Annotated in this window: 44 protein-coding genes; 17 read left to right on the top strand and 27 right to left on the bottom strand. The window is 63.5% G+C overall.

Annotated elements, in window-relative coordinates:
- Window positions 1–172: 172 nt before the first annotated feature.
- Window positions 173–1150 carry a type IV toxin-antitoxin system AbiEi family antitoxin domain-containing protein gene (locus tag RIF72_RS15925; RefSeq protein WP_309075810.1) on the top strand — a complete coding sequence of 326 codons (978 nt, stop codon included), beginning with the start codon at window positions 173–175 and terminating at the stop codon, window positions 1148–1150.
- Window positions 1151–1164: 14 nt separating this feature from the next.
- Here the strand turns inward: RIF72_RS15925 and RIF72_RS15920 are convergent, their stop codons facing one another.
- The 5 genes from RIF72_RS15920 to dacB all read right to left on the bottom strand — a co-directional run bounded on the left by RIF72_RS15920 (window position 1165) and on the right by dacB (window position 6565).
- Window positions 1165–2004 carry a hypothetical protein gene (locus RIF72_RS15920; RefSeq protein WP_309075809.1) on the bottom strand — a complete coding sequence of 280 codons (840 nt, stop codon included), beginning with the start codon at window positions 2002–2004 and terminating at the stop codon, window positions 1165–1167.
- A 188-nt stretch (window positions 2005–2192) separates the two neighbouring features.
- Window positions 2193–2744 carry a hypoxanthine phosphoribosyltransferase gene (hpt, locus tag RIF72_RS15915; protein WP_011772910.1) on the bottom strand — a complete coding sequence of 184 codons (552 nt, stop codon included), beginning with the start codon at window positions 2742–2744 and terminating at the stop codon, window positions 2193–2195.
- A 31-nt stretch (window positions 2745–2775) separates the two neighbouring features.
- A complete protein-coding gene (gene tilS, locus RIF72_RS15910; RefSeq protein ID WP_309075825.1) occupies window positions 2776–3846 on the bottom strand; it encodes a tRNA lysidine(34) synthetase TilS in 1071 nt (356 codons plus the stop codon).
- A 92-nt stretch (window positions 3847–3938) separates the two neighbouring features.
- A complete protein-coding gene (locus RIF72_RS15905; protein WP_309075824.1) occupies window positions 3939–5060 on the bottom strand; it encodes a zinc-dependent metalloprotease in 1122 nt (373 codons plus the stop codon).
- Window positions 5061–5119: 59 nt separating this feature from the next.
- Complete coding sequence (gene dacB, locus RIF72_RS15900; protein ID WP_309075823.1) at window positions 5120–6565, bottom strand: D-alanyl-D-alanine carboxypeptidase/D-alanyl-D-alanine-endopeptidase; 1446 nt, start codon at window positions 6563–6565, stop codon at window positions 5120–5122.
- 147 nt (window positions 6566–6712) lie between these two features.
- Here dacB and RIF72_RS15895 point away from each other — a divergent pair, with 147 nt between their 5' ends.
- From RIF72_RS15895 to RIF72_RS15870, 6 genes are all read left to right on the top strand, one after another.
- Entirely contained in the window at window positions 6713–7201 is a 489-nt protein-coding gene (locus RIF72_RS15895) for an inorganic diphosphatase (RefSeq protein ID WP_014920365.1), read from the top strand.
- A 180-nt stretch (window positions 7202–7381) separates the two neighbouring features.
- The gene (locus RIF72_RS15890) at window positions 7382–8362 is read left to right on the top strand and encodes a hypothetical protein (protein WP_309075808.1); all 981 of its coding nucleotides are present in this window, start codon (window positions 7382–7384) and stop codon (window positions 8360–8362) included.
- Window positions 8359–9165: a hypothetical protein gene (locus tag RIF72_RS15885; protein ID WP_309075807.1), complete on the top strand. Its 807-nt coding sequence runs from the start codon at window positions 8359–8361 to the stop codon at window positions 9163–9165. Before RIF72_RS15890 ends, RIF72_RS15885 begins: the two co-directional genes overlap by 4 nt.
- Before the next feature lie 46 nt (window positions 9166–9211).
- Window positions 9212–9847, top strand: a complete 636-nt coding sequence (locus RIF72_RS15880; RefSeq protein ID WP_309075806.1) for a hypothetical protein — start codon at window positions 9212–9214, stop codon at window positions 9845–9847.
- Complete coding sequence (locus RIF72_RS15875) at window positions 9834–10469, top strand: hypothetical protein (RefSeq protein WP_309075805.1); 636 nt, start codon at window positions 9834–9836, stop codon at window positions 10467–10469. Before RIF72_RS15880 ends, RIF72_RS15875 begins: the two co-directional genes overlap by 14 nt.
- 71 nt (window positions 10470–10540) lie before the next feature.
- Entirely contained in the window at window positions 10541–11140 is a 600-nt protein-coding gene (locus tag RIF72_RS15870; protein ID WP_309075804.1) for a hypothetical protein, read from the top strand.
- 106 nt (window positions 11141–11246) lie between these two features.
- Here RIF72_RS15870 and RIF72_RS15865 read toward each other — a convergent pair whose 3' ends face one another.
- Genes RIF72_RS15865 through RIF72_RS15855 form a run of 3 tightly spaced genes read right to left on the bottom strand, consistent with a single transcriptional unit; the run spans window position 11247 to window position 13263 of the window.
- Window positions 11247–11822 (bottom strand): DUF3618 domain-containing protein, encoded by a 576-nt coding sequence (locus tag RIF72_RS15865; RefSeq protein WP_309075803.1) that lies wholly within the window; start codon window positions 11820–11822, stop codon window positions 11247–11249.
- Window positions 11819–12250: a phage holin family protein gene (locus RIF72_RS15860; protein ID WP_309075802.1), complete on the bottom strand. Its 432-nt coding sequence runs from the start codon at window positions 12248–12250 to the stop codon at window positions 11819–11821. Before RIF72_RS15860 ends, RIF72_RS15865 begins: the two co-directional genes overlap by 4 nt.
- On the bottom strand, window positions 12247–13263 hold the full coding sequence (locus RIF72_RS15855) for a hypothetical protein (RefSeq protein ID WP_309075801.1): 1017 nt from the start codon (window positions 13261–13263) through the stop codon (window positions 12247–12249). Before RIF72_RS15855 ends, RIF72_RS15860 begins: the two co-directional genes overlap by 4 nt.
- 183 nt (window positions 13264–13446) lie before the next feature.
- On the opposite strand from RIF72_RS15855, the gene RIF72_RS15850 reads away from it, so the two are divergent.
- Window positions 13447–14529: an FUSC family protein gene (locus RIF72_RS15850; protein ID WP_309075800.1), complete on the top strand. Its 1083-nt coding sequence runs from the start codon at window positions 13447–13449 to the stop codon at window positions 14527–14529.
- A gap of 3 nt (window positions 14530–14532) precedes the next feature.
- Here RIF72_RS15850 and RIF72_RS15845 read toward each other — a convergent pair whose 3' ends face one another.
- Complete coding sequence (locus RIF72_RS15845) at window positions 14533–15567, bottom strand: NAD-dependent epimerase/dehydratase family protein (protein ID WP_309075799.1); 1035 nt, start codon at window positions 15565–15567, stop codon at window positions 14533–14535.
- Between the two features lie 10 nt (window positions 15568–15577).
- Window positions 15578–17128 carry a D-glycero-beta-D-manno-heptose 1-phosphate adenylyltransferase gene (gene rfaE2, locus RIF72_RS15840; RefSeq protein ID WP_309075798.1) on the bottom strand — a complete coding sequence of 517 codons (1551 nt, stop codon included), beginning with the start codon at window positions 17126–17128 and terminating at the stop codon, window positions 15578–15580.
- Window positions 17129–17273: 145 nt separating this feature from the next.
- Between rfaE2 and RIF72_RS15835 the strand changes: the two genes are divergently transcribed.
- On the top strand, window positions 17274–18449 hold the full coding sequence (locus RIF72_RS15835) for a glycosyltransferase family 9 protein (RefSeq protein WP_309075797.1): 1176 nt from the start codon (window positions 17274–17276) through the stop codon (window positions 18447–18449).
- Here RIF72_RS15835 and RIF72_RS15830 read toward each other — a convergent pair.
- From RIF72_RS15830 to RIF72_RS15800, 7 genes are all read right to left on the bottom strand, one after another.
- A complete protein-coding gene (locus RIF72_RS15830) occupies window positions 18415–19110 on the bottom strand; it encodes an SDR family oxidoreductase (protein ID WP_309075796.1) in 696 nt (231 codons plus the stop codon). The two genes, RIF72_RS15835 and RIF72_RS15830, sit on opposite strands and share 35 nt — an antisense overlap.
- 30 nt (window positions 19111–19140) lie before the next feature.
- Window positions 19141–20550: a PfkB family carbohydrate kinase gene (locus tag RIF72_RS15825; RefSeq protein WP_309075795.1), complete on the bottom strand. Its 1410-nt coding sequence runs from the start codon at window positions 20548–20550 to the stop codon at window positions 19141–19143.
- Window positions 20547–21194 carry an SIS domain-containing protein gene (locus tag RIF72_RS15820; protein WP_309075822.1) on the bottom strand — a complete coding sequence of 216 codons (648 nt, stop codon included), beginning with the start codon at window positions 21192–21194 and terminating at the stop codon, window positions 20547–20549. Before RIF72_RS15820 ends, RIF72_RS15825 begins: the two co-directional genes overlap by 4 nt.
- 80 nt (window positions 21195–21274) lie before the next feature.
- Entirely contained in the window at window positions 21275–22540 is a 1266-nt protein-coding gene (locus RIF72_RS15815) for a glycosyltransferase (protein WP_309075794.1), read from the bottom strand.
- Complete coding sequence (locus RIF72_RS15810) at window positions 22537–23673, bottom strand: glycosyltransferase (RefSeq protein ID WP_309075793.1); 1137 nt, start codon at window positions 23671–23673, stop codon at window positions 22537–22539. Before RIF72_RS15810 ends, RIF72_RS15815 begins: the two co-directional genes overlap by 4 nt.
- Window positions 23670–24773, bottom strand: a complete 1104-nt coding sequence (locus tag RIF72_RS15805) for a glycosyltransferase family 9 protein (protein ID WP_309075792.1) — start codon at window positions 24771–24773, stop codon at window positions 23670–23672. Before RIF72_RS15805 ends, RIF72_RS15810 begins: the two co-directional genes overlap by 4 nt.
- Window positions 24770–25324 carry an HAD family hydrolase gene (locus tag RIF72_RS15800; protein WP_309075791.1) on the bottom strand — a complete coding sequence of 185 codons (555 nt, stop codon included), beginning with the start codon at window positions 25322–25324 and terminating at the stop codon, window positions 24770–24772. Before RIF72_RS15800 ends, RIF72_RS15805 begins: the two co-directional genes overlap by 4 nt.
- A gap of 86 nt (window positions 25325–25410) precedes the next feature.
- Between RIF72_RS15800 and RIF72_RS15795 the strand changes: the two genes are divergently transcribed.
- Entirely contained in the window at window positions 25411–26373 is a 963-nt protein-coding gene (locus RIF72_RS15795; RefSeq protein ID WP_309075790.1) for a glycosyltransferase family 9 protein, read from the top strand.
- A 4-nt stretch (window positions 26374–26377) separates the two neighbouring features.
- Here RIF72_RS15795 and RIF72_RS15790 read toward each other — a convergent pair whose 3' ends face one another.
- On the bottom strand, window positions 26378–27157 hold the full coding sequence (locus RIF72_RS15790; protein WP_309075789.1) for a sigma-70 family RNA polymerase sigma factor: 780 nt from the start codon (window positions 27155–27157) through the stop codon (window positions 26378–26380).
- 142 nt (window positions 27158–27299) lie between these two features.
- Here RIF72_RS15790 and RIF72_RS15785 point away from each other — a divergent pair, with 142 nt between their 5' ends.
- A complete protein-coding gene (locus RIF72_RS15785; protein ID WP_309075788.1) occupies window positions 27300–28040 on the top strand; it encodes a GAF and ANTAR domain-containing protein in 741 nt (246 codons plus the stop codon).
- 36 nt (window positions 28041–28076) lie between these two features.
- On the opposite strand, the gene RIF72_RS15780 is transcribed toward RIF72_RS15785, so the two are convergent.
- The 3 genes from RIF72_RS15780 to RIF72_RS15770 all read right to left on the bottom strand — a co-directional run bounded on the left by RIF72_RS15780 (window position 28077) and on the right by RIF72_RS15770 (window position 30326).
- On the bottom strand, window positions 28077–28472 hold the full coding sequence (locus RIF72_RS15780) for a DUF1761 domain-containing protein (RefSeq protein ID WP_309075787.1): 396 nt from the start codon (window positions 28470–28472) through the stop codon (window positions 28077–28079).
- Window positions 28473–28552: 80 nt separating this feature from the next.
- Entirely contained in the window at window positions 28553–29428 is an 876-nt protein-coding gene (locus RIF72_RS15775; protein ID WP_309075786.1) for a helix-turn-helix domain-containing protein, read from the bottom strand.
- A 52-nt stretch (window positions 29429–29480) separates the two neighbouring features.
- Window positions 29481–30326: an HAD family hydrolase gene (locus RIF72_RS15770; protein WP_309075785.1), complete on the bottom strand. Its 846-nt coding sequence runs from the start codon at window positions 30324–30326 to the stop codon at window positions 29481–29483.
- Between the two features lie 228 nt (window positions 30327–30554).
- On the opposite strand from RIF72_RS15770, the gene RIF72_RS15765 reads away from it, so the two are divergent.
- Entirely contained in the window at window positions 30555–31583 is a 1029-nt protein-coding gene (locus RIF72_RS15765) for a hypothetical protein (protein ID WP_309075784.1), read from the top strand.
- Window positions 31584–31612: 29 nt separating this feature from the next.
- Here RIF72_RS15765 and serS read toward each other — a convergent pair whose 3' ends face one another.
- The gene (serS, locus tag RIF72_RS15760; RefSeq protein ID WP_309075783.1) at window positions 31613–32893 is read right to left on the bottom strand and encodes a serine--tRNA ligase; all 1281 of its coding nucleotides are present in this window, start codon (window positions 32891–32893) and stop codon (window positions 31613–31615) included.
- 112 nt (window positions 32894–33005) lie between these two features.
- Here serS and RIF72_RS15755 point away from each other — a divergent pair, with 112 nt between their 5' ends.
- Entirely contained in the window at window positions 33006–34067 is a 1062-nt protein-coding gene (locus RIF72_RS15755) for a diacylglycerol kinase family protein (RefSeq protein ID WP_309075782.1), read from the top strand.
- On the opposite strand, the gene RIF72_RS15750 is transcribed toward RIF72_RS15755, so the two are convergent.
- The 3 genes from RIF72_RS15750 to RIF72_RS15740 form a co-directional block, all read right to left on the bottom strand.
- The gene (locus RIF72_RS15750) at window positions 34064–34294 is read right to left on the bottom strand and encodes a hypothetical protein (RefSeq protein WP_309075781.1); all 231 of its coding nucleotides are present in this window, start codon (window positions 34292–34294) and stop codon (window positions 34064–34066) included. The two genes, RIF72_RS15755 and RIF72_RS15750, sit on opposite strands and share 4 nt — an antisense overlap.
- A gap of 106 nt (window positions 34295–34400) precedes the next feature.
- Window positions 34401–35333 (bottom strand): prephenate dehydratase, encoded by a 933-nt coding sequence (pheA, locus tag RIF72_RS15745; protein WP_309075780.1) that lies wholly within the window; start codon window positions 35331–35333, stop codon window positions 34401–34403.
- Between the two features lie 30 nt (window positions 35334–35363).
- Entirely contained in the window at window positions 35364–35690 is a 327-nt protein-coding gene (locus RIF72_RS15740) for a rhodanese-like domain-containing protein (protein ID WP_017198239.1), read from the bottom strand.
- Window positions 35691–35863: 173 nt separating this feature from the next.
- On the opposite strand from RIF72_RS15740, the gene RIF72_RS15735 reads away from it, so the two are divergent.
- From RIF72_RS15735 to RIF72_RS15725, 3 genes are all read left to right on the top strand, one after another.
- On the top strand, window positions 35864–36607 hold the full coding sequence (locus tag RIF72_RS15735; RefSeq protein WP_309075779.1) for a peptidase E: 744 nt from the start codon (window positions 35864–35866) through the stop codon (window positions 36605–36607).
- A complete protein-coding gene (locus tag RIF72_RS15730; protein WP_309075778.1) occupies window positions 36600–38036 on the top strand; it encodes an amidase in 1437 nt (478 codons plus the stop codon). Before RIF72_RS15735 ends, RIF72_RS15730 begins: the two co-directional genes overlap by 8 nt.
- Window positions 38037–38101: 65 nt before the next feature.
- Complete coding sequence (locus RIF72_RS15725; protein WP_309075777.1) at window positions 38102–39601, top strand: peptide MFS transporter; 1500 nt, start codon at window positions 38102–38104, stop codon at window positions 39599–39601.
- Window positions 39602–39793: 192 nt separating this feature from the next.
- Here the strand turns inward: RIF72_RS15725 and RIF72_RS15720 are convergent, their stop codons facing one another.
- Window positions 39794–40486 carry a DUF4190 domain-containing protein gene (locus RIF72_RS15720; RefSeq protein ID WP_309075776.1) on the bottom strand — a complete coding sequence of 231 codons (693 nt, stop codon included), beginning with the start codon at window positions 40484–40486 and terminating at the stop codon, window positions 39794–39796.
- Window positions 40487–40730: 244 nt separating this feature from the next.
- Between RIF72_RS15720 and pgm the strand changes: the two genes are divergently transcribed.
- The gene (pgm, locus tag RIF72_RS15715) at window positions 40731–42392 is read left to right on the top strand and encodes a phosphoglucomutase (alpha-D-glucose-1,6-bisphosphate-dependent) (protein ID WP_309075775.1); all 1662 of its coding nucleotides are present in this window, start codon (window positions 40731–40733) and stop codon (window positions 42390–42392) included.
- 103 nt (window positions 42393–42495) lie between these two features.
- Here the strand turns inward: pgm and RIF72_RS15710 are convergent, their stop codons facing one another.
- The gene (locus tag RIF72_RS15710) at window positions 42496–42996 is read right to left on the bottom strand and encodes a 2'-5' RNA ligase family protein (RefSeq protein WP_309075774.1); all 501 of its coding nucleotides are present in this window, start codon (window positions 42994–42996) and stop codon (window positions 42496–42498) included.
- Window positions 42997–43181 lie beyond the last annotated feature (185 nt).

Raw genomic sequence — 43181 nt, 5'->3', positions numbered from 1 at the left:
CCCATTCGCGCCAATCGCCCCCTTAACCACTGGTGCGAACGGCGGAAAAGGGCGCGGACGTGGCCACTACCGGGCGCGAACGGCGGAAACGGGTGCGGCCCTTTCTCGGCCGTTTTCCACATAGCTGAGGCTGGAGCTTTCGGCTTCGCCCGGGACCGGGGAGCGTAGACCCATGGCCTTTCAAGAACTCATACTCGCCTCTGACGCGACACGGATTGGACAGGATGCGCGCCAACTCGCGAAGCAGGCCAAACGCGGCGAATTGGTCCGAGTCCGACGGGGCACCTACGCCCGTTCTGCTTATTGGGCGGAATTGAACGAGCGCCAACGGCACGGACTTCAAGCAGCTGCCCTGGTCAATACCACCAGGACCCCTCCCATCTTTAATTTCCAGACGGCGGCGCTCCTCTGGGGGCTCGGCGTCGTGGGCGTGCCGAAGCATCTGTGCACTGTGACTGCGGACCCAAGCGGTGGTCGATCAAAACATGGGATCCGCAGAAGTTTCGGCGCCTGTGACAGCGGGATAGCCCAGCTCGGCGGATTCCGGGTCACGGATAAGGTTCGCACGACAATAGAGCTGGCCGCTTCCCTGAACTTTGCTGAGGCCTTAGCCATTGTGGACTCCAGTCGGCGGAACCAGAGATGGGGCGACCCTCTTGAAGTCGACAATTGGAACAAGGACAAGCCATGGGGTCCTCCGTCGGGCGTGGACGAGCTGACTGGAGCTGTCTCCGCCCTCACCAATCAGTCAAGAAAACGACGCGCCGGCATGATTCTCGAATTGTCCACAGACAAGTCCGAGTCGGTGGGGGAATCCATGAGTCGCGCGCAAATGATTCTGCTCAACTTCCCCGTCCCCAGCCTTCAAGGTTCGTTTACCTTGAAAACCGGACGTACCGCCCGAACAGATTTTTGGTGGCCCGAACTCGATCTGGTGGGGGAATTTGATGGCTATGGGAAGTATCTGAGAAAAGAACTGCGGGGAGACCAGACGATCCAACAGGCAGTCATGGCCGAGAAAGCCCGGGAGAACGGACTGCGGGCACTGGGCCTCACCGTTGTTCGCTGGGACTGGTCCGACATGATGAATCCAAGGGCGTTCACACGAATCTTGAACGATGGAGGCCTGCGGTCCCTGCGTGGGGCCTGACGGGCTTGGGCCGGTCAGGCCGCGGCGACTGGGAGGACCAGAAGGTAACCCGTGGGCAGGTCAGTGCTCCAGCGACGCGGCTCCCGGACCACGAACTGTGTGGCCAGTTGTTCCGGGGAGAGCAGGCTGTTGGGCTCTGGGGACGGACCCCATTGTCCGCTGCCATAAGGGTAGAGCGGATCCAGGACGTGTACCCCGGTGACTTGAAACTCCGGGAACTGCGCGGGATCACCTATCGACTCAAAACCACTCATGACCCAGGCATGACGACCACTCCACATGACCAACCCCACTGGTCGGCCAGTCTCAGCGATGGCGCGGGCCGCCGTCTGCAGCGTGTCCTCATAGGTGGCGATGCTGACCACGGTATATGGCCCCATTCCAACTTCGGTCAGCACCTGCGCCCAGCCCCGCGGGTTGGCGCCGTTGAAGGAGTTGGATGACCGCGCGCGGGCCATCTCCCACAGTTCGCTCTGCTGCGCGGAGGATGCCCACGAACCGCCCCCGGTATCGTCGATGAGGTTGTGCGCCATCTGAATGCTTGCAGCAACACACCAGTCAAAGGTGTACTGCGGAACGAAGTCCCCCTCTTGGTAGAGGTTAATGGCGAAAGCCTGGGGCGCGGCAGGTGGTGCGGGCGGAGGCTGTGGCGGTGCCGGCGGTTCGGCAACCGCCGACTTCGTGGCAGTCGTCGTCGGGACCGTGACGACGTCACTCGGGGTTGGAGCGACGGAAGAGCTCGCAATTGGTGGGCCGGCATCGGTCTCGGTGACATCGACCGCAGGAGTGCAGGCCGTGAGGAGCGTCGCCATGACGGCGAGCCACGTCAAGAGACGGGCAGGTGCACCGGTCATGGTCCAGTTTAGCGCGAGGGCTTAGCGCACGGGCAGGTTCAGGCGTTCAAGTTCCCGCTACCGCACCCACTCCCCCCAAACGCGCCCCTATAACCACCAACGCCGCACCCACTCCCGCCAGGCGCACCAGAGGTTACAGGTGCAAACGGCGGAAAAGGGTGCAGCGGCGCAAACGGGTAGAGCGGGGCTTACTCGTAAACGTGCGGGGCCAGAGTGCCCACGAAGTCCAGGTTGCGGTACTTCTCGGCGTAGTCGAGACCGTAACCGACCACGAATTCGTTGGGGATGTCGTACCCGACGTACTTGACGTCGATTTCCACCTTGGCAGCCGTCGGCTTGCGGAAAGCCGTGCAGATTTCCACGCTGGCCGTGCCCCGGGATTCGAGGTTGGACTTGAGCCAGGACAAGGTCAGGCCGGAGTCAATGATGTCCTCTACGATCAGGACGTCCTTGCCCATGAGGTCGGTATCGAGGTCCTTGAGGATTCGAACAACACCGGAGGACTGGGTGCCCGAGCCGTAGGAAGAGACAGCCATCCAGTCCATGCTGACGTGGCTGTGCAGTGCACGAGCGAGGTCGGCCATCACCATGACCGCGCCCTTGAGGACACCGACGATGAGGATGTCGCGGCCTTCGTAATCCTTGTCGATCTGCGCCGCGAGTTCCGCGATACGCGTTTGGATCTGCTCTTTGGTGTAAAGAACGTGCTTGAGATCTGCCTGGACGTCGTTTGAATCCACCAATGGCTCCTGTTTTGATGCTCGGGTGCGGCTACTGTTGGGACGGTTTCTGATGCCGGAATACTAGCTTCCCACAGCGCGCGGCTTCGCGGGGACCGCCCTTACCCGGATCACCAGTCGCATCTGAAGTTGAAGCACCTGATGACACAGACCGTTCCTGCTCCAAATCGCTGAGGGACAAACGGTACACACTCACGTGGCCGGGAAGCTCAACAGGCCCTGCTGAACCTTGCCGGCGAAGCAGCGCTTCCGCAGCTTGGAGGCGCCCGTAGCCGGGTTGTTGACCCCCGACGTCGGCCGCAGCCTTCGCAATGACACGGAACCTGAGCGCTGCGGGCAGTTCACGAACGGCGTCCTCGGGAAGCCAGGCGTCGCCGCCCTCCCGCTGGACCAGTGAGAGATAAGTCTCCTTGGCCAGATCTTCGAGGAAATCGGCATCTTGCTGCAGGATCGCGGCGGTCCGGGCAAGCGACTCGGCCACGCCCGGACCCAGCTTCTCTTCCAGCACGGGCATCACTTCAACACGCGTCCGGGATCTCGCAAACGCGGGGTCGGAGTTGCTCGGATCATGCCAGGGAGACAACTCCTCGACCCGGCAGATTTCCAGCGTCTCCTCCCGGCGAAGGCCAAGGAACGGCCGGAGCAGGCGTCCGCGAGCGAGCCTCATGCCAGCAAGGGAGCGCGTTCCGGAGCCACGAGCCAAACCCAGGAGTACTTGTTCGGCTTGGTCGTCCAGGGTGTGGCCGAGCAGGATCGCATCGCAGCCAAGGTGGTCGGCGGCGGACTCCAAGGCAGCATGACGGGCGTCCCTGGCAGCAGCCTCGGGACCAAACCCCGTGGCAGCCACTTCCACAGCGCGCACTTCCACCGGAGATAGTCCCAGCTCACGCAACACGGCAGCAGTCCGGGAAGCGACTTCCCCGGAACCAGCCTGCAGTTGATGGTCCACCACCACGGCCGCGACAGACACTGGGTGTCCATCCACGTGACCCCGCCTGGCAAAGTACGCGGCGATGGCTGCCAAAGCCAAGGAATCCGGGCCTCCGCTGCAGGCTACAAGGACATGTGACGGGTAGCCCGCAGAAGCCAAGGCGTTCTGCAACTGTTTGCGGGCCTTACCGACGACCGGTGCCAGACGTCCCGGACGCCGTCGACCCTTACCTGAAGAACCGACGGCGGAACCGGCAGGTACGCTCAAAGCCCCATCCGCTCAAGCCAAAGCCTGGAGTTGTGAATCTCTTCCTCGGTGGGCAGGTAGTCGGCGGATTCCCACACCCGGTTGAAGCCCTCCATGCCAGCCACGGCAACAACTTCGCGGACAAACTTGGCGCCATCGGTGTACTGGCGCATCTTGGCGTCCAGGCCTAGGAGGTTGCGGATGAACTTCTCCACCACGCCGCGGTCCTTGCCACGGTCGTTGAAGCGCTGGCGAATGGTCTTCACGGAGGGAACAATGCTCGAATCCACGGCATCCATCACCACGTTGGCGTGCCCCTCGAGGAGGCTCATGACGGCCGTGATGTGGGACAGGGACGCCTTTTCCTCCGGGTTCTGGAGAAGGTCCAGGATGGCGCCACGGCCGGGCGTTTTCTCGGAGGGGTTACGGTCGCGCAGGGACTTGGCTACAGCGCTGGCGCGTTCAACCAGAGTATCCATATTGCCCAGGAGATTGCCGCTGAGCTTCTCGATTTCATCCAGCATGTGGTGACGGAGCCACGGCGCGGCGGCGAACTGGACCCGGTGGGTTTGTTCGTGAAGGCAAACCCAGAGACGGAAGTCGTCCGGATGAACGTTGAGTTCGCGCTCCACGGAGATGATGTTCGGCGCCACCAGCAGGAGTCGGCCGCCCGGGGGAACGTTGGAATCCGGGGCCAGCGCAGCAAAAGGATCGTACTGGCCGAGGACTTTACTTGAAAGGAACGCGAGCACAGCGCCAAGTTGGGTGCCAGTGATGGCGCCGCTGGTAGCGGCCGCCGCCGGGGTCATCGCGACTCCACTGCGGCTCTCAAGCATCTTCTTCAGAGCAGGTTGGAGCATCACCGAGAAGCTCTGGGTATTGGCCTTGGACCACGAGGCTCGATCCACCACCAGAACGTGCGAATCCCTCAGATCCCTGGCGGCGTCCAAGCCGGTGATGTCATGCACGTGCGGGACGGAGATATCCGCGTTGAAGCGCAGATTGTCCACGGCTTTGCCAATCTCCCCGGCGCTAAGCTCCGGACCAGGAGGGGCAAGCCGGGCAGCCGTAGAGGCGGCCAGGTCCCAATTGATCAGGGACGGGGCCCCTGCTGACGATTCTCGGGCAGATGACACCATACGTTCCATCAGACCACACGAGGCTGACAGTGTGCCTTAAGTTCGCTCCACGCGGAGGACTAGCCCCGGCACCCGCACGAAGCCAACACTGACGCCGAACGGTCCATGGCCACCTTGTTGCCCGACGCTCCCGGGTCCAGGCCGTTGCCGATAAAGGAGAACACCAGCAGCCGGCCATCGGCGTCCACCACGTAGCCGCTCAATGCGATCACCGTATTCAATGTCCCGGTCTTAGCGCGCACCAGTCCTGCGCCCTCGGACGTACCTGCCTCGCCGTACCTGTCATCCAAGGTCCCGGTGAGTCCTGCCACGGGGAAACCGTCGAGCGCGGTCCGCAAAGCAAGCTCCGGACCGCTGGTAATGGCACGGACAACCTCGGCAAATTGCCGGGGCGTGACCTGGTTCTCCAAGGCAAGGCCCGAGACGTCTGCCAGCTGCATCGAATCCGTGGCGATCCCCAGCTCCCCCAGCCTTTGCCGCACGGCCGAAGTAGCGCCGTCGTACGTTCCCTCGTGACCGGACGCCAAGGCGGTCATCCGGCCCAGCGCTTCTGCGAGGAAGTTGTCCGAGGATTCGAGCATGAGGTCCACTTGCTCGCTCACGGTTGCGGACTCAGCAGCTGCCAACTCTTTGCCGGGAAGACCCTTACCGCGTTCGACGCCGGGATTCACCGTTACGCCGGCCGCGGCCAACTGCTCGGCGAACGCCTGGGCGGTGGTGATGGCGGAATCCTGGGGGCGGGGACCAGTCAGAACGTCCTGGGCGTAACGGCCGGAGTTCAACGCCAAGGAGAACAACGGCGCGGTTTCCCCGGCGGCGACATCGTCCAAACTCCACGCGGGGTTTAGGGTGGCGCCACTGAATAGTGAGTCGTCAACTTGCACGGTGATAGGCCCCCGCACCCCAGCCGACGCTAAAGCGGCGGCAGTGTCCGCGGCGAGGGACGCCAGTCCGGCCCGGCCAAGAACAGCAGTGGGCTCGGAAGCAGGCGCGCCCAGCAGAACGTCCCCTCCCCCGGTCAGCACCACTGTGGAGGGATTGTCAGAAGCGAGCACGCGAGTGGTGAACCTTGAGTCGGGCCCGAGCGCTTTCAAGGCTGCGACAGCGGTCAACAGTTTCATGTTCGAGGCCGGAATCCTGTTGGCGTTGGCCTCGCGGTCAAAAAGAACCTGGCCCGTGGATGCGTCCATCACTACGCCGCTGATGCTGCCCGCACCGTCCGGCTTGAGAGTGACGTCCAGGAGCCTCGCCACCTCGCTCGCAACCGGGACAGGCGCTGCGGCATCCAACGGAAGAACGCTACTGGCACCCGAAAGACGGTCCGGCACCTGCTGCCAGGAGGGAACGGGGGGTGGGGCCTTGGGGAAAATGAGCAGGTTCGGAAACATCCCCACAACCACCACGGCGCCGAGACACAGCAAAACGGTGGTCAGCAGCACCGGCCATGTAAAGCGCCCCCACGCCGCAGGCACCCGCTTGCGGGCACCCCCGTTTTTAACGCCCATCATGGAAGTTGCTTGGTCCTGTCAGTCCTGAAATGTCCCCGCCGGTTCAAGAAACCCGGGTCTCTCGCTATATCCTCAATAGTAGTCGGCGGCGCCGGCTGCGCTTTTGCCTGCCGCGCCCCACCCACACCCGTCAAGGAGCATTCCATGAAGCACGACGTGACCATCGAGATCCCCAAGGGATCGCGCGTCAAGTACGAAGTTGACCACGAAACCGGCCGTGTCCGCCTGGACCGCGTCCTGTTCACCTCCATGCAGTACCCCACGCACTACGGCTTCTTCGAGAACACCTTGGGCGAAGACGGCGACCCGCTGGACGCACTGGTGCTCCTGCAGGACTTCGATCTGCACCCCGGTGTCATCGTTGAATCCCGTCCTATCGGCGTCTTCAACATGACCGACGACGGCGGCGGAGACGCCAAGGTCCTCTGCGTCCCCGTCGACGCACGTTTCGACCACATCCAGGAAGTCAGCGACGTCAGCGAATTCCTGGTCAAGGAAATCGAGCACTTCTTCACTCGCTACAAGGACCTGGAGCCCGGCAAGTGGGTCAAGGCTGAAGGCTGGGGCGACCGCGCCGCTGCCGAAGCCGAGCTGGAAGCTTCCATCAAGCGCTTCTCGGCCGAAGGCCACTGATTTTCCTGGCGTTAAAAGCCTGATGCTCGACGGCGGCTGGTGCGGTTCCCCCGGGACCCCACCTGCCGCCGTCGTTCTTTAACGGTTTATACACATGGGCATGTCTCCCCATCGCGGCAGCTTGCGGGTCCGCCTAGGCTGGGACCAGACTTTTCGATGCATGTTCACAGGGGGTTCCATATGGCTGGGTTCTACGGCGCGGACATCGCGCAGCTTCGCAGTCTGGCGGGTGTGATGGGCAAGGCCGCCGACGCCATCAGCCTGCAAAGCACGCAGTTGTCCAACGCGATCAACTCCACCACGGCGTGGCAGGGCCGGGACGCCACGGTATTCAAGGGCGACTGGAACAGCCAGCACCGGCAGAGCCTCGTAAAGGCCGCCAACATGCTGCGCGAAAATGCGAGCCAACTGAAGAAGCACGCCAATCAGCAAGAGTTCGCCAGCCACAATGATGGATCAGGCACCTCAGTGGGTGTCCTCAAGGACGTCTACGACACCGCCATGGGCGTCAAGGGTGTGGCTGCTCCGCTGTGGACGGCGTACAAGTACCTCAAGCTCGGCAACGCAGAATGGGTGAAGACCCGAGAGGTCCTGACCAACTGGCGGGCCGGTGGCACAGTGGTCCGCGACGCCATGACCGCGCTGCGTAACGGTGAGAAAGTCACTGATGTCCTCACCGACCTCAAGGCAAACATCCCCTACAGCCAGGCCTTCCAGGAGGCCAGCAAGTTCTCCAAGGGCCTCCGCATTGCCGGAGCCCTGGCGGCGCCGCTCAACATCGTGGGCGGCATCAGCGACATGATCAACCCCGAGCACGACGGCTGGCGCGGCACTGGTGACCGCGTCGCCGGCGGCTTGTCCGTGGTGGGCGGCGTCGGCAGCATCATGCTCATGACAGCCGGCGGCGCAGCCCTCCTGGGACCGATCGGCGCTCCAATCGTGATCGGCGCCGGCATCGTTGCGGGCGCGTGGGCATTGGGTAACCTCGTAGCTGATAACTGGGACTCCATCAGCAACTTCGCCCGCAACCCCGGCAGTTACATCGCTGACGGGGCCAAGGAGGTGGCAGGCTTCGCCAAGGACGTAGGCAGTAAGGTGGCAGACGGGGTCAGTGACGCCGCCAAGTCAGTCGGAAACTTTGTCGGAGGGATATTCGGATGACCACCAGCACCATGAAATGGACCCAGCGGGACATTGAGGCCGCGGCCAAGGTCCTGGCCTCGGCCAGCGCAATCGGTGCGCCTTTGCCCACGCTGACCGATGAGGAAGTTGTGGCCCTGGACGGCGTCCAGCACGAACAGCTGGTTGCCCTGCCGTGGCTATCTGCGCAGGACGCCAGCAAGGAACTGATGTGCGCTGTCGCGTTGCGCGGCCTGCTCGCCAAGGAACTCGTTTATCCGGTGGTATTCGAGGGTGAAACCGAGCCGTCGCGCTTGCACGCCACCGAAGAAATCACCGGCGCCCTCACTCTGCGCCGCAGCGGCAGCAGCGTAGTTTCCGTGGAACGTACCGTATCCACCGGCAAGCGTTGGCTCTACGGCTACCTTCACGATGAAGGCGTCCTGCTGGAAGAAGTGGACGAAAGTGGGCTGCACGGCTTCACCGTAGTCACCCGCGACCAGCTGGTTCCGCGTCTGGCCGAGTTCGTAGACCCCCAGCAGGCCGCAGCCCGCGACACCGAACCTGCCCTTTACACGGAAGCCCAGTTCGAGGCACACGCCGCCACGGCCTTGGCCGACACCCAAGCCGCGAGCAACGTAGTGGCTTTCAATTCCGATACCAACGAGTTCCCCACGGTCACCGTGTACACCGGCCCCTCCAGCGTTCACGTGCTGACCCCACGGGCGGAGGGTTCCCCGGAGTCCGGCGCCCCGGAGCAGACTGAATCAGTGTCGTTCGAGCTGCAGGAAACGTCTGCAGCATCGTTGGCCCGCGTCCTCGGTGGACTTGCGGGACTGGCCTGACCCTTAGCACCCAAGCCGTACACCGCCGTCGAGCTGAAAGCCCCTCATGAGCACTTCGAAGTCCACAACAGTCACCGGGCTGCTTGACGCTGTCAACGGCCGCCCCGTTCGCCGCCACCCTGAAACCGGCGCGTACTTCGTCAAGGCCTCGGCAGGCGCCCACTTCTGGGGCCGCGCCTTGGATGCGGTGGTGTTCGTGGTTGGTTACATGGTTCTGGCCGTGATCGCTGCTGTGATCCGGGAATCCATGATGAACAGCGGCTCGGCACTCGGGTACAACGATGGTTTGTGGCTGACGCTCTACGTTGTCCTCTGGTTCGTGGGGCTGTTCGTCTACGGGATGATCTGGGGATCCGTGGGCAGCGTGGGCGATGCAGCCGCCGGCATGCGCTCCGTGCGGATCAAGAACGGCACGACGGCGGGAGCATGGTTGGGTGGTTGGCGCGCCATCTGCTGGTCTTTCTTCCCGTTCTTCGTGGTTATGCTCATTGCGTCCGCAATAAGTGGCGGCGGAGACGACACTTGGGATCCGAAGTTTGCAGCTATTGACCGGCGCTCGGGAATCGCCCAAGGCCAACAGCCTGTCCCGGACCCCAAGGTAGTCGCCGCAGAACAGGCCTCCGAAGCGGAGCGTCGGAACATGCCCAACCTCTACGGCCAGCGTCCGGATGCGCGGCCGTAACTGGTTGGTTCGCCGGGTGGAGCGCAGGCTCGCACCTGAGCTCGGCCAGCTTCGATATGTCGCATCCTCACGCAGGATCTTCTGGAAGGCGCTGATCCCCTGTTTGGTAGTGGGCTTCGTCTTCGGGACCATTGCCGAATTCGTCAGCCCAATTCGTTCCACCAGGGATGCCGGACACTTCAGCGACCCGGCGCTGTTCATCACCGCGAGCATTCTCACCGGATCGTTGCTGTGGGGGATGACTCTTTTAGGAAGCTTCCGGAAGGTGCTGGTTTTCGACCGCGGAATGGTGGCCAAGTACTCCCAAAAGCACACCCGGGTTGTGATTCCCTGGAGTGACATCGTGCCCGGGAGCCTGAAGGCGGTGACCACGGCCGACGGCAGCAATCCCGACCGCCGATTGGTGGCCCGCCAGAAGGTTTCGTTGGGTGCAGGTGGGCGCAATGCATTGGTTTTCCAAGCCCGGGAAATCTTCTGGGTCTTCGCCTCCGACGAGGATCCGTGGCCCTTGGTCAGTGCAGTCCAGGAAAGTCTGCGTGACGCAGGAATGGCCGACGCTGTCCGCGCCACATCAGGTGCGCTACCCGCCGTCGTACTCACCGGACGTACGGCGCTTGACTGACCACCCTTACTCAACAAAGGGCAAATTTTGCCCTTGCAGAGCTGCTACCAGCCGGTAGCATGTGATCAACTATGTTCACTCTCACCATCAACCAACGCGACAGCCGCCGTGACGGCGACCTTGTGCCGCAGCTGCTCAAGGACCTGCGGCACATTCCCGCGCGGCTCGACTTTGATCGCTCGGTTGAGGATGAGGTGCAGGGCATCGTCGATTGCAGCCATCAAGCTGTGGAGACGGCCCTGATAGCCCTCCGGACAGGCCGGTGGTACGTGGGAATCGGCGTGGGACCCATCAACGAGCCGTTGCCCAATTTGGTCAAGGATGCCTCGGGGCATGGCCTTGTTTACGCCCGACGGGCAGTCGATCGGCTGCGCAACGGCAAAGAACGTGTCCCCGTAGCCGTTGATGGCCCCATAACAGCCTTGGCCTCGGAAGCGGAAGCCGTTTTGAGGCTCCTCGGGCACATTGTGCTGCACAGAAGCCCCGCCGAATGGCGGGTGCTGGATTTGCTCACGCCTGGCGTCCGGGGCCAACAGAAGACCGTGGCCCAGGAGCTCGGCATCACTACCCAGGCCGTGAGCAAAGCCTTGGCACGCGCTCAGTGGGCGGAGGAGCACGCCGCCCGTCCGGCCGCCGCCCGCTTGCTGCAGCTGATCCTCGAAGTGCGTTAGGGACTCCACACCCCCAGTCGCAGCAAACCCAACTAAGTAGCACTTAAGGCCGTTCTGAGAGCTCAAAACGACCTGAAGTGCTACTTAGTTGGGTGAGCGGGGCAGCTTACTGGTTGCTGACGTTGTCCTTGGCCGTCTGTGCGCGGTCCTGAACGTCGGCTGCTGCTGTCTGGCCCTCGTCCTTGACGTTGGCTGCGGCTTCCGTGGCAGTGTCCTTGACGTTCTGCATCGCGTCCTGAGCGGGCTCGCGCAGGTGCTCGGCAACTTCCTGGGCAGCGTGGCTGAGCTCCTCCGTGAGCGGCTGGGCAGCTTCCTTCAATGCCTGGGCAGCCTCGCGCTCCTTGTCCGATGGCGGAATCAGCGCAGAGACCAGCAATCCCGCTCCGAAGGCGATAAGGCCGGCAGCGATTGGGCTGCCCTGGGCCTTGCGGGTGATCGCTTGAGGGGCGTCGCCAATGTCTGAGACCGCACCTGACACGGCATCCTGGGCCTGATGAGCCACGTCGCTGGCCCTGTGCTGCACGTCATCGCTGGCGCCGAAGACGGCCGTCTTGATCTTGTCCACCCGGCGGTTGACGATGTGCGAAGGCGTGACCTTGTCAGCCACGGCATCAACGTTGGTGCTGAGCCGCCGGCGGGTTTCTTCGATATCGGCGCGCAGGGCGTCGGGGTTCTGCGTCATCGTGTCTCCTCAGTGTTTGGTTTCAAAGCGGGAGGTATTTCCTTGACCGTCTCAGCGGTCCGGGGCATGCCCTTGATGGCGTTCAGTTCCTTGCGGCCCATCGCTGCCAAGACGGCAGCAACAATTCCCCAAATGACCGCAACGATCACCGCGGACCAACCGAGGCCAACCAGCTGGCCCAAGGCCCACCACAGGGCGATGGATAGAAACAGCACGGTGATGTGGCCGGCGTATGCAGCTCCGCCCAGCATTCCCGCGCCCTTGCCGGCCTTGGTGGCGGAATCCTTCAGCTCCGCCTTGGCCAGCTCCACTTCCTGGCGCATCAACGTGGAGACGTCGCGCGTCAGGTCGCTCAGCAGCTCACCAAGGGGAAGGTTTTCCGCTTTCTCATGGGCTGTTGTGTGAGGCAGGTCGGCGGGACTGCTCATCGGGGACCTCCGTACTGGGGGTCATCCGGATCAAGCGGACTCTCCGGATCAATTGCTCCAGCAAGCGGGTCCCCCTGTGCCTTGACTCCACCGGCGGTTGTCTCCGGGTACGGCAGCGTCGATCCGTCGTAGCCGCCCGTGGTACCGGCATCGTAACCCGCGGTTGCTGCGCCACCAGTTGCTGCGCCACCAGTTGCTGCGCCACCGGTTGCTGCGCCGGTGGTGGTGGCCGATCCATAACCGGCTGTGGTGGTGGTGGGGCCTGGAAGGTCCACAGCCGGAGGCGTTACTGCGCCGCCCTGCGTCGGGTAATAGACGGCTTGTGGTGTCTGCTCGGCTGTGGTGCCGGTGCTTCCACTGGACGTGCCACCCATTGGCGAGTTGTCGGCCATACCCCGGCCGAGCCGGCCTGCAAGGACACCGGCTCCGGCTGCGAGCAGCAGGAAGGCGCCGGGCTTGCGGCGCGCGAATCCTTTGACTTCGTCCAGCAGTGAGCCGGGATCCCGGCCCTCCAGCCACTGGGCGATGGAGGAAGAACGTTGGGCTGCCTGCTGGACCAGATCCGTGGCAACGCCACCGTTTTGGTTTGAATTGGCCATGGTGGACAGTTCGTCAGAGATGGAACGCAAGCCTTCGGCAACACGCTGCTGCTGGACCTGGGCCTGGTCTGTCAGTTCGCCCTTGGTCTGCGTGAGCAGCTGCCGTGCGTTTACCTTGACTTCGTGGGCTACATGGCCGGCCTCGGACTTGGCAGTGTCCACTACACCACCTGCAGCATCCGATACCGCTCCGGCCATTCCCGCAGCTTCCTCCTTGGCCGTGTCTACCTTGCCGGAACTGGCAGAACCGGTCCCTGAACCAGCAGGAGTTCCGCTGATTCCGGTGGTTCCGGCAGTTTGCGTTTCAACGTCCGGCGAGTCGAGGTAGCTTCCGGAAAATGGCTCGGTCCCTGCATGGGCTCCGGTCCGTGGCGCCGCGAAGCTTCCGTCCTGCGGCGATTGGCTCTCAGTCATTGTCGCTCTCTTTCCACAGTTGGCAGGCTGCGGACAGCAGCCGGGATAGTAAGTATCGTTACTATCAATGGGTGTGTACCCGCTTGCCACGGTTCTAATCACCCCAATTTCCAAAAGATGGCGTGCCCCACTTTCACCGCTTCCCGCTCGACACAGGAGGACTTACCTGCCAACGTAGGTCTAATGAGCCAACTGCCCACGCGGCGACGGCTGATTCCCGCGCTTCGAAAAACCGTCACCCGCCACCGACTCCTGTTCGCTGCCAAAACGGCCGTCGCAGCAGGCCTCGCCTGGTACCTTGCACCCTTTATGCCGGGCCCTGCCGCCGAGTATCCGTACTACGCTCCGCTGGGCGCCTTGGTGAGCATGCACCCCACAGTGGCCGACTCAGCCAAACATGGACTCCAGAGCCTGGTGGGTTTGGTGTTGGGCATCGGCATGGCCTTCGCCATCACCACCGTCGCCGCGCCTACTGCGCTGGCTGTTGCAGTGGTGGTGGGGCTCGGCGTGCTCATCGGCGGCCTTCCCCGGCTGGGCACTGCCTCTGAATGGATTCCCATGGCAGCGCTGTTCGTGCTGGTGCTGGGTGACTCTAACGCCGAAGGTTTCTCCTTCGCCTACGTCCTTCAGATGGCCTTGGGCGTCACGGTTGGATTTGCGGTGAACTGGCTAATATTTCCGCCCCTTCACCTCGACGATATTGATCCCGCCATCGCCGGACACCAAGGTGCCTTATCCCGCCAGCTCAAAGACATGGCTCGAGCCATGGAAGAGTCCTGGCCACCAAACCACGAGGCGTGGGCAACCCGCAGCGACGAACTCTCGGTCACAGCGGCCGGCGTGCGGACCGCGGTGCACCAAGCTGAACTCAGCGCCAAAGCGAACCCCAGGTCCCGTCGTCGTGCAACGCGCCTACCCAGCGACCTCGCTGGCCTGCGAACCCTCGAACGGCTCACGTTCCACGTCCAGGACATCACCGACGTCCTGGCCAGCGCCATCTGGGAGGAGGGCGCCGGGACTGTCATTCCGGATGCCGTGGTCGCTCCGCTTTCCGAAGCCTTGGAGTCTGTAGCCCGCGTGGTGGACCACTGGCGGGACGCGGAGTCCGGCGAGCTCGCCAACCGCCTGGCAAGGGCGAAGGACAGCATCGACGCCCTCAGCGATGCCGTGGCTGAGGCCGCGGCTGACCAAGCCCCGGTGAACGCTCCGGCATCGGTGGCCATGAGCCTGCGCCGGATTCTCACCGTTGTGCTGTCCTCCGAGTAGAAGCTAGCGCGGTCTCAGCGGCGGTGACCCCTTCCGGCCCCTACCTGCGCCAATCCCGTCCAGCATTTCCGCCAGTGACTCCAGCGAAGAATGCTTCGGTGACCAGCCCAACAGTGCATGCGCCCGGGCTGTGTCCATGATGGGCGCGTTGGCCGCCATGTCCACCCACCCGCCGTCGGTCACCTGCAGGCGGAGTCGCCAACTAACGTCGACGACGGCGCGCAGCACCGGCAGCGGGAACGGCATCACCCGCCGGGCGTTGAAAAGCCATGCCAAGGCGTTGGGGTCTATGACCGGCTCTGCGGCGATGTTGAACGCACCTTCTGCTTTGCGCTCCAACACACGCCAGTAGGCATCAGCGACGTCGGCCGTGTGGGCGGCTTGGAACACCATCTCCTTGGGGACGGCAAGCAGCGGCAGCCAGGGCTTACGCGGGACCAATCGAGGCAGGACTCGTCCCAGGAAGTAGCGGCCAACCTCACTCCCGCCACCTGCACTGAACATCAGCGCGGGCCGGAGCCGGGCCACCACTATGTCCGGGTTCTCCTTGGCAAAACCGTCCAAGAGCCTTTCCTGTGCCGCCTTGTCCACACTGTAATGGGAGCTGCGGATGCCATCCGTAGGCCAGTCTTCCTTGGTCCGTTGGTCCTTGGGAGCCGGCGAGTACGCCCCCACAGATGATGCGCACACGATGTGCCCCACTCCGGCTTTGCGCGCGGCGGCCAACACATGGGCTGTTCCTGCCACATTGGTCCGGCGCAGCATCTCCCGGTCATGGTTCGGTTGGATCAGCCACGCAAGATGAACCACGGCATCGGCGCCCGCCAAAGCTGCTTCCAGCGCGGGTTGATCCTCCACGGTGCTGATATCCAAGGTGTGCCACTCCACGCCGTGATATGGCGCGGCATCCGGATCAGGTTGCCGCCGGACGACGCCCACCAGTTCCAGGTCTGCGCCCTCTTCAGAGCGTGCTCTCTCGAGCCGCTTCAGCAGTTCCGTGCCGCCGTGTCCTGTTGCACCGATAATCGCGATTCGCATGGCTGCTTCCTCAGGTCTGCGGGGCTTCGCCCGTGGAACGTATGCGTTCCAGGACCGCTGTGGTGGAGTGCTCGGGCACGTAATCCAAGATGGTTACAGTGCCGCCGTAACGTTCCACGGCTTCGGTTTCCTGGAGCATTTCCGGCGTGTAATCGCCGCCTTTGGCGTAGACGTCGGGCTGCAGAAGCTCGATGAGCGGAATGGGGGTTGGGGTATCGAACACCGTGACATGGTCCACACAGCTCAGTGCGGCGATGACTGCCGCGCGGTCGGCCTCGTGGTTGACCGGCCGGTCCGGACCTTTGAGCTTCCGCACGGAAGAATCGCTGTTCAGCGCCACCACTAATACGTCGCCCAGTTGCTTGGCCTGGTTGAGGTAGCGGGTGTGGCCGCGGTGGAGGACATCGAAGCACCCGTTGGTCAGCACAATCCGCTTACCCTCGCTTCGGTGCTCTTCCACGTGCCGGGCCAACTCAGAATCCGTCAGTGCAGTATCCGCGAACCCTCGCAGATGCTTTGCCAATTCGTCAGTGGTGCAGACGGAGGTACCTGGCCGATGCACAACAACATCGGCTGCCGCTTGAGCCAGGTCCACGCTGGTGGTCAGGGGTAATCCGGCAGCACGGGCTATGGTCAGCGCCGCCACGAAAGTATCGCCGGCACCTGAGGCTTGCTTTTCGGCTTGCGGCCGCGCCCAGGTGCGGTGGGTGGCCGGGTTCCGGGAGTCGCCGTTGGGCCGGATCGTCAGGGTCCCCTCCCGGTCCAAAGTCACGACGACGGCTGCGGCACCTGAGGTGCGGAGGAGCTGGTCCGCGTGGGCTTCCACAAAGGGACACCTGGCAGCGCCCCCGGGGAACTCAGTCCCAAGCAACCTGGCCGCTTCCTGCGCATTCGGGGTAGCGAGGTCAGGCCTGAGTTGGGCCCAGCGTCCTGGATAGTGGGCGTCCACAACTACCAAGGTGTCCTGTCGGGCACTGGCAGAGCGGGCTTCTGAGCCCTCACTTTGAGGTCCTAGATTTTCGAGTATTACATCCCGCACCGCACCTTCCAGGGCGCCGGCCCCGTAGTCACAAAGGACCACGGCTGACGAGCCGGGGAGTGCTTGCGGAATGGCAGCGGCCATCTGGCGTAGCCCATCCAAGGGGACCTCCTCGGCGGCATCGTCCAGGCGAAGCATCACCTGCCCGCCGCTGCTCACGCGGAATTTGGTGGTGGTGGTCATTCCGGCATGCGACACGACGTACGACACGTCCACTCCCGCCGATCTGAGCTGCTCAAGGAGTGTGTGGCCGCCTGAGTCCTCGCCCACCAGTGAAACGAATCGGACGTCCGCCCCCATCGCGGCGAGGTTCATCGCCGTGTTGGCGGCACCGCCCGGGGCAAAGTCGCGGCGCTGGACTTGGACCACTGGGGCTGGGGCTTCGCGACAGAACCGCTCAATGGTTCCATCCCACCAGCCGTCAAGGATGGAATCGCCGATGACCGTCACAACAGGTCGTTCCTCGGCCAAGCGGCCCGGCAACCAGTCAGCCAGACCTTCTTGATTGGATAGGCGTGCCATGGGGTACCTTCCGGTTGGGCAACAGTTTCCTGTTCCCCTCAGGTACCCCGCGGCACGCGCTTCACACGCCCGGCCAGAGAGTTTCGCGGCAAAGGGCAGGCCCGGAACAGTGCACAGCAGCGTAGGCAGCGAAAGGAAGCATCCCATGGAGAACCCGCTGATGAACGTGAACCTCGGAGTTGGACCAGTACTGGAAAAGTTCAGCGACGTGAAGCGGATAGCGGTCCTCCGGGGTGGCGGATTGGGTGACCTGATCTACACCTATCCCGCCCTAAGCGCGTTCAAAAATGCTTACCCTGATGCCACAGTCACATTGCTGGGCACCCCGATCCACGCCGCAGTGGTGGCTGCTACGGAAGGTCCCGTGGACGACGTCGAACTGCTCCCCGTTGCGCGCGGCGTTCACGACGGTCCCCGCAACGGCGAGCGCTTTGAGGATGATGCTGAGGACGTGGCGGCCCAAAAGGCCTTCTTCGCGAGCATGCGGGCCAAGGAGTTCGATATTGCATGCCAGATGCACGGTGGGGGCCGGTTTTCCAACCCTTTCCTGCTCCGACTGGGTGCACGGCACACCGTAGGTACCCGCACCAAAGATGCGGAGCCGCTGGAGCGCAACCTGGACTACGTCTACTACCAGAACGAGCCGGACCGATGGCTGGAGGTGGCGGGTCTTGCGGGAGCTCCCACCATCGTTTCCCCTCCCCTGCTCGCCAAGCCTGAGCATCAGCAGAACATTGTTGGACTACGGGATCCACAGAGGGCATCGTTGGTGGTGGTCCACCCGGGTGCCACCGATCCGAGGAGGCGCTGGCCGGCGTCGAACTTTGCTCAAGCCGCCGCGGGCGTAGCAGCCGAAGGCGCCCAAGTATTGATCGTGGGTGACCGTTCGGAGAAGGCACTGGCCCAGGAGGTAGCGGACCTCGCGGTACGGCACCTCCCGGAGACTGACCGCCATGCTGTGCGTTCCGTGGCGGGCGAGCTGGAGATCGGAGACCTGGCGGCCCTCCTGTCGGATGCAACCGTGATGCTGGCCAGTGACAGCGGCCCCCGGCACCTGGCCCAGGCATTGGGGACTCCAACAGTGGGTATTTTCTGGGTGGGGAACGTCTTCAATGCAGGACCGCGTGGCCGGAGCATGCACCGCATCCAGATGTCCTGGGTGACGCAATGTCCGCGATGCGGAGCGGATATCACGCAGGTGGGATGGACGGCACCGCACTGCGGCCACGACGACACCGTGGTGAGCGGCATCGCCGTGGCCGACGTTGTTCAGGACGTGCTGGACCTTACGGCCACGAGCCTTCTTCTGCGGGGCAAATAAGGAGTTCGCGGACCTCGCTGCCGAATGGCTGGGACAGGGCGAACACCACTGCCTGTGCCACGTTGGCGGGATCGTTGAGCTTGGAATCGTCCTGCGGCTTGTATTGTTCGTCCCGGTCGTCGAAGAAGTGGGTCTTCATGCCTCCCGGGATGATGGTGGTGACGCCGATGACGCCACCGGTTTCCGCTGCCAGTGCACGGCTGAAGCCGATCACTCCGAACTTCGAGGCGCAGTACGCCGTGGCATCCGGCAGCGCCCGAAGGCCCAGTGTGGAGGCGATGGTGATGGCCCTGCCGCGGGATCCTTTCAGGTACGGCAACGCTGCACGGATTACGGATACCGTGCCCAGGAGGTTCACACCGATAACCTTTTCCCATTCCTCTGCCGGGACGTCGCCTAACTTGCCGCAGCGGTCGATGCCTGCCGCCGTCACCACACCGTCCAGACCGCCAAGAGTTTCGGCGGCCTCTTTGACGGCAACTTCCACTGCTTCACGGTTGGAGACGTCAACTTCCAAGGCTTTGGCCCCTGACACATTGCTGACGTCGCGGTCGAAGACGAAGGGTGTGCCGCCGGCGTCGCGGATGGCTTCCACGATCGCAGCGCCAAGGCCGGAGCCGCCTCCAGTGACGATGACGCGGCCGGGTGTTTGCGTGTTCATGCGGTTCCTCTCGGTTGATCGGTCTTGTTGTCAGCTGACCTTGGCCAGTGCTGCGGCCAGGCCGCTGGTGGAGCGTGCCGGGTGGAAGGGCACAGTGACGCACCGCCCTCCCCAACCCGCAACCAGGCGGGCTTCCGGCAATTCTTCGGGAGTGTAGTCGCCACCCTTGACCCAGATATCGGGCTGTATATGTGTGAGGCAGGCTTCGGGAGTGTCCTCGCCGAAGACCACCACCGCGTCCACGCATTCGAGTGCCAGCAGCAATTCCGCGCGGTCCTCGACGCTGACGATTGGCCGGCGCGCTCCCTTGAGCCGCCTCACCGATTCGTCGGAATTCAGGCACACGATGAGGCAGTCGCCCATGCTGCGCGCGGCAGCCAACGTCCGGGCATGGCCCGCGTGGAGGAGGTCAAAACACCCACCGGTCGCCACCACCGTGCCTCCCCTGGCCCGCACAGCATGAGCTAGCTGGGCCCCATCCGGGTGCAGGTCACCGGTGTCAACTAGTTCCAGGCCCTTAAGCTCCACGACGGGACTGGTTTCAGGCGCTTCAGTCGCCACAGCGAGCGCTGCTGCTCCACCCGCAGCGAGGAAGGCCGACGCATCCTCCACTGCCCTGGTGGATGCCTGGGCGAGGTCCAGTCCGAGCCCCAAATGCACGGCAAGGCTTCCAGCCAGACGGTCGCCGGCTCCACAAGGATCGCTGACGGTGGTCTTGGGCGCGGGAATGCCATGTGCCGGTTCACCGGCTGACAGCAAGAGCGCCCCGTCCTCGCCCCTGGTTACCAGAACCGCAGCACTACCCCATTTCTTGAGCAGGTATCGGCCGGCTTCTTCGGCGCCGGTGCGCGACGGTTCCAACCCACCCGCCTTCGCGGAAGCCAACGCCTCGGCCAGGTTGGGCGTCACGACGGCGATCCCCTCCACAGGCTCGGAACCGGCAGGATGAGGGTCCCACACCACCGGAACGCGATGGGCGGCATCGCTCAGCGCGGCACGGATATCCGTGTTGGCGGTGATTCCGCGACCGTAGTCGGCCACCACAATGGCGTCCGCCGAAGCGATGGCAGTGATCATTTCCCGCGTAGTGGACGGGACGGGGGCGGGCGCGCATCCTTCATCGAACCTGACCATGGGATGCGTCCCGATTCGCACGCGGGTCTTGGTAGGAGTCGGGGCGAGCGGGGCTCCGGCGAGCACCGACACTCCGGCCAGTGCGCGCCTGAGGTGGCTGGCGCCGTCGTCGTCCGATACCGCGGTGACCAGCGCGACGTCGTGACCGTCCTGCGCGAGCACGGTAGCCACCAGCCCAGCGCCACCTGCACGACGCCGGACATCGGCGACGTCGACAACCGGCACCGGCGCGTCGGGGCTGAGCCGGGTGGCGGCCCCGTTGATGTCGACGTCGAGCAGGACGTCACCCACCACCGTGATCCTCATGGTTGCCCCTCTCCGGAGGAAGCTGCGCCATATGATCCCGCCCGCCGGGCGACCTCGGCATCGAAGGCCCGGCACACAGCGTGGATGGCGATGAGGTGACCTTCCTGGGCGTTTGCGGAGATGGCATCCACGGTGATGGCTTGATCGCAGGCGCCGGCCAACGGGTTGGGGTCTGGGCCGGTGAGCGCCCACGTGGTGATGCCGCGTTCCTTGGCGGCACGGACGGCTTTGAGCAGATTGGGACTGCGGCCGCTGGTGGACAGCAGAATAAGGACATCACCTGCGCGGCCATGGGCGCGCACTTGGCGGGCGAAGACTTCCTCGTAGCCGTAATCGTTGGAGAGGGCGGTAACGGCGGAGGATTCTGCGTGCAGTGAGATCGCGGAGAACGGTGCGCGTTCCTCGTCGAACCTCCCAACCAGCTCGGCTGTGAAGTGCTGCGCCTCAGCTGCCGAACCGCCGTTGCCCGCTGCCAGCAGCCGTTGCCCGGAGAGCAGCCGCTTGGCCAGTTCGGTCCCCCACTCGGACAAGCGGACAGACTGCGAGCGCAGGGACTCCAGTGCGGGAAGGACGTTGTCCAGGTGCTTGGTGACCTCTGCCGTGTGGTTGGAATCGGTGATCTCGGGAGCCCAACGCCTCGGCACGGTATCAGGAACAGTGGAACCGGTAGTCGCAAGGCCTTTAACAGTTACCGAGCCTTTGATAGTCACGGGGCCGTTGATAGTCACAATGCCGTTCCTTCCAATGGTTCCAGGCGTTCTTGCTGCCGGGACAGATCCGCCGCCAGAACTGACCGGTAGGCCTTCTCGGTATCCGCCGCGATGCGTTCCCACGAGTAACGGGAGCGCGCCCGGCGTGCTCCGGCACGGCCCATGTCGGCGCGGAGCTCCGCGTCTCCGAGCAGCTTTCCGAGCGCCTCAGCGAGGGCTTCTGGATCACGGGGAGGGACGTGCAGCCCCGTTTTCTGGTCCACCACTGTCTCGCGAAGCCCGCCCACGGCCGCGGCCACCACGGGCACTCCGCAAGCCATGGCCTCGAGGGGCACGATGCCAAAGGGCTCATACCAAGGCGTGCAGACCACGGCGTCGGCGCTCCGGAAGATGCCGGGCATGGCATCCCGCGGGACTTGCCCTCGCATGGTCATTTTGTCCTCGACGCCGAGCTCCTTCGCCATGGCCCTGAGCCGCTGTGCTTCAGGATCTTCTTCGAGGTTGAGGGCATCGCCGGACCCGCCAACAACCAAGAGTTCGACGTCGTTGAAGCCCGCCTCCGCCAAGAGGGGCAAAGCCTGGATGATCAGGTCCACGCCCTTGCGTTGCACGAGGCGTCCCACGCTCAGAATCCGATGCGTGCGGGGCTTGGGTTCGGCGTCGGACGTTCCTGGGAATAAGTTGAGGTCCACGCCGCAGGGCGCGATGGAAATCTTTGACCGGCTGATGCCTAAGGCCTTAAGTTCGAAGACCTCGTCCGGGCAGGTGGCTATGACCCAGTCGGCGGTGCGACCCACCCACGGCTCCAACCATTCCCTGGCTGGCGGGCTGGTATCGGCAGCGCCCTGGTGCCTGCGTTTTACGGAGCCGAGGGCGTGGAAGGTCTGCACCACAGGAACAGGGTCGGCGGCTCCTGCCCGCCGGGACGCTTGGATGGCAGCGAGGCCGGACATCCAAAAATGCGAGTGCACCACGTCCGGGAGCTCGCCGGCCCAGTCGGCGCAGATGCCGTCGGCCAGCTCTCCCATGAACGGCAGGAGATCGTCCTTGGGGATACGTTGCGCAGGCCCGGCGTCCACGTGAACCACCGTGAGCCCCGCCCCCACATTCACCCGATCTGGTAGCCCGGGGTCATCCCGCCGCGTGTACACCGTGACTTGATGGCCGCGATCGGCCAGAGCTGATGAAAGCGCCGCCACATGGACGTTCTGCCCTCCGGCGTCGACGCCTCCCAGGGCAGCCAGCGGACTGGCGTGTTCGGAGACCATGGAGATTTTCATGGGTGCGTCCTCTCTGTGTCATGGCTGGCGTCGGGGTCATGGCTGGCGTCTGTGTCATGGCTGGCGGGGTCAAGACTGGCGTCGGGGTCAAGGCTGGCGTCAGGGTCATGGCTGGCGGAAGCCGTACCGGGTTGCGGAAGGCTTCCCCGGGGCGTGTCCTTGGGGAGTTCGGCCAGGAGTTCGTCCCAGGCCCGAAGAAACTTTGCCAGTCCGTAGCGTTGCAGTGCAGCCTCGCGGGCGACCATGCCCATGGCGTAGGCGTCATCGGGGTCGTCCAGCAGTCGCCGGGCGAACTTCTGGAGATCGTTGACGTCGTTGGAGACCAGGCCTGCGCCGTGCGGAATGGCCCGGCTCGCCTCGGTGGTGGCCAGCGCGAGGACGGGCATGCCAAGATGCATGGCTTCCAACAGGGCCAACCCCAACGAGGTCCAGCGGAGCGGGTGAAGGTACAGGCGGCAGCGGGCCAGTTCCTGGTGGAGTTTGGCGGCGGGGACGTCGCCGGCGATGCGGAGCCGTTCCTCGCTGAGGCCAAAGCCTTTCAGGTTCAGTGCTTCCGGCAAGGCCTCCGTGCCCATGCCGAACACCCGCAACGGTCCTACACCTGCAAATCCCGGGAGAAGGTCCGTTCCTGTGACGCGTCCGCGTCGAACAGGTTCGTTGACCACCACGCCCATCTCTTCCCGCTCACCTGTGTACAGGCGTCCAGGGTCCGGTATGCCGTGCTCGATCACCGTGGTGGTTGCCGTGCCCGTGTCCCAGAAGAGCTGGTTGAAATAGGTCACGTGCACCACCGGAATGGTGCTCTGGTCCGCCAACGGGTGCAGCGTGAACGGGACGTCGCCCTTGGGAGTGTTGTGCTCGAGGTAGACGGCGGGCAAGCCCACGCCTGGGCGGCGGCCGAGTGTTCGGGCCACCGCTGCGATTTCCTCCGGCCGCTGCAGGACCACAACGTCCACGCTGCCGGGGTCCAAAGTGTCCAGATCCACCTCTTGGGCGGCGGCGGGCCACTCACGGCCGCCTCGCCCCAAACCCCACGCGCCGCCGTCGGACGATTTTGGGAGCAGGTACTCATGCTGGCCGCGGACAAATGCCTCCATCCATCCGCCGTGGACGTGCCACACCAGGATCCTCATGGTTTCCAAACCTTTCGTCGGGTGGACAGGGAGGACACGCCTCCCAGGAGCCTTTCAACAGCTTCGACAACCTGCTCCGGCGTTACCGAGCTCAGGCAGGGATGCCCGGGGACCGGGCAAACGCGGGAACGGGTGTTCTTGCAGGCCGCCTCCTGGTCTCCCAGCAGTTCCAGGGGGACGCCGTAGGGTGCCCATCGGATGGCCGGAACCACCGGGGCGAACAGGCACACAACTGGAGTGCCCACCGCTGCCGCCAGATGGGCCGGACCGGTATTGCCGGTAACCACGACGGCGGCTCCCGCCAGTACTGCTGCGAGCGTCCTGAGGTTGGTTCCTCCGCCGAGGTTCCTGGCGGAGGGGCCAGCCACCGTGGCTGTAAGCGACGTTTCGCCCGGGCCGCCTGTGACCACCACCCGGTGCCCATACGCTTCAAGAAGTTCCACCGTGGCAGCATGGTGCAGTGCCGGCCATGCCCTGGCCGGGGCAGCGGCTCCGGGGTGGACCACAATGTACGGGCCGTCATCAGCCAACCCGGCGGCTACCTCTTCAGGATCCGGGCCTGAGGTGATGCGCAGCTTTCCATCGTCGCCGTTCGGCAGCACATAGCCGCCGGCTTCTGCGATGGTGAGCGCCCGGACCGCTTCCGGCTGGTCCTCCGGAAAGTCTTCGCCCGGTTTGAGCCGGACGTCCAAGAGTGAGCCTGCGTAGTCCGTTGACGCCCCCGTGATCTTTTTGACGCCGGCCAGGCGCAAGAGCATCGCCAGTGGAAGCGGGGACTGATGGAAGGACGTCAGGATCACGGCCTCCTGAATTCGTGAACTGCGGACAAACTCGATCAAGCCGCTGGCCATCTCATCCGTGACAGGGGGTGCCGGGTTCACGATCCACGGGCATGCCCACGTGTGCACTTGGGTCACTCCCGGCAGCATCTCCGCAGCACTGGCTCCTTCGGGGCCGCAGAGCAGAACCACATCATTGGGCCGGCTGCCGTCGGGCCGGCTTCCGTCGGGCCGGCTTCCGTTCGCGACTGCACGAAGGGCTGGTCCTGAAAGGAGGACATCCCCCATGCTGTCCAAGCGGGCTACCAGGACGCGGCTCATACACGGGCATCCTGTTCTTCCAGTGCCCCGGAGAGCAGGAGCTCCACTGCCTGTCCCAAGTCTTCCGCAACAAATCCGGCGGCCTCGATTTCCTGCTGCCGGGTTACTTTAGTGGGCACCAGGACAGCCCTCGCACCCGCCGCGGCGGCCGCCTCCATGTCAGCACCAATGTCGCCAACGAAAGCAACCTCCGCTGGCGTGACTCCTAAGGTGCTGCACGCTCCCAGGATCATGCCGGGAGCCGGTTTGCGGCAGTTGCAGCCATCCTCCGGTCCGTGCGGACAGATTTCCCACACATCGAACGGACCCAACATCTGCTCCACCCGCTGATTAACGGAGTGCATTTGCTCCAACGTCAACAGCCCGCGCGCCACGCCCGACTGGTTGGTCACCACTCCGGTGGCGAGTCCTGCCCGGCGCACTCTCTGAAGCGCTTCAAGGGCACCATCCATAGGCCGCACCAGCTGCGGATCGCCATTGTAGGGCACGTCAACAACGAGTGTTCCATCGCGGTCAAACAGGACCGCCTTCAACGTTCCGGTTCCTCCCATACCCGCAACGTTCCCCAGTTCTCCGGACGCTAAACAGTGCGGCCGTGAGAAGTTTCCTGCAGCTAGACTCCTAGCGGGAGGCCACTATGGACACAGCTTTGGACAGTCGCAACAGCAATGATCAACCCCTGCTGCTTGCCCTGCGCGCTTTGAAACTCGGCGATCTCCTGGTCGCGGTTCCCGCGCTCCGCGGGTTGCGGCGGGCGTTCCCCGAGCACCGCATTTTGTATGCCGCGCCTGCGTGGATCGCTGAGGCCTTGGAGCTTGTGGGCGGCATTCACCACCTGCCGACACCAGGGCTCGACGATCCCCTGACAGTCCCCCGGGGTGCCGTGGATATCGCTGTGAACCTCCATGGGAACGGCGCAGAGAGCCGTTTGCGGATTGAAGAACTGCAGGCCAACCGGGTGGTGGCGCACGCTTCCACCGGCACTGATGGACCTCGGTGGACCACCGGCATCCCGGAGCGCGAGCGCTGGACCCGGCTGCTCAACTGGCACGGTATTGATGCTGACCCCCTGGACTATCGGCTGAATCGCCCCGCCGTTCCTTCGCCGCGTCCGGGGGCAACCGTGATCCATGTGGGCGCGGCCTATGGCAGCAGGCTCTGGCCGGTGGAGCGCTTCGCGGATGTTGCCGTCGAGCTCTCTGCTGCGGGGCACGATGTAGTTCTCACGGGCGGCACCTCCGAGCGCGCCCGGGCCGAGGAGACGGCTGCCCTGGCGAAACTCAAGGGAGCAAACCTCGACGGCGGACTGCTGGCCGGGCGCCAAGGTCTCGCCGAGTTTGCGGCCACCATCGCCGAAGCCCGGCTGGTGATCTCAGCCGACACCGGCGCGGCCCATCTGGCATCCGCCTATGAACGTCCATCCGTGGTGCTGTTCGGCCCCGCGCCCGCGGAGGAATGGGGACCGCCGCCCGGACCGCACGTGGTGCTCACCGCCGTCGAACTCCGCCGCGGTGATGTGTTTTCCGCCGATCCCGATCCGGCGCTTTTGGCCGTCAGCGTTCGTGATGTTTTAGCGGCGGTGGAGCGGCTGGGCGTCTAGAGCTTCATTCCGGGGCCGTTCCGTCTTGAAGTTGGGCTTCTTCGTCCAGCAACTGCGTTTGGAGGGACACCAGAATCTTGGAAAGCTTGCGCGAGACTTGCATCTGCGACATTCCCAGGGCCTCGGCAATGGTGGACTGTGTTTCCTCGCGGTAGTAGCGGCGGTAGAGCAAGTGCCGGTCCTCGGCACTCAGGCCACGAATGGCGTTGCGAAGGGCCAGTACGTCTTCGAGCCGGTCTGTGGGGCAACCAAAAGCAGAAAGCGAGCCTTGGATTCCGTCGCGCCCCTCGGATGCCGGAGCGTCCAGGGAATCCGGGCGCTTGCTGGTGCCGGCCATGAGCGCTTCCCGCACCTGGCATGGCTCCAAGCTGAGATCCTCCGCCACCTCCTCCGGAGATGGCGTGCGTTGCAGCGTTTGGGTCATTTCCTCCGTCCGGGCCAACACTTGGCGCCGGACGTCCTGAATGGTGCGGGGCGGACGAACAACCCAGCAATGGTCGCGGAGATAGCGCTTGACCTCCCCGGCGATGGTGGGCGCGGCGTAGGCGGGGAAACTGACGCCCTTCGACTCGTCGTAGCCGCGCGAGGCCTTGATGAGGCCCATGAAGGCAACCTGCCTTACGTCGTCGAGGTCGTGCGTGTGGGCTGAGTATCTGGCGGCAATGGACTTGGCCAAGTTGAGGTGGTCCAGGACCAGGCTGTCCTGGAAGCTCTGCCGAATGCTGCCTTCCGGTTTGCAGGCAGGGGTCCTGGTTTGGACGTTGTGGGGTCGGGTTTGACGCATGGGGCTTCAATCCTTAACCAGCTAAGTGGGGGTGAGCCCACGGCAAGACTCGTTAAAAAGAGAAGCACACTTACTATTAGCTTTCAACGGGTTCCCGGGGTTAGTCTCGAAAGGTAGCCACAATCAGGGATCGGAGTTCCTCATGGAAGACCCCCAGCTCGCCGAGCCGACTACAGTGGTGGCCGATATCCAAGACCTGCTGCTCGACACCCCGGACGTTGAAGCGTTCCTTGAAGAGTTGGCCAGACACTCGGCAGGCATGTTCAGCACGCCCGGAAACGAGGTTTACTGCGGCATCACGCTGATGCGTCATCGCTCCGCAGGGACGGTAGCAAGCAGCGGCGAGCGTGCCAGGATGCTTGACGAATTGCAATACAACTTCGCCGACGGCCCGTGCCTCCGCGCTTGCCGTGAAGTCACACAAGTGCATATTCCGGATTTCGCCAAGGACAACACTTGGCTGGAGTACAACAAAATCGTCACCGAACACGGCATCCGGTCAGTCCTGGCTGTGCCGTTCCCCCTTAGCGATGACGCTGCCCGGGCAGGACTCAACCTCTACTCCGAACACGCCAACGCCTTCGACCAAGCCGCTGTGCAACGCGCCAACGACTACGTGCAGCAGGCATCCAAGGGCCTGCGCCTGGCAGTGCTGATCGCGGAGCACAGCCAGACCGCCACCAACCTCAGGGCAGCCATGGAATCCCGCACCGTGATTGACGTGGCGACGGGAATCATCATTGCCCAGAACCGCTGCACCCAACAGGAGGCCATGGAACTCATCAAGAAGGCCTCCAGCAACCGGAACGTCAAGCTTCGGGTGGTGGCACAGGCCATAGTTGAATCCGCAGGCGGCGGGCCTGTTCAGACGTACTTCAAGTAGTGCTTCGCTTTGGTGCGCTAGCCGGCGTGTCGGGCGCTAGCCCTGCATCGCACCGATGATGGCGCCCATAGCCGTGAAGGTGACTACGTTGTAGCTGGCGTTGATCGCGAACAGTGTCAGGCTACGGCGTTCGAAAAGGTAGTTCACCCCCAGCGCTGTTGCCACCCATCCCAGTCCTGCGGCCAACCCGGCAAGGGTCCCGAACGCGAAACCAGCGCGACCAATGAATGCCGCCAGGAACACGGCCATCACCAGGGCGAGGATGAACGAGCCCACGAAGACACGAGCCGTTCCCGATTTCAGTTGCTCATCGCTGACACCGGCGGCCTTCTGCCACGGCTTGGCGAACAACAGCGAGTACCACAGCCCACCCACCACGAACGTGGCGAGCGCGGCCAGAAGCACGGCGAGCCAGTTGATCTGAATGTCCATCGGTGTCCTCTCAAAGGCGGGCAGTTCTTGAATGGACAGTACGTCTGTGAGCTTCCGCAGTCTTGTAAAAACCCCGCACGCTACCCGGCTACTTCCTCAAGCGGGACAAAAGTGGCGTACTCCGCTCCGTAGTTCCGCACCACCTGCAGGTATTCCGACAGCGTGAACCCGCTGAACCGCTTGAAGGTTCGAATGAGGTGTGGCTGATCGTAGTAATCGGCCAAATGGAGGAGTTCACGGCCCGGGACTGACCCCTTCGGGAGGGCGGCTGCCTGCTTCACGATCCTGTTGAACCGGCACACGTCGGAGTACGCCTTAGCCGTGGTTCCACAATCCCGTATCATGATGCGTTCCAACGTGGACGTGCTGATCCCCAAATCCTTGGCAAGCACGTTGATTTCCACATCCTGTTGCGCCAGGATCTGTGTGGCCTTTTCTGTCCGGGGATCTGCTTGGTAGCCCGGCTTGAGCCGTTGCTGAAGGAAATGGATCAGGGCCGCGAACGCCTGATCCGGTTCCGCGTTCGCGAGGCTCTCACGCAAGTTCGAAAAGCCCGGTAAGACAATTTCGGCGTCCACAACCCGGTTCTGAAACTCCGACGGCGGCAAGCTGGTGAACGCTGCCATGCCGAAGGGAGTGAGGCGGGCACCGACGTTGAAAAGCTGGTCCGGGTTTTCGCTGATCAGGTAGCTGCGCTGCAGGCCGGCGTAGAACCCGGTGGAAACTTCCGTCCCCCTGCTGGTTTCCTGCATACCCGTCTCACCCGAACCATCCGGCCCGTCCCCACGGTTCGGCGGGCTGATGAGGCGGTACGGGTCGGACAGATTGAGAATCAGGTGAGCTTCAGGCCCGGGAAGAATTTTCTCGTACCTTGCCCGCGGCTCGGCACGGACCAACCACAACTGGGTGACGAACGGCTGCAGCCCTGGCGGTGGCGGGCACTCTTGATAGAACACAGGCCCAGTCTAGGCACCCACCCCCGCGAATCCCGGCTAAGACGAGTGGCAGTTACAGCAGGCTACGCAAAACCTGCGCCGCGCCGTCGTCGAGCACTGAAGCGGTGACCTCATCCGCAACGGAGATTACCTCGTCGGGAGCCTGACCCATGGCAACGCCGCGGCCAGCCCAGGTGAGCATCTCGATATCGTTGCGTCCATCGCCCACGGCGACTGTGTTGGCCAGGTCCGTGCCGAGCTTATGGCGCAAGGCCTCCAATGCGCTTGCCTTGGTGACGCCCTCGGCCGCGATGTCCAACCAGGCGGTCCACCCCACCGAGTAGGTCACACCGGAAAGCCCGATGTGCTTGATCGCCTCGTTGAACTCGTCCGAAGTGTTCTCACTGCTGAAGACCACGACGCGGACCGCCGTGGAATCCAACATGGTCTGGAAGTCAACGCCGATGGATTCCACACCGAAACTGGCGTCCTGGAAGCGCTCCGTGGAGAGGAAGTTTCCGTCTTCATCCTCGAGCGCGTACTTGGCGTTCGGCAGCCGTTCGCGCAAGGCCTTGAGGGCCGGAGCGGGATCGAAAGTTGCCTTGTGGATGATCTCGTAGCCCTTCTCCAACGACGGATCGAGGCGAAGGGTCACGCCGCCGTTGCAGCACACGGCGTATCCTCGGTCGAGGCCGATCTGCTGGATGATGGGAAGCGTCGCATTAAGTGACCGGCCGGTGGCGATCATGACGTCGTGACCGCTGGCCACCACCGCCTGCGCAGCGGAGCGAACAGCCGGCGACATGTGGCCGTCGTGGTCCACGAGTGTGCCGTCGACGTCCAATGCGATCATGAGCTTGTTGTTGTCATTTGGCTGGTCATCGATGCCAGCAACTGGAGTATCAGTCAAAATAGTCATGCTTACAGTAGAGCAGACACCCCCGACACTGAACTAGGACGGGCGCCACAGCTGTGGATTAACGGACGGTGAATAGTGACCTCCACTCATGGACTTTTCACCCTGCCTCGGACTTTTCAACCCCGCACGCGCTGGTGATTTGTCCACATATCGGTGCATAACCCGGGCACTATGCACATAGCCCGTTTGGTTCGACGCCACATGGTCCCCGTCTGGCAACAGTGGTTCATGGACTACCGAAACGAATTCATCGTGGCCGCCAGGTATGGGCTGGAATCAGGAACCGCACGGCAGCTTAGCCGCCGGTACAAGAAGGGCGAACTCATCAGGGTACGCAAGGGGATTTACGTCAACAAGGAGCGTTGGCTCGCACTCAAGCCTTGGCAACGATACGCGGCAACCGCCCAGGCCGTTGCCGCGGAAAACCCGACCGCGGAGTTCTGCTTTGAAACTGCGGCATTGTTCTGGGGCCTCCAAGTCGTAGGAGTCCCATCGCACATCCACCTTGCCACCGCTTCGCGCGGGCATGCCGGATCCCGATGCCCGACCACCAGTGCAGCCGTTGTCGGACCCGCCGGCACCACCGGACTTGAGCGGGTTCGGGGGTATGGCGTTTACCGGCATTCTTATTCCACAGCTACCGTCAATCTCCGCGGGCAACAGCTCACGGATCTCCCGCAAACGGCGGTGGATGTCTTGGCCAGAGGGTCCTTCACCAAGGGAATCGTCTTGGCCGATCACGCAATCAGTAGATCCAGATTTCCCAAGCTTTTCACCAGCAAAGCGGCGCTTGGGGAAGCGGCGCAGGGACTGGGCTCAGAGGCAAAGAGGCAGCGGGTGGACTATATCCTTCGGTTCGCCGACAAGAACTCCGGATCTGCGGGTGAGTCACTCAGTCGTGCGCAGATGCACCTTTTGGGCTTCCCCGCCCCGGAGTTGCAGTGCGAGTTCCACGACGCCATGGGCTTCGTGGCCCGCACGGACTTCTTCTGGCGGGACCGAGGACTAATCGGGGAGTTCGACGGCGATGCAAAGTACCTGCAAGACGAGTACCTGGCTGGCCGAAGTGCACGGGAAGTGGTGCTTGCCGAGAAAAGACGAGAGGACAGATTGCGTGCAATGGGGTTCGCGATCGTGCGCTGGGACTGGGCCACGGCCAACGATCCCGCAAAGCTCGCCGCAAAACTCCTCGCGGCCGGGCTAGCGCCTCGAAAGGACCCCGCTAAGCGGACAATTCACCAGCGCATGCACGGGTGAATTGTCCGCTGGACGGTGATTCGCTGAGACTAGAGAACCGGCAGAACCTCAAGCCCGCCAAGGTACTTCTGCAGTGCCTTGGGGACGTTGACGGAACCGTCCGGGTTCTGGTGGTGCTCAAGGATGGCAACGATCCAACGCGTGGTGGCCAGCGTACCGTTCAGAGTGGCTACGGCACGGGTTCCCTTGGCGACGCCTTCGTCATTGACCACGCGTTCACGGATGTTGAGGCGGCGCGCCTGGAACGTGGTGCAGTTGGACGTCGAGGTGAGCTCACGGTAAGCGTTCTGGGTGGGAACCCAGGCTTCACAGTCGAACTTGCGGGCCGCGGACATGCCCAGGTCTCCGGCGGCAGTGTCGATGACGCGGTACGGAAGCTCGCACTTTGCCAGCATTTCCTCTTCCCAGGCGAGAAGGCGCTCGTGTTCGGCAGCTGCTTCCTCAACCGTGGTGTAGATGAACATCTCCACCTTGTTGAACTGGTGCACGCGGATGATGCCGCGGGTGTCCTTGCCGTGGGAGCCGGCCTCGCGGCGGTAGCAGGAACTCTGGCCCGCGTAGCGGATGGGACCCGCGGAGAGGTCCAGGATCTCATCGGCGTGGTAGCCGGCGAGGGCCACCTCCGAGGTTCCCACAAGATAAAGGTCGTCTTCAGCAAGACGGTAGATCTCGGCGTCGTGCTTTACATCAAAACCAGTGCCCTGCATGGTCTCGGGACGCACCAAGGTGGGGGTGATCATGGGAACGAAGCCGGCATCGATGGCCTGCTCCATGGCCATCTGCAGGAGTGCCATTTCCAGCCGGGCACCGACGCCGCGGAGGAAGTAGAAGCGTGAGCCGGAAACTTTGGCTCCACGTTCCATGTCGATCGCGCCGATCAGTTCACCGATTTCCAGGTGGTCTTTCGGCTCAAAATCCGTGAATTCGCGCGGTGTACCGACGGTTTTGACCACAACGTAGTCATCTTCGCCGCCCTCTGGGACGCCGTCGACAATGAGGTTGGGGATGACGCGGAGCAACTCTTCCTGCTTGGCCTGGGCCGCAGAGGCCTCTGCGGCAGCGGCCTTCACGGCGTTGGCCAGTTCCTTGACCTCGGCCAGCAATGCCTGCTTTTCCTCGCCCTTGGCCTGCGCCACCTTCTTGCCGAAAACATTCTGCTCGGCTCGGAGGGTTTCGTGACGGATCAGGGCAGCGCGGCGATCGGAGTCAGCGGAGATGATCGCGTCCACAACGGACTCGTCGGCGCCGCGGGCGCGCTGGCTGGCACGGAACTTGTCCGGATTTTCGCTGAGGTCTTTTACGTCGATCACCAGACAAGAGTATCGAATCCACCGCGGATTTCCGGCCCGCAGCGGGCAAAGGTCGCCCGTCCCGGATGCGAGGCAAAGAGGGCACTGCCCGGGAGGATAGTGTTGGAGCACCATGAGCGACTGGATCCTGTACCTGATTCTGGCTGGGGGCGTGGCGTTTGCCGTCTCCAGTTGGTGGGGTGTGCGCCGATTGAAAGCCCGGCACATCAGGAGCGCGGTTCGGGAGGACTCCCACAAGCCCGGCCCGGGGGATCAGCGCGTCGCGGTCATCCTCAATCCGGTCAAAAACAACGCGGAAGCGGCCCGGCAAGCCATCATTGACGCCTGTGATCTAGCCGGATGGGATGCCCCGAAGTTCTTTGAAACCACTGTGGACGACCCCGGCTACGGTCAGTCGCGGCAAGCGCTGGCCTACGGAGCCGACGTCGTTCTTGCATGCGGCGGCGACGGCACAGTGCGCGTCGTGGCCGAGTCGCTGGCGCACAAGAACGTGGCCATGGGCCTTATTCCGCTAGGCACCGGAAACCTTTTGGCGCGCAACGTGGACCTGGACGTGACCGACCTCGCGGACTGCATTCAGGTGGCGCTGTTTGGCCACCAGCGCTACATCGATACCGCCACCATGGGCGTGGACAACGACATCACCGGCGAGTCCGCCGAGCACACCTTCCTGGTGATCGCCGGCATCGGCTTGGACGCCGAAGTTGTTGGCGACACCAAGGAAGATCTCAAGAAGAGCGTTGGCTGGCTCGCCTACACGGAAGCCGGCGTGCGCCACCTGCCTGGCCGCCGCAAGCGCGTGACCATCACCATGGATGATCAACCCGAGCAGGCACGGAAGATCCGCAGCGTACTATTCGCTAACTGTGGATTGCTTCCCGGCGGGATCGACTTCATTCCCCAGGCCATGATCGACGACGGCATGCTGGACATTGTGGTGATGAGCCCGCGCAGCGCCTTCGGCTGGCTCGCCATGTACACAAAAGTTCTGTTCAAGCACAAGGCCAACCTGCCGATGATGAGCTTCTATCGCTCGGGGAAAGTCATCATCCGCAGCCAGGAACCCATGGCTACCCAACTCGACGGCGACCCCTCAGGTGAGGCAACAACAGTCACTGTGCAAGTGGAGCCAGGATCCCTGCTTGTTCGCGTGCCGAAGGCCAAGGCCGCCTAAACTGCGCCGACGTCCGGCTGGGCTGCCTTCCTGTCGGCTTCCTCGGTAGCCGCCTTGGCAGCGGCGCGGGCCTCAGCCTGCTCCTTGATCATGGCTTGTTCTTCTTCAAAGCGGAGCCGGTCTGCACGATCGGCTTCATCGCCATTCCAGTCGTCCTGGTTCTCGCCTGTGGGCTTCGGATTGACGATCATGCCCTGGCCGTCTTTGTCATCCCGGTGGACAGACATGACCGCTCCTTTCGTTGGTACATTCATCCATCGTTTATGGATCAGGCAAGCATACGCACAGAAGCATCCATACGAAAGAGGCCGCCGTCCCGGTTGTGGACAGCGGCTACGAGCCCTTCACGATCGATTCAACCCAAGCGTGCGCCGAGGCAAAGGCAGCGTCGGAAGTATGCGGGGCAACCACGGCCGGGTGCTTGTCGGCGCGCGGGTAGGAGCCCAGGAACCGGGTTGCCGGACTAATGCGGTGGAGGCCCGCAAGAGCGTCGGCCACCCTCGAATCGGTAGCGTGCCCATCGGCGTCGATACTGAAGAAATAGTGCCCCAAATACTGTCCCGTGGGTCGCGATTCGATGCGGCTCAAATTCACTCCTCGGGACGCGAACTGGTCCAGGATCTCCATCAGCGCACCAGGGTGGTCCTCAGGCAGCGGCACCACCACAGTGGTTTTATCCGCGCCCGTGCGGTCCGGAAGCAGACCAGGCTTGCTCACCAGGATGAACCGCGTTACCGCCTCGGGGTTGTCGCCGATGTCCTCGGCCAGAACATTCAGTCTTGGTTGTTCGGCAGCAACCAGCGGACCGCAAATTGCGGCTTCGTAAGGGGCGTCGTCCTCCAGCAGACCCATGGCGGCGGCCGCCGTCGACGATCCCGGTACGTAATCGGCGTTCGGGAGGTGCTCCTCCACCCACAAGCGGCACTGCGCCCAGGCGTGGCCGTGTGTTGAGATCCGCTTGATGTCGGAAAGCTCGACGCCGGGCCTCGCCACGAGCACGAAGGTGATGGGAACAAGGGCTTCACGGACGATCCGAAGCTCTTCGCCTGTGGCTATCGCATCCAAGGTGGCCGTGACTCCACCCTCCACCGAGTTCTCGATGGGGACCATGGCCGCGTCAGCTTCGCCGGCACGGACCCGATCCAGCGCCGTGTTCACGTTGGTGCAGGGGATACGTGTGGCGTCAGCAGCACCTGGTACCTGCAGAAGGGCGGCCTCGGTGAAGGTGCCCTCGGGACCGAGGAATGTATAGGTAACTGCTGACATCAAATATTCCTTGCTGGTTATATAACCGGGCTAGAGAACTACCGGCTTCAGGCCGTTATCCGAAACCATCGGCTTCCCGGCTTCAAACCACATGTCCATCCCACCGGCCACATTGACCGCAGAATAACCCTGCCCTACGAGCCACTGCACGGCACGGAAGGAGCGGCCCCCGGTGCGGCAGATGACAAACAGGTCGTCATCCGGATCGAGTTCGTCCAAACGTGCCGGAAGCTGGTCCATGGGGATGTGGCGTGCACCTTCGGCGTGCCCGGCCACCCACTCATAGTCTTCGCGGACGTCCAGGATGCTGGCGTCGGCCGGAATGTCGCCCACAGGCACGGTATCGAAGTCGCTCATGGCGTTCCCTTCCCATTCGATTAAGTCCAGCATCCAGCCTAGTCCCCGAGGCGTGACACCGTAACTTGAAGGAACGCCGTAACTTCAAGAGCGGACCGCCCTTGCTTCCTGGTCACGGGACGTTAAGACTGGGACGGGAGCACCCCAACCATCGGACCGTTAGGAGTACCCCCATGCCGACTGGGCAACCAACTATTCTGGCGACATCCGGCGGCTATAAGCCGGGCGATCGCACCAGGATCGAGTTCAACCACCTGATGCATTACGCAGTGGAATTGTCCGGCGTAACCGGCCGCGCGCCGCGCGTGACCCATATCGGCACGGCATCCGGCGATCAGCGGTGGTGGGCTGCCGAAATGGACCAGGCAGCACGCATTGCAGGGTTCGACTTCAGCCACCTCAACCTCTTCACCATGCCCAACATCGAGGATCCGGAAGCCCACATCCTGGAGCAGGATGTGGTGTGGGTGAACGGCGGTTCGGTGGTGAACCTGCTGGCCGTCTGGCGGGCCCACGGACTGGACGGGATCCTGCGAAAGGCTTGGGAAGGTGGAGTGGTGCTGGCCGGCGTCTCGGCCGGCTCCATCTGTTGGTACCAGGGTGGCGTGACAGATTCCTTTGGCCCTGAACTGCAGCCTGTCACCAACGCTCTGGGCTTCCTCCCCTACGGCAACGGCGTCCACTACGACTCTGAATTGCGGCGTGCGCCGGCCATCCACAAGCTGGTGGCAAGCGGCAGGCTCGGAGAGACGCACTGCACGGACGACGGCGTCGGGCTGGTTTACCGGGGAACGGAACTTGTGGAGGTGGTGTCCGAAGTGAAGAACAAGGCAGCATTCCGCGTGACGGCCGGCGCGGGCGAGAGTGTTGATGCTGTTGCAGTGGAGGAGCGTTTGGAGTCGCGCTTCCTTGGTTGATCCTGACGTGCATGACCTTTCGCAAACGTCGGCTGTTGCGCTCCGCGATGCCTTGGCTTCGGGTGAACTCTCTGCCCGTGAGGCCGTGGGATTTTTCCTGTCCGGGATCGAATACCGGAACAAGCAACTGGCTGCATTCGTCACCATCACGGCCGAACAGGCCCTCAAGGACGCCGCGGCCGCGGATCGCCTCCATGCCCGGCTATCCCGCGAGCACCGACAAGACGAGCTCAGCCTCCTTCACGGCATGCCCACGGCATTCAAGGACCTGACCGATGTAGCCGGAGTTCCCACAACGCACGGGAGCGCAGCCCTTGAGTACAAGCCGGCACCCGAGGACGGAGCCCTCGCGGCTACCCTGAAGGCCCAAGGGGTCATCTCGCTGGGCAAGACGCAGGTTCCAGAGTTCGGACTCACTGCGTACAGCGAAAACCGCGTCGCACCGCCGTCGCGCAATCCGCACGCCTTGGGACGCAGTTCCGGCGGGTCATCGGGTGGTAGCGCCGCCGCTGTAGCTGCAGGGCTTGTTCCCTTCGCTCCGGGGACCGACGGCGGGGGTTCCATCCGGATTCCGGCGGGTGCCTGCGGACTAGTGGGACTGAAGCCGGGACGCGGCCTGGTGCCATCGGGTGCGAGCTCGGGCGATGCCGCCAAGTTGGTGGTTGCCGGACCGCTCGCCCGGACTGCGGCGGACGCGGCTCTGCTGATGGACGCGCTTGTCCCCCGGGCTCAAGCGCCCGACGGCGGTTACCTCTCCAAGGTGGGGCTGGCGCCGGAACCCCTGAAAATCGGCGTGAGCTTGGACAGCCCCTGGGCCGGCGTGTATCCGTTTGACGCGGAACCGGAAGCGATGGACGCCTTGGACCTCGGGACCAAGCTGCTCGAGAAGGGCGGACATAACATCACCGAAGCTGAAGTCCGCTATGACAACCGCTACCCCGAAGCGTTCACGACAGCTTGGACTGCCGGGGTGGGGAGTGCCCGAATAGCACCACAGCGCGAGGCGTTGTTGACCCCGCTGACCCGGACGTTCCGGCGTCGGGCGCAACAGCGGAGCGCCTTGAAGGTCAATGAAGCACTGACTTTCCTGCGCCAGTTCGAGCACGATACCGTCACGCAGTATTCGAACTGGGACGTGATCCTCACGCCGACGCTGGCGCAGACACCGCGGCCGGTTGGCTGGTTCACGGGCGGCGGACACAGCGGTGAGCAGTGGCCGAGCGAGTGGGCCGGCGATGCTGATGAGGACTACAAAAGGCAGTGCCAGTACGCGCCATGGTCCTCCATGGTGAACGTATGCGGACTCCCGGCAATCAGCATTCCGGTGCACACCACGCCGAGTGGCCTGCCGATGGGGATCCAGCTGATTGGCCGTCTTGGGTCTGAACTGCTGCTCCTCCAGCTCGCGGCGGTCCTGGAGGCACGCTGAGGCCGCACTGACAGTCGCGTCTAGCATATGGAAAGTGGTTGCCCGGAGCATTCATCGATGTGACAATGCCCGCAGTCAGTGCCAGCATTGAGAAAATGAGCACACCTCAAACCACGGCTGAGTCCGCAAAGCCAGCGGGCGATACGTCATTCTTCGGCCACCCAAAGATGTTGGCCAGCCTCTTCTCCGTGGAAATGTGGGAGCGATTCTCCTTCTACGGCATGCAGGGAATTCTGCTCTACTACATGTACTTCACCGCCGAGCAGGGCGGTCTCTCCATTGACCAGGGGTTGGCCGCTGGTTTGGTGGGCGCGTACGGTGGTGGCGTTTACCTGTCGACGATCCTCGGCGCATGGCTCGCCGACCGTCTCTTCGGTTCCGAAAAGGTCCTCTTCGGCTCGGCCATCATGATCATGGCCGGCCACGTCGCACTTGCGCTCCTGCCGGGCATTCCGGGCCTGATCGCAGGCCTGGTCCTGGTGGGCATCGGCTCCGGCGGATTGAAAGCCAATGCCACGGCACTGGTAGGTACCCTTTACAGCGAGAAGGACGAGCGACGCGACGCCGGGTTCTCCATTTTCTACATGGGCATCAATATCGGCGGGCTCATCGGCCCGCTGGTCACCGGCTTCCTGCAGACAAGCTACGGCTTCCACGTGGGCTTTGGTGCTGCAGCCGTGGGCATGGCTATCGGCCTGGTCATCTACGCCCTGGGCCGCAAGAGGCTCCCCGAGGAAGCCCACCGTGTTCCCAACCCGCTCCCGACCAAGGACCGCACCAAGTACGGCCTGATCTTCCTGGGTATCCTGATTGTCATCGGCGTTCTGCTCGGCACTGGAATTGTCAACGCCAACAACCTTGCCAGGAGCATGGCCTACGCAGCAATCGGTGCCGCTGTGATCTACCTGTTCCTGATCTTCCGCAGCCCCTTGGTGACCGCCGTGGAGCGCAAGCGCGTGGTCGCGTTCATCCCTTTGTTCATCGCATCCGCCGGTTTCTGGGCACTTTTCCAGCAGCAGTTCACATTCATTGCTGTGTACTCGCAGGAGAAACTGGACCGCAACCTGTTCGGCTGGGAAATGCCGGCCGCCTGGGTCCAGTCCATCAACCCGGTGTTCATCATCATCTTCGCCGGCGTCATGGCTGCACTGTGGACCAAGTTGGGCTCCAAGCAGCCGAGCTCACCGCTGAAGTTCTCCGCGGGCCTGTTCATCATGGGCCTGGCATTCCTTGCGTTCATCCCGCTGGCCGGCGAGGGCAAGACTCCTCTGCTGGCTCTGGTGGGCATCTTGTTCATGTTCACCCTGGCGGAACTGTTCCTCTCCCCCATCGGCCTGTCCGTAAGCACCAAGCTCGCGCCTCAGGCATTCCACACCCAGATGGTGGCGCTGTTCTTCCTGTCCGTCTCGCTCGGCACCACACTGGCCGGCATCCTCGCGGGCCTCTACAACCCCGAGGACGAACTCCCGTACTTCCTGGGAATTGGCGGCGTAGCAGTGGTCCTGGCCGTTGGCCTGGCTGCGGCATCGCCGGCAATCAAGAAGCTGATGGGCGGCGTTAGGTAGCAGCCGACACCGTCTGACGACGCGCAAAGCCCCTGACGACACACAAACGGACCAGCGCCGCCTAAATCCAGGTGGCACTGGTCCGTTTGTGTATCGCTCGCGAATTAGGGTGGCCCGGATAGGCCTTAACGACGGCGACCCTTGCGTTCGGTGGGTTTCCCACCTGACGCAAGGGTCGCCGTCGTACGCGGTTTAGAAGCTGTTGTTATAGCTGCTGCTTGAGGCGCCGATGGCAATGAAGAAGATGATGCCGAAGATCAGCGTCAATGCCACGCCGATGTAGCCCATCACGAGGCCGGCGATTGCCATGCCCTTGCCCGCAGGTTCGCGCTTCAGGGCGAGGTGGCCCAAAATCACGGCTGCGATCTGCGGAAGGATGAAGAACCCGAAGCCAACGTAGATGGCGATGCCGCAGCACATGCTGGCGATACTCAGACCCTTGGGCTCAGCCTGCATGGCGTAGTACGCGGGCTGGCCGTACGGTGACTGGGGCTGGCCGTAGGGCTGCTGGCCATAAGGCTGCTGATTGAACGCCTGCTGCTGGTACGGGCTCGGCGGCTGACCGTAGGGCGACGGAGGCTGCTGGCTGTAGTCACCCGGAGTGTATGCGCTGGCGGGCGGCTGCGGCTGCGTGTAGAAGTCATTCTGACCCTGGGCGTCCTGAGCGTAAGGGTTCTGCCCGTGCGCGCTCTGCTCGTAGGGCGGAAGCGGCTGGGTGGCGTTGGCGCCGGGCTCGGGTGCACTCTCGGCGGACGCGCCATGACCCGGCGTGTTTTCTGCTGGCGTGCTCGACTCGGGCGCGCTGAACTGTGCGGGCGGAACGTACTGGGGCGGTTGGTAGCCCGCCGGCTTGTCCTCGTTGCCCTTGGATGGTTGGTCTGACATAGGAATCCCCCTGGATTTGGTCTTTGATCCCAACACTACCGCCGCCGGAGGCACCACATAAGGTAGCCCGGGCTGTGGTGTCCGGCCCACGACGGGCGGAACCCACCCATGAAGGCCACTGAGGGTGAACGCCAGATGAATCTTTCGCCCCCTGAGTGGCCTCAGGGGCGCCATTCGGCGTCACAGGGGCCGGATCCCGGACATTTCGTGTCAGCGGGCCCCATGGTCTGGCATGCTGGACCCCATGGCTAGCCGAGCGGGCACAGTTGCCCTTCCCCAGGACCTTGTTGACATTACAGCCCTGCTGGACGCGTATTTCGACGTAACTCCGGATTTGGGCGACCCCGCGCAGCGCGTGGCGTTTGGAACCTCCGGGCACCGCGGATCCAGTTTGAAGGCCTCCTTCAACGAGCCGCACATCCTCGCGATCACGCAGGCAATCGTTGAATACCGCGGCCGTCAGGGCATCACCGGACCACTGTTCATCGGTCGCGACACCCACGCCCTCAGTGAGCCTGCACAGAACTCCGCACTGGAGGTACTGGCTGCCAACGGCGTGACCGTCCTGGTGGACGCCCGCCACGGTTACACCCCTACGCCGGCACTGAGCCACGCAATCCTCAAGTACAACCGCGAAGCCGCGCCGGGCACACCCCAGGCTGACGGCATCGTGGTGACCCCCAGCCACAACCCGCCCGGCGACGGCGGCTTCAAGTACAACCCTCCCCACGGCGGCCCGGCCGACACCGACGCCACGGGGTGGATCGCCGACCGCGCCAACCAGCTCCTCGAGAACGGCCTCCGCGGCGTCAAGCGCATGCCTCTGAACGATGCCCTGGCCGCTGACACCACCGGAAAGTTCGACTTCCTCTCCAGCTACGTGGACGATCTCCCGTCCGTGCTGAACCTGGAGGCGATCCGCAACGCGGGGGTACGGATCGGCGCGGATCCCATGGGCGGCGCCTCCGTTGACTACTGGGGCGAGATCGGCGAGCGCCACCAGCTCAACCTCACGGTTGTGAACCCCACCGTTGATCCGCAGTGGGCCTTCATGACCCTCGACTGGGACGAGAAGATTCGTATGGATTGCTCGTCGCCGTCGGCCATGGCGTCGCTTATCAAGCGGATGGCCGCTGGCGCCGATGGCACCGCCGCTTATGACGTCGCCACGGGTAACGACGCCGACGCCGACCGCCACGGCATCGTTACACCGGACGGTGGGCTGATGAACCCGAACCACTACCTCGCCGTCGCGATTGACTACCTGTACCGGAACCGCAGTGGCTGGAACCCGGAGTCCGTGGTGGGCAAGACCCTGGTCTCGTCGTCGATTATTGACCGCGTTGCAGCCGGGCTCGGCCGCAAGTTGGTTGAGGTTCCCGTGGGCTTCAAGTGGTTTGTTCCGGGCCTGCTGTCCGGCGAGGGTGCATTCGGTGGCGAAGAGTCAGCCGGCGCGTCCTTCAACAAGCTCGACGGCAGCGTTTGGACCACGGATAAGGACGGCATCCTGCTGGCACTGCTGGCGTCTGAGATCACGGCCGTTACGGGTCAGTCCCCGTCGCAGCTGTACAAGGGACTCACTGACCAGTTCGGTGCTCCCGTTTACGCCCGCATTGATGCCGCGGCCTCTCGCGAGCAGAAGTCCAAGCTGGGCAAGCTCTCCGCTGCCGATGTCACCGCTACCTCCCTGGCCGGCGAGGAGATCACGGCCAAGCTCACCGAGGCTCCCGGCAACGGTGCCTCGATCGGGGGCCTCAAGGTGGTCACCGAGAACGCCTGGTTCGCGGCACGCCCCTCCGGCACCGAAGACGTGTACAAGATCTACGCCGAGTCCTTCAAGGGCGCCGACCACCTCGCGCAGGTTCAGCAGGAGGCCAAGGCGCTGGTGGACGGGGTTATCGCGTAGGTTCTGCTGGGCCGGCGACGCTGGCGACACGCATATCCGCTAGCGACACTGAAACGGGCTGAGGACACTCGGATTTGGGTGTCCTCAGCCCGTTTCGGTGTCTTCAGTCGGCTTCCGCGTCCTGAGTCCAGAGCCTGAGGATGCGCCTGATGGTGTGGTCGCCTTCCGGGGCCATGTCCACCAGGGCTACTTGGTCAAGCACGACGACGTCTCCCGGCTTGGGACGCTTGCCGTCGTGATGCGAGATGTGCGGCCGATACCGTTCCAAGACGTAGTTGGGGGTAGCAATGCGCCCACCAATGGTGTTTGTTGCCTCGACCATCTCCTCATGAAGGCCCTGAAGCAGTGGGTTGTGCTCGATCAGGCTCACCGGGATGGAACCCCTATGCCCGAAACCCGCCTCGTCGCCCACGGTTAATTGCGTTCCGAGCGCTCCCTTGACGGGCGCTTCGGCCAAGTCCGCCAAAACATCGGCGACGTCGGCACTCACGTCAGCGCCGACGTCGAACCTTAACAGCGTGATATGAAGCGGCCAGTCGCTGCGCGGAAACACCAGCCCCGGCAAGACGGGCTCCGTGAACACCACCCAGATGAGGTTCCGCATAGGCATAGTTTGCCACCCGTCCGGCCCAAACCCTCTCTCACGTCCCGAGGGTTTGAGCGGATCGCTCGTTACCTTTTTCGTAGCCTGTTTCCTGGTGCAGGATATGGGTGTGCTGGCCTGCTGATCCCGGCATGATTGCGTCGCTCTGTCGATCCGATGATCTTGAGAGTGTTGTCACCGGGGTT

The sequence above is a fragment of the Paenarthrobacter sp. genome (assembly GCF_031180005.1).
Taxonomy (GTDB): Bacteria; Actinomycetota; Actinomycetes; order Actinomycetales; family Micrococcaceae; genus Arthrobacter.
The sequence above is the reverse complement of the archived record's forward strand: the minus strand, read 5'-3'. Positions and strand labels throughout refer to the sequence as shown.

Bases quoted from the DNA above. Each gene is read 5' to 3' on its own strand.
- RIF72_RS15750 (WP_309075781.1), bottom strand. From the start codon at position 34,294: ATGTCTGTCCACCGGGATGACAAAGACGGCCAGGGCATGATCGTCAAT.
- RIF72_RS15845 (WP_309075799.1), bottom strand. From the start codon at position 15,567: ATGCGAATCGCGATTATCGGTGCAACAGGACACGGCGGCACGGAACTG.
- RIF72_RS15805 (WP_309075792.1), bottom strand. From the start codon at position 24,773: ATGAGCCGCGTCCTGGTAGCCCGCTTGGACAGCATGGGGGATGTCCTC.
- RIF72_RS15735 (WP_309075779.1), top strand. From the start codon at position 35,864: ATGCCGACTGGGCAACCAACTATTCTGGCGACATCCGGCGGCTATAAG.
- RIF72_RS15780 (WP_309075787.1), bottom strand. From the start codon at position 28,472: ATGGACATTCAGATCAACTGGCTCGCCGTGCTTCTGGCCGCGCTCGCC.
- RIF72_RS15815 (WP_309075794.1), bottom strand. From the start codon at position 22,540: ATGAAAATCTCCATGGTCTCCGAACACGCCAGTCCGCTGGCTGCCCTG.
- pheA (WP_309075780.1), bottom strand. From the start codon at position 35,333: ATGTCAGCAGTTACCTATACATTCCTCGGTCCCGAGGGCACCTTCACC.
- RIF72_RS15710 (WP_309075774.1), bottom strand. From the start codon at position 42,996: ATGCGGAACCTCATCTGGGTGGTGTTCACGGAGCCCGTCTTGCCGGGG.
- RIF72_RS15920 (WP_309075809.1), bottom strand. From the start codon at position 2,004: ATGACCGGTGCACCTGCCCGTCTCTTGACGTGGCTCGCCGTCATGGCG.
- RIF72_RS15725 (WP_309075777.1), top strand. From the start codon at position 38,102: ATGCCCGCAGTCAGTGCCAGCATTGAGAAAATGAGCACACCTCAAACC.
- RIF72_RS15885 (WP_309075807.1), top strand. From the start codon at position 8,359: ATGACCACCAGCACCATGAAATGGACCCAGCGGGACATTGAGGCCGCG.
- RIF72_RS15755 (WP_309075782.1), top strand. From the start codon at position 33,006: ATGAGCGACTGGATCCTGTACCTGATTCTGGCTGGGGGCGTGGCGTTT.
- RIF72_RS15835 (WP_309075797.1), top strand. From the start codon at position 17,274: ATGGAGAACCCGCTGATGAACGTGAACCTCGGAGTTGGACCAGTACTG.
- RIF72_RS15925 (WP_309075810.1), top strand. From the start codon at position 173: ATGGCCTTTCAAGAACTCATACTCGCCTCTGACGCGACACGGATTGGA.
- RIF72_RS15825 (WP_309075795.1), bottom strand. From the start codon at position 20,550: ATGAGGATCACGGTGGTGGGTGACGTCCTGCTCGACGTCGACATCAAC.
- RIF72_RS15880 (WP_309075806.1), top strand. From the start codon at position 9,212: ATGAGCACTTCGAAGTCCACAACAGTCACCGGGCTGCTTGACGCTGTC.
- dacB (WP_309075823.1), bottom strand. From the start codon at position 6,565: ATGGGCGTTAAAAACGGGGGTGCCCGCAAGCGGGTGCCTGCGGCGTGG.
- RIF72_RS15905 (WP_309075824.1), bottom strand. From the start codon at position 5,060: ATGGTGTCATCTGCCCGAGAATCGTCAGCAGGGGCCCCGTCCCTGATC.
- RIF72_RS15810 (WP_309075793.1), bottom strand. From the start codon at position 23,673: ATGAGGATCCTGGTGTGGCACGTCCACGGCGGATGGATGGAGGCATTT.
- RIF72_RS15875 (WP_309075805.1), top strand. From the start codon at position 9,834: ATGCGCGGCCGTAACTGGTTGGTTCGCCGGGTGGAGCGCAGGCTCGCA.
- RIF72_RS15720 (WP_309075776.1), bottom strand. From the start codon at position 40,486: ATGTCAGACCAACCATCCAAGGGCAACGAGGACAAGCCGGCGGGCTAC.
- RIF72_RS15795 (WP_309075790.1), top strand. From the start codon at position 25,411: ATGGACACAGCTTTGGACAGTCGCAACAGCAATGATCAACCCCTGCTG.
- RIF72_RS15785 (WP_309075788.1), top strand. From the start codon at position 27,300: ATGGAAGACCCCCAGCTCGCCGAGCCGACTACAGTGGTGGCCGATATC.
- RIF72_RS15895 (WP_014920365.1), top strand. From the start codon at position 6,713: ATGAAGCACGACGTGACCATCGAGATCCCCAAGGGATCGCGCGTCAAG.
- rfaE2 (WP_309075798.1), bottom strand. From the start codon at position 17,128: ATGGCACGCCTATCCAATCAAGAAGGTCTGGCTGACTGGTTGCCGGGC.
- RIF72_RS15855 (WP_309075801.1), bottom strand. From the start codon at position 13,263: ATGACTGAGAGCCAATCGCCGCAGGACGGAAGCTTCGCGGCGCCACGG.
- RIF72_RS15800 (WP_309075791.1), bottom strand. From the start codon at position 25,324: ATGGGAGGAACCGGAACGTTGAAGGCGGTCCTGTTTGACCGCGATGGA.
- RIF72_RS15765 (WP_309075784.1), top strand. From the start codon at position 30,555: ATGGACTACCGAAACGAATTCATCGTGGCCGCCAGGTATGGGCTGGAA.
- RIF72_RS15740 (WP_017198239.1), bottom strand. From the start codon at position 35,690: ATGAGCGACTTCGATACCGTGCCTGTGGGCGACATTCCGGCCGACGCC.
- RIF72_RS15850 (WP_309075800.1), top strand. From the start codon at position 13,447: ATGAGCCAACTGCCCACGCGGCGACGGCTGATTCCCGCGCTTCGAAAA.
- RIF72_RS15830 (WP_309075796.1), bottom strand. From the start codon at position 19,110: ATGAACACGCAAACACCCGGCCGCGTCATCGTCACTGGAGGCGGCTCC.
- RIF72_RS15865 (WP_309075803.1), bottom strand. From the start codon at position 11,822: ATGACGCAGAACCCCGACGCCCTGCGCGCCGATATCGAAGAAACCCGC.
- RIF72_RS15860 (WP_309075802.1), bottom strand. From the start codon at position 12,250: ATGAGCAGTCCCGCCGACCTGCCTCACACAACAGCCCATGAGAAAGCG.
- RIF72_RS15870 (WP_309075804.1), top strand. From the start codon at position 10,541: ATGTTCACTCTCACCATCAACCAACGCGACAGCCGCCGTGACGGCGAC.
- RIF72_RS15770 (WP_309075785.1), bottom strand. From the start codon at position 30,326: ATGACTATTTTGACTGATACTCCAGTTGCTGGCATCGATGACCAGCCA.
- RIF72_RS15790 (WP_309075789.1), bottom strand. From the start codon at position 27,157: ATGCGTCAAACCCGACCCCACAACGTCCAAACCAGGACCCCTGCCTGC.
- RIF72_RS15890 (WP_309075808.1), top strand. From the start codon at position 7,382: ATGGCTGGGTTCTACGGCGCGGACATCGCGCAGCTTCGCAGTCTGGCG.
- pgm (WP_309075775.1), top strand. From the start codon at position 40,731: ATGGCTAGCCGAGCGGGCACAGTTGCCCTTCCCCAGGACCTTGTTGAC.